This is a genomic window from Gemmobacter sp. 24YEA27 (assembly GCF_030052995.1).
Lineage (GTDB): Bacteria > Pseudomonadota > Alphaproteobacteria > Rhodobacterales > Rhodobacteraceae > Pseudogemmobacter.
The window spans coordinates 57,062-113,066 of the sequence record NZ_JASJPW010000005.1; the positions used below are offsets into that span (position 1 = coordinate 57,062).

General features: G+C 62.1%; 53 protein-coding genes and 8 pseudogenes (2 of these 61 cut by a window edge). 34 read left to right on the forward strand and 27 right to left on the reverse strand.

Features of this window, described 5'->3' with window-relative positions; genetic code table 11:
- Together QNO18_RS22515 and QNO18_RS22520 are read left to right on the forward strand one after the other, a co-directional pair.
- Positions 1–1,264: the end of a response regulator gene (locus tag QNO18_RS22515; RefSeq protein WP_283179726.1), read on the forward strand. 1,616 nt of this gene lie to the left of the window's left edge; the window shows 1,264 of its 2,880 coding nt (coding positions 1,617–2,880); its start codon lies off the left edge, out of view; the stop codon is at positions 1,262–1,264.
- A 16-nt stretch (positions 1,265–1,280) separates the two neighbouring features.
- Positions 1,281–2,231: a diguanylate cyclase gene (locus QNO18_RS22520; protein WP_283179727.1), complete on the forward strand. Its 951-nt coding sequence runs from the start codon at positions 1,281–1,283 to the stop codon at positions 2,229–2,231.
- 696 nt (positions 2,232–2,927) lie between these two features.
- On the opposite strand, the gene QNO18_RS22525 is transcribed toward QNO18_RS22520, so the two are convergent.
- The 6 genes from QNO18_RS22525 to QNO18_RS22550 form a co-directional block, all read right to left on the reverse strand.
- Positions 2,928–3,614: a lyase family protein gene (locus tag QNO18_RS22525; protein WP_283179806.1), complete on the reverse strand. Its 687-nt coding sequence runs from the start codon at positions 3,612–3,614 to the stop codon at positions 2,928–2,930.
- A 67-nt stretch (positions 3,615–3,681) separates the two neighbouring features.
- Positions 3,682–3,993 (reverse strand): hypothetical protein, encoded by a 312-nt coding sequence (locus tag QNO18_RS22530; RefSeq protein WP_283179728.1) that lies wholly within the window; start codon positions 3,991–3,993, stop codon positions 3,682–3,684.
- A gap of 19 nt (positions 3,994–4,012) precedes the next feature.
- Positions 4,013–4,768 (reverse strand): amino acid ABC transporter ATP-binding protein, encoded by a 756-nt coding sequence (locus QNO18_RS22535; protein WP_283179807.1) that lies wholly within the window; start codon positions 4,766–4,768, stop codon positions 4,013–4,015.
- 14 nt (positions 4,769–4,782) lie between these two features.
- Positions 4,783–5,664 carry an amino acid ABC transporter permease gene (locus tag QNO18_RS22540; RefSeq protein ID WP_283179729.1) on the reverse strand — a complete coding sequence of 294 codons (882 nt, stop codon included), beginning with the start codon at positions 5,662–5,664 and terminating at the stop codon, positions 4,783–4,785.
- Position 5,665: 1 nt separating this feature from the next.
- Positions 5,666–6,409 (reverse strand): amino acid ABC transporter permease, encoded by a 744-nt coding sequence (locus QNO18_RS22545; protein ID WP_283179730.1) that lies wholly within the window; start codon positions 6,407–6,409, stop codon positions 5,666–5,668.
- 59 nt (positions 6,410–6,468) lie between these two features.
- The gene (locus QNO18_RS22550; RefSeq protein WP_283179731.1) at positions 6,469–7,272 is read right to left on the reverse strand and encodes a transporter substrate-binding domain-containing protein; all 804 of its coding nucleotides are present in this window, start codon (positions 7,270–7,272) and stop codon (positions 6,469–6,471) included.
- A 288-nt stretch (positions 7,273–7,560) separates the two neighbouring features.
- Between QNO18_RS22550 and QNO18_RS22555 the strand changes: the two genes are divergently transcribed.
- Positions 7,561–8,421 (forward strand): GlxA family transcriptional regulator, encoded by an 861-nt coding sequence (locus QNO18_RS22555; protein ID WP_283179732.1) that lies wholly within the window; start codon positions 7,561–7,563, stop codon positions 8,419–8,421.
- A gap of 96 nt (positions 8,422–8,517) precedes the next feature.
- Here the strand turns inward: QNO18_RS22555 and QNO18_RS22560 are convergent.
- A pseudogene (locus tag QNO18_RS22560) lies at positions 8,518–8,658 on the reverse strand (TrbC/VirB2 family protein); the annotation flags it as partial.
- A 189-nt stretch (positions 8,659–8,847) separates the two neighbouring features.
- Here QNO18_RS22560 and QNO18_RS22565 point away from each other — a divergent pair.
- The 3 genes and pseudogenes from QNO18_RS22565 to QNO18_RS22575 all read left to right on the forward strand — a co-directional run.
- Positions 8,848–9,237, forward strand: coding sequence for a transposase (locus tag QNO18_RS22565; RefSeq protein ID WP_283179733.1), 390 nt, complete (start codon positions 8,848–8,850; stop codon positions 9,235–9,237).
- Positions 9,238–9,263: 26 nt separating this feature from the next.
- Positions 9,264–9,587 (forward strand): IS66 family insertion sequence element accessory protein TnpB, encoded by a 324-nt coding sequence (gene tnpB, locus QNO18_RS22570; protein WP_283179734.1) that lies wholly within the window; start codon positions 9,264–9,266, stop codon positions 9,585–9,587.
- Between the two features lie 68 nt (positions 9,588–9,655).
- Positions 9,656–10,017 (forward strand): annotated as a pseudogene (locus QNO18_RS22575) (transposase); the annotation flags it as partial.
- Here QNO18_RS22575 and QNO18_RS22580 read toward each other — a convergent pair.
- Together QNO18_RS22580 and QNO18_RS22585 are read right to left on the reverse strand one after the other, a co-directional pair.
- Positions 10,016–10,703, reverse strand: a pseudogene (locus tag QNO18_RS22580) (IS5 family transposase); the annotation flags it as partial. The pseudogenes QNO18_RS22575 and QNO18_RS22580 sit on opposite strands and share 2 nt — an antisense overlap.
- 350 nt (positions 10,704–11,053) lie before the next feature.
- Complete coding sequence (locus QNO18_RS22585) at positions 11,054–11,830, reverse strand: DeoR/GlpR family DNA-binding transcription regulator (protein ID WP_283179735.1); 777 nt, start codon at positions 11,828–11,830, stop codon at positions 11,054–11,056.
- A 160-nt stretch (positions 11,831–11,990) separates the two neighbouring features.
- Between QNO18_RS22585 and QNO18_RS22590 the strand changes: the two genes are divergently transcribed.
- From QNO18_RS22590 to QNO18_RS22650, 13 genes are all read left to right on the forward strand, one after another.
- The gene (locus QNO18_RS22590; RefSeq protein ID WP_283179736.1) at positions 11,991–13,271 is read left to right on the forward strand and encodes an aminotransferase class III-fold pyridoxal phosphate-dependent enzyme; all 1,281 of its coding nucleotides are present in this window, start codon (positions 11,991–11,993) and stop codon (positions 13,269–13,271) included.
- A gap of 18 nt (positions 13,272–13,289) precedes the next feature.
- Positions 13,290–14,852: an aldehyde dehydrogenase family protein gene (locus QNO18_RS22595; RefSeq protein WP_283179737.1), complete on the forward strand. Its 1,563-nt coding sequence runs from the start codon at positions 13,290–13,292 to the stop codon at positions 14,850–14,852.
- Positions 14,849–15,463: a BMC domain-containing protein gene (locus QNO18_RS22600; RefSeq protein WP_283179738.1), complete on the forward strand. Its 615-nt coding sequence runs from the start codon at positions 14,849–14,851 to the stop codon at positions 15,461–15,463. The genes QNO18_RS22595 and QNO18_RS22600 overlap by 4 nt, the downstream gene beginning before the upstream one ends.
- Positions 15,460–15,927, forward strand: a complete 468-nt coding sequence (locus QNO18_RS22605) for a hypothetical protein (RefSeq protein WP_283179739.1) — start codon at positions 15,460–15,462, stop codon at positions 15,925–15,927. Before QNO18_RS22600 ends, QNO18_RS22605 begins: the two co-directional genes overlap by 4 nt.
- Positions 15,924–16,193 (forward strand): EutN/CcmL family microcompartment protein, encoded by a 270-nt coding sequence (locus QNO18_RS22610; RefSeq protein ID WP_092903986.1) that lies wholly within the window; start codon positions 15,924–15,926, stop codon positions 16,191–16,193. The genes QNO18_RS22605 and QNO18_RS22610 overlap by 4 nt, the downstream gene beginning before the upstream one ends.
- A gap of 12 nt (positions 16,194–16,205) precedes the next feature.
- Entirely contained in the window at positions 16,206–16,487 is a 282-nt protein-coding gene (locus QNO18_RS22615; protein ID WP_283179740.1) for a BMC domain-containing protein, read from the forward strand.
- Between the two features lie 42 nt (positions 16,488–16,529).
- Positions 16,530–17,153, forward strand: a complete 624-nt coding sequence (locus QNO18_RS22620; protein WP_283179741.1) for a hypothetical protein — start codon at positions 16,530–16,532, stop codon at positions 17,151–17,153.
- A gap of 81 nt (positions 17,154–17,234) precedes the next feature.
- Complete coding sequence (locus tag QNO18_RS22625) at positions 17,235–18,365, forward strand: PotD/PotF family extracellular solute-binding protein (protein WP_283179742.1); 1,131 nt, start codon at positions 17,235–17,237, stop codon at positions 18,363–18,365.
- 76 nt (positions 18,366–18,441) lie between these two features.
- The gene (locus QNO18_RS22630) at positions 18,442–19,530 is read left to right on the forward strand and encodes an ABC transporter ATP-binding protein (protein WP_283179743.1); all 1,089 of its coding nucleotides are present in this window, start codon (positions 18,442–18,444) and stop codon (positions 19,528–19,530) included.
- Positions 19,517–20,371 (forward strand): ABC transporter permease, encoded by an 855-nt coding sequence (locus QNO18_RS22635; protein WP_283179744.1) that lies wholly within the window; start codon positions 19,517–19,519, stop codon positions 20,369–20,371. The genes QNO18_RS22630 and QNO18_RS22635 overlap by 14 nt, the downstream gene beginning before the upstream one ends.
- Complete coding sequence (locus tag QNO18_RS22640; protein WP_283179745.1) at positions 20,368–21,114, forward strand: ABC transporter permease; 747 nt, start codon at positions 20,368–20,370, stop codon at positions 21,112–21,114. The genes QNO18_RS22635 and QNO18_RS22640 overlap by 4 nt, the downstream gene beginning before the upstream one ends.
- A gap of 85 nt (positions 21,115–21,199) precedes the next feature.
- Positions 21,200–21,979: a 3-oxoacyl-ACP reductase FabG gene (gene fabG / locus QNO18_RS22645; protein WP_283179746.1), complete on the forward strand. Its 780-nt coding sequence runs from the start codon at positions 21,200–21,202 to the stop codon at positions 21,977–21,979.
- Between the two features lie 11 nt (positions 21,980–21,990).
- Positions 21,991–22,998 (forward strand): phosphotransferase, encoded by a 1,008-nt coding sequence (locus QNO18_RS22650; RefSeq protein WP_283179747.1) that lies wholly within the window; start codon positions 21,991–21,993, stop codon positions 22,996–22,998.
- 79 nt (positions 22,999–23,077) lie between these two features.
- Here the strand turns inward: QNO18_RS22650 and QNO18_RS22655 are convergent, their stop codons facing one another.
- Genes QNO18_RS22655 through QNO18_RS22670 form a run of 3 tightly spaced genes read right to left on the reverse strand, consistent with a single transcriptional unit; the run spans position 23,078 to position 24,649 of the window.
- Complete coding sequence (locus QNO18_RS22655) at positions 23,078–23,476, reverse strand: ATP-binding cassette domain-containing protein (protein ID WP_349293940.1); 399 nt, start codon at positions 23,474–23,476, stop codon at positions 23,078–23,080.
- Positions 23,401–23,835 carry an ATP-binding cassette domain-containing protein gene (locus tag QNO18_RS22665; RefSeq protein WP_349293936.1) on the reverse strand — a complete coding sequence of 145 codons (435 nt, stop codon included), beginning with the start codon at positions 23,833–23,835 and terminating at the stop codon, positions 23,401–23,403. Before QNO18_RS22665 ends, QNO18_RS22655 begins: the two co-directional genes overlap by 76 nt.
- Positions 23,822–24,649 carry an ABC transporter permease subunit gene (locus QNO18_RS22670; protein WP_283179748.1) on the reverse strand — a complete coding sequence of 276 codons (828 nt, stop codon included), beginning with the start codon at positions 24,647–24,649 and terminating at the stop codon, positions 23,822–23,824. The genes QNO18_RS22665 and QNO18_RS22670 overlap by 14 nt, the downstream gene beginning before the upstream one ends.
- A gap of 449 nt (positions 24,650–25,098) precedes the next feature.
- Here QNO18_RS22670 and QNO18_RS22675 point away from each other — a divergent pair, with 449 nt between their 5' ends.
- Both QNO18_RS22675 and QNO18_RS22680 read left to right on the forward strand, forming a co-directional pair.
- On the forward strand, positions 25,099–26,037 hold the full coding sequence (locus tag QNO18_RS22675) for a sulfonate ABC transporter substrate-binding protein (protein WP_283179749.1): 939 nt from the start codon (positions 25,099–25,101) through the stop codon (positions 26,035–26,037).
- A gap of 446 nt (positions 26,038–26,483) precedes the next feature.
- A pseudogene (locus QNO18_RS22680) lies at positions 26,484–27,601 on the forward strand (transposase).
- Positions 27,602–27,796: 195 nt separating this feature from the next.
- On the opposite strand, the pseudogene QNO18_RS22685 reads toward QNO18_RS22680, so the two are convergent.
- From QNO18_RS22685 to QNO18_RS22720, 7 genes and pseudogenes are all read right to left on the reverse strand, one after another.
- A pseudogene (locus QNO18_RS22685) lies at positions 27,797–28,208 on the reverse strand (DDE-type integrase/transposase/recombinase); the annotation flags it as partial.
- A gap of 418 nt (positions 28,209–28,626) precedes the next feature.
- Entirely contained in the window at positions 28,627–29,637 is a 1,011-nt protein-coding gene (locus QNO18_RS22690; protein ID WP_349293941.1) for an NtaA/DmoA family FMN-dependent monooxygenase, read from the reverse strand.
- A 350-nt stretch (positions 29,638–29,987) separates the two neighbouring features.
- Positions 29,988–30,818: an ABC transporter ATP-binding protein gene (locus QNO18_RS22700; protein ID WP_283179750.1), complete on the reverse strand. Its 831-nt coding sequence runs from the start codon at positions 30,816–30,818 to the stop codon at positions 29,988–29,990.
- Between the two features lie 29 nt (positions 30,819–30,847).
- Positions 30,848–31,627 carry an ABC transporter permease gene (locus QNO18_RS22705; protein ID WP_283179751.1) on the reverse strand — a complete coding sequence of 260 codons (780 nt, stop codon included), beginning with the start codon at positions 31,625–31,627 and terminating at the stop codon, positions 30,848–30,850.
- Complete coding sequence (locus QNO18_RS22710) at positions 31,624–32,463, reverse strand: ABC transporter permease (protein ID WP_283179752.1); 840 nt, start codon at positions 32,461–32,463, stop codon at positions 31,624–31,626. The genes QNO18_RS22705 and QNO18_RS22710 overlap by 4 nt, the downstream gene beginning before the upstream one ends.
- A 3-nt stretch (positions 32,464–32,466) precedes the next feature.
- Entirely contained in the window at positions 32,467–33,555 is a 1,089-nt protein-coding gene (locus QNO18_RS22715) for an ABC transporter substrate-binding protein (RefSeq protein ID WP_283179753.1), read from the reverse strand.
- Between the two features lie 401 nt (positions 33,556–33,956).
- Positions 33,957–34,859, reverse strand: a pseudogene (locus tag QNO18_RS22720) (transposase); the annotation flags it as partial.
- Between the two features lie 95 nt (positions 34,860–34,954).
- Between QNO18_RS22720 and QNO18_RS22725 the strand changes: the two are divergent.
- Positions 34,955–35,101, forward strand: a complete 147-nt coding sequence (locus tag QNO18_RS22725) for a hypothetical protein (protein WP_283179811.1) — start codon at positions 34,955–34,957, stop codon at positions 35,099–35,101.
- Positions 35,102–35,371: 270 nt separating this feature from the next.
- Here QNO18_RS22725 and QNO18_RS22730 read toward each other — a convergent pair whose 3' ends face one another.
- The 8 genes from QNO18_RS22730 to QNO18_RS22765 all read right to left on the reverse strand — a co-directional run bounded on the left by QNO18_RS22730 (position 35,372) and on the right by QNO18_RS22765 (position 43,996).
- Complete coding sequence (locus QNO18_RS22730) at positions 35,372–36,262, reverse strand: NAD(P)-dependent oxidoreductase (RefSeq protein ID WP_283179754.1); 891 nt, start codon at positions 36,260–36,262, stop codon at positions 35,372–35,374.
- Between the two features lie 11 nt (positions 36,263–36,273).
- Positions 36,274–37,359: an isocitrate/isopropylmalate dehydrogenase family protein gene (locus tag QNO18_RS22735; protein WP_283179755.1), complete on the reverse strand. Its 1,086-nt coding sequence runs from the start codon at positions 37,357–37,359 to the stop codon at positions 36,274–36,276.
- 18 nt (positions 37,360–37,377) lie between these two features.
- Entirely contained in the window at positions 37,378–38,823 is a 1,446-nt protein-coding gene (locus tag QNO18_RS22740; RefSeq protein WP_283179756.1) for an NAD-dependent succinate-semialdehyde dehydrogenase, read from the reverse strand.
- 18 nt (positions 38,824–38,841) lie between these two features.
- On the reverse strand, positions 38,842–40,053 hold the full coding sequence (locus tag QNO18_RS22745) for an iron-containing alcohol dehydrogenase (RefSeq protein ID WP_283179757.1): 1,212 nt from the start codon (positions 40,051–40,053) through the stop codon (positions 38,842–38,844).
- 45 nt (positions 40,054–40,098) lie between these two features.
- Positions 40,099–41,088, reverse strand: a complete 990-nt coding sequence (locus QNO18_RS22750; RefSeq protein WP_283179758.1) for an Ldh family oxidoreductase — start codon at positions 41,086–41,088, stop codon at positions 40,099–40,101.
- Between the two features lie 64 nt (positions 41,089–41,152).
- The gene (locus tag QNO18_RS22755) at positions 41,153–42,433 is read right to left on the reverse strand and encodes a TRAP transporter large permease (RefSeq protein WP_283179759.1); all 1,281 of its coding nucleotides are present in this window, start codon (positions 42,431–42,433) and stop codon (positions 41,153–41,155) included.
- Positions 42,430–42,915: a TRAP transporter small permease gene (locus QNO18_RS22760; RefSeq protein ID WP_283179760.1), complete on the reverse strand. Its 486-nt coding sequence runs from the start codon at positions 42,913–42,915 to the stop codon at positions 42,430–42,432. The genes QNO18_RS22755 and QNO18_RS22760 overlap by 4 nt, the downstream gene beginning before the upstream one ends.
- A gap of 97 nt (positions 42,916–43,012) precedes the next feature.
- On the reverse strand, positions 43,013–43,996 hold the full coding sequence (locus tag QNO18_RS22765) for a TRAP transporter substrate-binding protein (protein ID WP_283179761.1): 984 nt from the start codon (positions 43,994–43,996) through the stop codon (positions 43,013–43,015).
- Positions 43,997–44,109: 113 nt separating this feature from the next.
- Between QNO18_RS22765 and QNO18_RS22770 the strand changes: the two genes are divergently transcribed.
- The 12 genes and pseudogenes from QNO18_RS22770 to QNO18_RS22825 all read left to right on the forward strand — a co-directional run.
- Positions 44,110–44,862, forward strand: a complete 753-nt coding sequence (locus tag QNO18_RS22770) for a GntR family transcriptional regulator (protein ID WP_283179762.1) — start codon at positions 44,110–44,112, stop codon at positions 44,860–44,862.
- 65 nt (positions 44,863–44,927) lie between these two features.
- Positions 44,928–46,388, forward strand: a complete 1,461-nt coding sequence (locus tag QNO18_RS22775) for an aldehyde dehydrogenase family protein (protein ID WP_283179763.1) — start codon at positions 44,928–44,930, stop codon at positions 46,386–46,388.
- Between the two features lie 116 nt (positions 46,389–46,504).
- Positions 46,505–47,332 (forward strand): phosphogluconate dehydrogenase C-terminal domain-containing protein, encoded by an 828-nt coding sequence (locus QNO18_RS22780; protein ID WP_283179764.1) that lies wholly within the window; start codon positions 46,505–46,507, stop codon positions 47,330–47,332.
- 268 nt (positions 47,333–47,600) lie between these two features.
- Positions 47,601–47,783, forward strand: coding sequence for a hypothetical protein (locus QNO18_RS22785; protein ID WP_283179765.1), 183 nt, complete (start codon positions 47,601–47,603; stop codon positions 47,781–47,783).
- A 1,051-nt stretch (positions 47,784–48,834) separates the two neighbouring features.
- The gene (locus QNO18_RS22790) at positions 48,835–49,080 is read left to right on the forward strand and encodes a hypothetical protein (RefSeq protein WP_283179766.1); all 246 of its coding nucleotides are present in this window, start codon (positions 48,835–48,837) and stop codon (positions 49,078–49,080) included.
- Positions 49,080–49,863, forward strand: a pseudogene (locus QNO18_RS22795) (IS5 family transposase). Before QNO18_RS22790 ends, QNO18_RS22795 begins: the two are co-directional and overlap by 1 nt.
- A gap of 203 nt (positions 49,864–50,066) precedes the next feature.
- A pseudogene (locus QNO18_RS22800) lies at positions 50,067–51,184 on the forward strand (transposase).
- A 269-nt stretch (positions 51,185–51,453) separates the two neighbouring features.
- Positions 51,454–51,594: a hypothetical protein gene (locus QNO18_RS22805; RefSeq protein WP_283179767.1), complete on the forward strand. Its 141-nt coding sequence runs from the start codon at positions 51,454–51,456 to the stop codon at positions 51,592–51,594.
- A 312-nt stretch (positions 51,595–51,906) separates the two neighbouring features.
- On the forward strand, positions 51,907–54,324 hold the full coding sequence (locus tag QNO18_RS22810; RefSeq protein WP_283179768.1) for a membrane-bound PQQ-dependent dehydrogenase, glucose/quinate/shikimate family: 2,418 nt from the start codon (positions 51,907–51,909) through the stop codon (positions 54,322–54,324).
- 110 nt (positions 54,325–54,434) lie between these two features.
- On the forward strand, positions 54,435–55,472 hold the full coding sequence (locus tag QNO18_RS22815; RefSeq protein ID WP_283179769.1) for an FUSC family protein: 1,038 nt from the start codon (positions 54,435–54,437) through the stop codon (positions 55,470–55,472).
- A 20-nt stretch (positions 55,473–55,492) separates the two neighbouring features.
- Positions 55,493–55,921 (forward strand): MarR family transcriptional regulator, encoded by a 429-nt coding sequence (locus tag QNO18_RS22820; protein ID WP_092903293.1) that lies wholly within the window; start codon positions 55,493–55,495, stop codon positions 55,919–55,921.
- Positions 55,918–56,005, forward strand: partial view of an MFS transporter gene (locus tag QNO18_RS22825; RefSeq protein WP_349293937.1) — the 5' portion only. 1,568 nt of this gene lie beyond the right edge of the window; only the first 88 of its 1,656 coding nucleotides appear in the window; it begins with the start codon at positions 55,918–55,920; its stop codon lies beyond the right edge, outside the window. Before QNO18_RS22820 ends, QNO18_RS22825 begins: the two co-directional genes overlap by 4 nt.

A 56,005-nucleotide genomic window follows, 5' to 3' on the forward strand; every position in this document is an offset into this window, starting at 1 on the left:
CTCGGACCAGTTCACCAGCGAAATCGATGGCTATGGCCATGCCGGCTATCTGACAAAGCCCCTGCAACCCCGCGCCGTGATCACGACGCTCGAGGATCTGTTCCGCAACCGGCTGGCGGGATCCGCGCAAGACCATGCCGAAAAGGCAAAGCCCCGTATCGATGGCGTACCCCAGGTCGAACCCGCCTTGCGCGGCCAGCGCGTGCTCCTGGTCGAGGATAATGAGATCAACCGCGAAATCGCGATTGAACTCCTGACCGATGCCGGGTTGCGGGTCGATGCCGTTGAGAACGGTTTGCAGGCGGTGGAACAGGTCGCGCGCCAGGGCGACAGCTATGCGATGGTCCTGATGGATCTGCAAATGCCGATCATGGACGGAATTGAGGCGACAATCCGCATCCGCAAGGATCGCAGCGCCGCAGAATTGCCGATCGTCGCGATGACGGCCCATGCCTATGCCGATGAGAAAGACCGCTGCATGGCGGCCGGGATGAATGACCATGTCGCCAAACCGGTCGAGCCGCCGGTGCTGCTGGCGGCGCTGAACCGCTGGCTGAAACCGGTAACCCTGGTCCCTGCCCCGGTCAATATCGCGAAAGTCGCCCCGGCGGGGGATGACCTGCCCGACCATCTGCCGCCTTTCGGCATTGCCCGCGCGCTGGAACGGGTGAATGGCAAACGCCCGCTCCTGCGCCGGCTGATCCTGAGCTTTGCCGACAGCCAGGCCAGGGTGCCCGATGAGCTGGGCCGTCTGCTGGCCGAGGGTAAATATGATGATGCCCGCCGCACCGCCCATACGCTGAAAGGGCTTGCCGGTTCGCTGGAATTGCCGGATCTGCAGCAGGCCGCCGCCGAGATGGAGCGCGCGCTGAAAGAGGGCACCCCGGGGGAGCATGAGGCTGCCCCCTATATTGCCCGTATCGCGGCATGGCTGGAACCGGCAGTCGCCGCCGCGCGCGGGCTGAGCGGCACTACCGTCGCAGCGGGAGACAGGTCAGCACCGGTGGCTCCGGCCAGTGCAACGGAGATTGAGGAGCGCCGCGCCGCTCTCCACGAGCAGCTGATCAAACGCAGCCTGAGCGCACGCGCCGGTTTTGCGGCCTGGGCCGAGGCGCTTGGCCTTCCCGCCGAAGCCATCGCGGCGCATCCGCTGCGCCTCGCGCTGGACAGGCTGGATTACGCCACTGCGCTGCGAGAACTGGAAATTTCCGGAAAAGATGCCGGACCCGGATCGGAAAAAGCCTCCGCCGGAGAACAAAGCTGAGAATGGGAAGAAAGCCGTGACCACGCCACAGGAGCGCGAGCCCCGTAAAGCCGTTGTTCTGATCGTCGACGACGATATCTCAAATATCGAGATCATGAATGCGGCGCTCGGGGATGATTATGAGATCTGCTTTGCCACATCGGGCGAGCAGGCGCTGGAGGTGATGCAACTGACTCTGCCCGACCTCGTGCTGCTGGATGTGGTGATGCCGGGGATGCAGGGGTTCGAAGTCTGCTCCATCCTTAAACGCGACCCGCTGCTCTCGGATATTCCGGTGATCTTCACCACCGGGCTGGGTGATACAGAGGATGAGGTGCGAGGCCTTTCGCTGGGGGCCATCGATTATGTCACAAAGCCCATCCATCCGGTGGTGCTGCGCAACCGGGTGAAAAACCATATCGAGCTGAAGACCCTGCGCGACCATCTGGCCGAGATCGCGGTGACCGATGCGCTGACCGGGTTGCACAACCGGCGCAAGCTGGATCAGCTGATGCAGGACGCGCTGCAACGCCGGGCGACCTCGGAAAGCTGGCTGTCGGTGATCATGATCGACATTGATTTCTTCAAGCTGTTCAACGATGCCTATGGCCATCAGAGCGGCGATCAGTGCATTCACATGATCGCCTCGGCGCTGAACCGGGCGGTCAAGGCCGCGGCAGGCTTTTCGGCGCGCTATGGCGGCGAGGAATTTGCCTGCGTGCTTCCCGATACCGCGCCCGAAGAGGCGCTTGTTATTGCCGGCAATATCCGCGCCCAGGTGCATCAGCTGCAGATCCCCCACGAGAAGTCCATGGTCAGCCCCTGGGTGACGCTGAGCATCGGCATCGCCTCGGCGCGCACCGATACCGGACTTTCGATGAAGGAATGGATCGAGGCCGCCGACCGTCAGCTCTATATCGCGAAATCGCAGGCCGGGACCGGGTGGCCGCGATCACGATTTCCGGCAAGACCTGAGCGACTGGCTTAACCGGGGAAACACCCGCAGATCAATCATTGTAGCGGTTTGGCAACATGTCGAACCGTATGGGCATTGTTGTCGAGATCACCTTCTGATCCAGCACCCCCATTTGAGGGGCCTGGATCACTGCCGCAAAGAAGCGCTGCGGGGGCCCAATCGCAAGGCCTTTAAAATACAGGTCACTATCGCCGTCCAGAATGGCCGGACCGCCCGCAGCATATCCCGCAAAAGGCGGTGCGAAATGTCCGGTCCGGGACAGCCGAAGCTCGGCTGTCAGCTGATTTCTGCAACACAGCCAGTGCCCCGACCCGATCAACGCCTCCTGACCCAAGTCACCCGTGTGACGGGCGCGATCGCCCTCAGGCACCGCATTTGCTTGTCACGGTGATCAACGAACCGGAACGACTGCGGCACGGAGTCTGTCCATAACCCCTTCCCGGCTCATCAGGCCTTTGGCGATCATGACATCAACGAAGGGGATACCTTCCTTATCCGACTGTTTCACAATTGCCGAACCTGGGTATAGCCCAGTTCCCCGACCATTACCGTGGCCAGTGCGGGTGAGTTCAGCAGCAGTTCCAGCGCGCGTTCGGGACGCGCCTCGATGCGCTGATGCATTTATCAGCGAAAAGCCGGCTGCCATTGGTCAGAAGGCGGCAACTTTCAAAGAGACGTGCGGCGATTACGGGCTCGAAATGGTTGATCTCAAGCTGCCTGCCATGGAGGCCAGTGCCACGCTCTGATCGTTTCCGGCCAGCGCGAAGGCAAGCTGCTGCACCAGCATTGCAGGACCGGGTTGATCTTGCCGGGCATGATCGAGGAGCCGGGCTGCACGGCAGGAAGGCGGATCTCACCAATGGCGGTTTGCGGGTCAGAGGAGATCAGGATCAGGTCATGCGCGATCTTGGCGATGGTCTCGCCGGCGATGCGGATCTCGGAAGAGACGCGGGCAAAGGTGTCTGAATTCTGCATCGCGTCAAACGGATTGTCAGCGCGGACCAGAGGCAGGCCCAGATTGGCGCTGAGATGCGCATAAAGCGCCGCCGGATAGCCCGGATCAGAGCCGAGCCCGGTGCCGATGGCGCTGCCGCGCCAAGCGGCAGGGTCAGAAGATCGGCGGAGGCTGCTGCGATCTTTTGCCGCCTGGCGGCGCACGGCGCTGGCATAACCGCCGAATTCCTGACCCAGCGTCATGGGCTGCGCGGCCTGCATACAGGTGCGCCCGATTTTCAGCACATCGGCAAAAGCACTGGCGCGCTCCGAAAAGGCATCGGCGAGATGGTTCAGCGCCTGAACCAGAGGCAGAGTGGCGTCATAGACCGCCAGCTTCAGCGCTGATGGCACGACGTCATTCGTCGATTGCCCGTGGTTCACATGGTCATTGGGGTGCAGGCTGGCATAATCCCCGCCTCGCGCCCGAGGATCTGCAAGGCGCGATTGGCGACAACCTCATTCGCGTTCATATTGATCGAGGTGCCGCCCGAGCCTTCCATGATGTCGATGATGAACTGCTCATGATGGCGGCCCGCCAGCACCTCATCACAGGCCGCGATGATCGCCGCCGCGAGATCGGTTGCAGTGCACCAATCTCGCGATTGGCCTGGGCCGCCGCTTTCTTGATCGCCGCAAGGCCGTTCACAAAACGCGGGTGATCGCCGATCCGCTCGCCGCCAAGCGCGGAATTCTCGGAGCCGCGCAGCGTGTTCACGCCATAAAGCGCCGTATCGGGAAGTTCACGCGGGCCAAGGCCATCGGTTTCAATACGAGCCATGCTCGGTCATCCTGTCTGATCAGTGGATATTCGGACGTTCAGAGCACCTGCGCGGGTCGGTCGGATTGGCGAAGAACCCGGCGGGGGGCCCATGTTCGACGATGACGCCCTTGTCGGTAAAATAGATATGGTCCGCGACCTCACGGGCAAAGCCCATCTCATGGGTCACAAGGATGCAGGTCATGCCCTCGGCCGCGAGATCCTTGATTGTCACCAGCACTTCTTTCACCGTTTCCGGGTCCAGCGCTGCGGTCACCTCGTCAAACAGCATGATGTCGGGGCGCATTGCAAGGCTGCGGGCGATGGCGACGCGCTGCTGCTGGCCGCCGGACAACTCGCCCGGATAGCTGTTCTCCTTGCCTTCGAGCCGGACTTTGCGGATCAGCTCGCGGGCGCGTTTCTCGACCTCGGCAGGGTTTTCCTTCAGCACTTTCACAGGCGCCATCATAACATTTTGCAGCGCGGTCTTATGCGGAAAGAGGTTATATTGCTGGAACACCATCCCGACCTTCTTGCGAAGCGCGAGCTTGTCGAGCTTCGGGTCATGCACTTCGAGGCCTTCGACCAGGATCGAGCCGCCCTGAATGTCGTTCAGCGCATTGATGCAGCGGATCAGCGTGGATTTTCCCGAGCCGGAGGGGCCGATGATGCAGATCACCTCGCCCTTCATGATATCGAGGCTGATCCCGTTCAGCACCGGCACCGAGCCATAGGATTTCCGTACGTCTTTCAGTGAGACGATGGGCTGGTCTTCTGTCCATTTCACGTCAGTCATGGCCATCAGCCCCCTCAGAGTTTCACGGAATAGCGGCGTTCAAGCCGCGAGGTCAGCAGGCTGATCGGGTAGCAATAGATAAAGAACCAGCACAGCACATAGAGATACATCGGGATCAGCACATCGGGCCGCCCTTCGGCCGAAAGCGCCGAACGGGTATAGCCCATGATGTCATCAACCCCGATGATCGAGACCAGCGGCGTCGCCATGGTCAGCACCGCGTAAAGGTTCATCCAGTTCGGCAGGATGCGCTTCACCGTCTGCGGCAGGATCACCATCCGCATCGTCTGACCGCGGGAGAAGCCAAGCGATTCCGCGCTTTCCCACTGACCGGACGGTACCGACTGGATCGCACCGCGCACATATTCCGACATATAGGCCATGACGGGCAGCGACAGCCCGATCACCGCCTTCAGCCAGCCGGGAAACGGCATCGTCACGCCAAACAGCGTCACTTGGAACGGGATCAGCAGGATGGCGTAGAACAAAAGCACCAGCCAGGGCGAGTTGCGGAAGAACTGTGTCACCAGCCAGGCGGCCTTGCGGATTACCAGCACCGGCGAGACCTGCAGGATGCCCAAAAGCACGCCAAGAACGGTGCCGATCGCCATTGAAAGCACAGAGATCAGGATATTATAGCCAAAGCCCTGGGCCAGAAGCGGCGTCCATTTCAGCAGGACCGAGGGGATCGAGGCCTGGCCCGGCTGTGTGCCCTGCGCCCAGGCGGTGCCGATCACGCTGGCGATCAGGCAGGCAAAGACCAGGCTCAGGGTCAGCGGGTTAAAGAGCGTCTCCCGCCAGTTCAGCGCGGGCGCGGCATGGATGCGGCGCGGCAGCAGCACATCCATATGACCGGGTACGCGGCGGTCGGGTTCGGGGATGGGGCGCAGCCACATGTCAGACTCCATATCCGGGGATGCGCAGCGCCTTTTCCCAGCGACCAAGGATCCAGACAAGGACCGCGACGAGCAGGATATAGGTCAGCAGCAGAACGGTCATCATTTCGCGCACATTCAACTGTTCCGACCAGATCTGGGCGGCGGCGTATAAGAGCTCTGGCACAGCAATCGCATAGGCAAGCGAGGTGGTTTTAACGAGGTTCACCAGATTGGTGCCCAGCGATGGCAGTGAGATCCTGAGCGCCAGCGGCAGTACCACATAAAGATAGGTCTGAAACCGCGTGAAGCCGAGCGCCTCTGACGCCTCGATGGTGGAGCGCGGCACGGCGTCGATGCCAGAGCGAAAGATCTCGGTATTCAGCGCACCCGCAAAGAGCGAGAGCGAAATCACCGCCCAGGCAAAGGCAGAGATCATCGGAGTGCTGAGCCCGGTTTCACCCGTCACCCTCAGGACCGAGCCAAGCGCGAAGAAGAAGAAGTAAAGCTGCACCAGCGGCGGCGTATTGCGGAAAAAGGTCACAAACAGCCCGACCGGCGCGCGCAGGATCAGGTATTTCGACCCCTGGGCAAAAGCGCCGATCATGCCGACGAACAGCGAGAAGATGATCGACAGCACAGAGAGTTTGACGGTCATCCACAACCCGCCAAGGAACTGAGCACGGTCCCAGGCGTCGTAGCCAATGCTGATCTTGAGCCCATAGCTCTGGCGGAGCCACTGGAAAAACGTTTCGACAGTTTCCACCGCCAACTCCCCGGGAAAAGGGCCGGCCCCGCGTTACAGGACCGGCGGGATCAGCGCGATTACTTGAACTTTTCGTATTGCTCTTCGAAGAACGGAGCGGGGGCGATGCCGTAGCGCTCATTGCTTTCGATCAGGAAGCGGGTCTTGTGCCAGTCGGTGACGATCTCGCTGATCTTCTGACCATATGGGGCGTTCAGCTCTTCCAGCGGCACGGCGATAGCCCAGGGCTGCATCTGTTCGGTGACGAAGGGCATCTCGTAATCAGCCCAGACCGCCTCCGAGGCCAGCTGGCTCTCGATCCAGGTGTTGTCATAGGCCAGCCCGACACAGCTGCCATTGGTCAGCGCAGCGCTTGCCTCGGGCACGCCCGCGAAGGCCACGATATTGGCTTTGTATTTCTGGGTGATCTCGCGCAGGTAATAGCTGCCCTGAATGCCGCAAATATCCTTGCCCTCAAGATCCGTCCATTCTTTCAGGCCATTGGCCTTGGGTGCCAGAATATTTGCCCCGCCCGCGTAATAGTTCGGCTCGATCATGCCGACCACCTCACGGCGCTGCGGGTTGTCGCCCAGCGTCGCGATGATCAGGTCGATCCGGCCCTGTTGCAGGAATTCCATCCGGTTCGAGGCGACGACCGGCACCAGCTCCAGGTCGACGCCAAGGCGGGTCGCAATGTCCTGGGCGAGGTCGATCTCGAGCCCGACGATATTGCCAGAAGCATCCAGATAGCCCCAGGGGCGGTAGTCATTCTTGACGCCGACGACGATCTTGCCGGCGCCGGCGATCTTTTCCAGCGTGTCAGCCGAGGCGAGCCCGGTGCTGGCAAGCAAAGCCGCCAGCGCGATTTTCAGCGATTTTTTCATTCGTCACTCCCGTGGATCAATGTCCGGTTTGGCCGCTTCAGGTCTGTCGCCCGGTGTCTGTCTTTTGTCCTCTCGCCTGGCCCGGGATCGGGGGCTTGAAGAATCACCCTATTCTGATCGGGCCAAAGCTGCGAAAATACTCCCCAACAGACATTTTGTTGTCATTTCCGGACAGGTTAACCAAGAGTGAAACGAGGCACAACCGAGAGATATGGTTTCGTCCTGATCAATGATTTCGCATTGATGTCGATGGCTTCTTCAGTGGACCCTCTCCGCTCTGCCAATCAGATGTCAGGACGACAACTTTACGACTACGTCTTTCTCTCGGCGCAGGGCGGGCCGGTCCGGGCCTCATGCGGGGCATGGTTCGAAACCATTGCCCTTGCCGCGTCACCCCCCGATCTCGATTATCTGTTTATCGTCGCAGGCGGTAATCCATTCGCGCTCGACATCCCGGACTGCACAGGGTTTCTGCGCCAGGCGGCCAGGCGCGGCGTACCGCTTGGCGGAATTTCCGGCGGTGTCGTGCTGCTGGCACGGGCCGGATTGCTGGACAGAAGACGCATCGCTGTCCACTGGGAATATGCCGATTCCCTGCGCGAACTGGCCCCCGATCTGCTGATCGAACAGCGGCTTTTCGTGCTCGATCGCGACCGCGCCACCTGCGCGGGAGGCGTCGCTGGCCTTGACATGATGCATGCGCTGATCCGCTCTCAGCACGGCCATGCCCTGGCGGCCTCGGTCAGTCGGCGCTTCATCTACACCACCATCCGCACGCCGGACGCGGCGCAGCGTGGCAGCCTGGTGACAGAGGCCCGGGTGCTGCCGGCGGTCTTTGCCGCGACCCGCCTGATGGAGGACCACATCGCCGATCCCTTGCCGCTGGAACAGCTTGCCCGCCTGTCCGGGTTGAGCAGCCGGCAGATTCAGCGGCAGTTTCAGCGGGATCTGGGCGTTTCGGTTATGGATCATTACAGCGCGATCCGGCTCGACAAGGCGGATGAGCTTTTACGGCAAACCCGGCTGCCGATCGGCCAGGTCGCCTATGCGACCGGCTATTCCAGTCAGTCTAATTTCAGCCGCGCCTTCCTGCGTCGCTTCGGGATGAATCCCAGCGAAAGGCGCAATGCGGCCACTGCGCCCCGGTGACGCGTGATCACATTTAGCTGCGAATATCATTCGGCAAGACAGCAGCTTTAAGGATAGAATGGAACCTCCCAACCGCCGCCCAGGAAAGGCGAGACCGCTATCACCAAAGGCGAGTGTCAAGCCGGTGGCGATTATGATGATCACTGCGACGCTCCTGGCGACCGGCCTTTCTACCCAATGCAGGATCGACTGAATCGCCGCTTCCCAGGGCATGGAGGAGCCAGCCGTATAAGCGGCGGTGTCTCAGCAGGCGGATGACACAACCCGAGTTCGCGCCGCTGGCAATGTGGCGGCATGCGAGATGTCCCTGTTCCGAACCGGAGGTTGCGGATGCTTCGGTCGTAAGCGGTGTCCGGCTCCCGCCTTCCATCGCAGTTTTTAATAGGATCATTGGGCTCCATTTTTGTTGGATGATGGAGCTTCTGCATGGAGACTACATTGGAGGTTCTCACGGTTGGCGGCTCCGGTCGCCAGAACCGGAGTTGGCCTGCAGATGTGAAGGCACGGATTGTGGCTGAAACGCTGGTGCCGGGAGGCACGGTCAATGACGTTGCGCGGCGGCATGGTCTGCCTGCGAACCGTATCTTGTCGTGGCGGACGCTGGCGCGGAAGGGGCGTCTGGTTCTGCCAGCGCCGGAGGATCCGGTTGAGTTCGCGGCCCTGTTGCTCTGGCCTGCAGATGATGTTCCGCACCCGGTCGACCCTGCCGCGACCGGCCCGGAGATTGCGTTCGGTGCCGTTGTGATCCGTCTGGAAGTCGGCGCTTCGGCGGAGCGGATCGCGTCCGTAGCGCGTGCCTTGGCGACGGGCACGTGATCTTCCCATCGAACCGGGTGCGGATCATGGTGGCCACGAAGGCCATCGATTTTCGCAAAGGTCATGATAGCCTGGCCGCGATGGTGAAGAACGAGTTGCACAAGGATCCGTTCACCGGCACCGTCTTTGTGTTCCGGGCCAAGAAGGCGGACCGGCTGAAGCTGCTCTACTGGGACGGCACCGGGTTGGTGATGGCTTACAAACGGCTCGAAGAGCATATGTTTACCTGGCCTGCGGTGAAGGACGGGCTGCTGATGATGAATCATGCCCAGTTCGAAGCTCTGTTCGCCGGGCTGGATTGGCGCCGGGTTCGGGCCATCGCGGCAAAGGCACCGGAGGCGGTGGAATAGTCCTGTTTTTGTTGGGTCCGGCATTACTTTTTGCGGGTGTTGGCCGTGGTGGGCGATAGACTGCGGCCATGCCGGAGACCGCTGATCTTCTTAAGGAAATTGCCACGCTGAAGGCGATGTTGATCGCCTCGGAGGCGCATAACCTGCGCAAGGACGAGCGTATCGAACGGCTGGAGAAGCTGCTCGCGGCGTTCAGACACGCAGCGTTCGGACGCAGGTCGGAGAAGAACGATCCGGACCAGTTCGAACTGGCGCTCGAGGATCTGGAGACGGCCATCGCCGCGATCCATGCCGAAGAGGATGCTGACGACCGCGCTGCCAAACGCCCCGCCAAGCCGCGTGCCGCCAATCGCGGATCATTGCCAAACATCTGCCGCGCATCGAAGAAGTCATCGAGCCGGACAGCCTGATCTGCGCCTGTGGCGGCTGCGGCTGTTTTTCAGTTTGTTGAAGCAGCGCTCGACCATGTTGCGCAGGGTGTAAATGGTCATGTCGACAGTCTTGCGCACCCTTCGGTTCTTTCGCATCGGTATCATGGGCAGGGCGTTGCGGCTCTCGATGTCTTCCCGAATTTTATCAGAGTCATAGCCCCTGTCGGCGACCAGAACTGCCGGTTGGGGCAGATTGTCAGCCATCACCAGATCGTAGCCGGTGTAGTCGGAATCCTGCCCGGGCGTGATCTCGGTCCTCATCGGGAGGCCCGCACCGTTGACCCGGAGATGGATTTTGGTCGAGAACCCACCTCTCGAACGGCCAGGAGCCTCTTGTCAGCAGTCCCCCTTTTGCGCCTGCCGCATGATCATGGGCGCGGATCACAGTGCTATCAACCATCTGGAGCTTGTCTGGCGCGATCCCAGCGTGGTTCAGCGCGTCCAGGATGTCCTCCCACAGCCCTGCGAGCGTCCAGCGGCGGAACTGCCGGTAGACTGAGGACCACTTGCCTAACCCTTCGGGCAGGTCGCGCCAAGGCGCGCCAGTTCTTGCGACCTAGAAAATACCATTCAGAACAATACGATGATCCGCAGGATTCCGCCCATTCGGGTGTCGGACGCCACGAATGAAGCCCTCAAAGAAGGCCCACTCATCGTCGGATATCAGGTTGCGCGCCAAGCCCATCTCCCAAGTAGAGATGAGCTTGAATCATAGGACGCCTGCAAGCGGAATCCCTTTTGTCAACACGACCTAAGAAGACCGTGAAAGAATCGCTGCTGAAGCCCTGAGCCGATCAGCGATCTCACCGTTCCCTCGGGGGGCGGCTTTGATGTTGCCGAGGCGCAGGCGGCAGATGAGGCTTTCATCACCTCCGCTTCTTCCTTCGTGCTGCCGGTGATCGAGTTCGACGGTCAGCGTTTGCCCGCCTGTCAGCCCCGGCCCCGCAACACGGCGCCTTCGCGAAATCCATATCGAGGAAGCAGGCAGGGCGGCCATATGCTGCTCTGGCCCGGCGGTGCTGTCGCGCGGGGTGATCAGTCTGGCAAAAGCAATCCTGATCCGTTGCGGCGCAGGGCCGCTGACAGTTCCGCCGCCGGTTCGCGATCTGTGATGAGCGAGAGCCCGTCATGCCACCGGTCAAGCAGCACAAGCGCCCGCTTTTCAAACTTGCTGTGATCGGCCAGCACATAAGAGCGGCCCGCACTGGCCAGCATGGCGGAGTAGACTTCGCCAACCCCCAGCATCGCCTCGCTGATCCCGTCGATGCTGACCCCCGAGGCGCCGATCAGGACCACAGGTGCCCGGTAACGTTCCACCGCGCGGATGGTTTCGGGGCCGCAGACCATCCGCTCCTGCGGCTCGAACCCGCCGGGCAGAAGAACGATTTCGATGAGCGGGTTTGACGACAGTTCCAGCGCGATGGGGTAGGCCGGGGTAATCACGGTGATGCGGCGCATGATGTTGCGCAGCACCCGCGCGAATTGCAGCATCGTGGCACCGCCGCCAAGCAGCAATGCCTCTTCGCCCGCCACCTCCTGCAGCGCCCGGCTGGCAATGGCCTGGCGTTCGGCTACATTAAGATTGATGCGGTCGTTGAGCAGGGGCTCGAAGCGGTTCTGCGCCACGATCGCACCCCCATAGGTGCGGCTGAGCCGGCCGGCCTGATCCAGTTCGGCAAGGTCGCGTCTGATCGTCTCGGTCGAAACATCCAGCTCTTCGGCAAGCTGGTTCACCCGCTGCGCCGGATTGGCCTCAAGCGCGCTGAGGATGTTGTCCTGGCGCTGCTCCTTGCGCGATCTGCTCGGTTTCACTGCTGGCACCTTCTTACATTACGCCCCCGGATTCTGCGGAGTTCTGCATCATCGCAACCGGAATGACAAAACTCAAACAGAGGAAATGACCAACTAGCAACAATTAAATGTTGCCAGATGCAGAATCAAATGCCAGTCTTCGGTCAAACGGAGGTGCCTCGTGTTCAATTACGGATACTTCAGCTTCGATTCGAAAGCAGAACTGCTTGCGAAATCGATCGAATACTGGAACCCCGGCAAGACAAAGTTCTGGCAGGATGCCGGGATCGATATGGTGATCGACCGGCGTGAGGGATATTACCTTTACGACATGTCGGGCCGCAGGCTGATCGACCTGCATCTCAATGGCGGGACGTATAATTTTGGCCATCGCAACCCCGAATTGGTGGCGACGCTGAAATCCGCGCTCGACTATTTCGACATGGGCAATCACTGGTTCCCGTCAGTGGCCCGCGCGGCCTTTGCCGAAAAGCTGGTGAAGACCACAAACCACATGCAATACGCAATCTTCGGCGCAGGTGGCGCGGAAGCTGTGGAGATTGCGCTGAAAACTGCCCGATATGCCACAAAACGCCGCAAGATCGTTTCGATCATCAAAGGCTATCACGGCCATTCCGGTCTGTCGGTTGCCACCGGAGACGAGCGGTTCTCAAAGATCTTCCTCGCGGACAAGCCCGATGAATTCATCCAGGTGCCGTTCAACGACATCGACGCGCTGGATCGCGCCCTGAAGGGTCGGGATGTCGCTGGTTTCATTATCGAAACCATCCCGGCGACCTATGGGTTCCCGATGCCGGACGATGGCTATCTGAAGGCCTGCCAGGACCTCTGCCGCCGGTATGGCACCCTTTATATCGCCGATGAGGTTCAGACCGGGCTGATGCGCTGCGGCACGATGTGGGGCTGGCAAAGCTATGGGCTGGAGCCGGATATGTTTGTCACCGGCAAGGGACTTGGCGGCGGCATTTACCCGATTTCGGCCTGTGTGGTGACCGAAAAATGTGGCGGCTGGCTGCATGAGGATGGCGCCGCGCATATCTCGACCTCGGGCGGGTCAGAGCTTGGCTGTATCGTCGGTCATCAGGTGATCGACATCCTGCAACGCCCCGAGGTGATTGCGAATGTGCAGTCGGTGGCAGAGTTCTTCCGCCGCGCGCTGACACAGATGATGGCGGCCCACAGCGATATTTTCGTGGGCGTCCGTCAGCGCGGTGTCATTCTCGGGCTGGAATATGACCATCCCGAAGGCGCGGTCGCGGTGTCGCGAGCGCTTTATGAACATGGGGTCTGGGCGATTTTTTCCTCGCTCGACAAACGGGTGTTGCAGTTCAAGCCGGGTGTGTTGCTGGATGTGGCAACCTGCCAGGAAATCATTGACCGGATGGAGGCCGCGATGCCGCGCGCCCGTGCTTTGCTGCGCGATATGCGCCGCGCGGCCTGAGGGGGATAGCAGATGCCGATGCAGCTTCATGACGATGCGCCGCGCCTGCAGGTCCCTGACCGGGCAGAGCAGGCGGCGAAGATGAAAATCGAACGCGCCACCTGGGCGGGGCAGGCCTTCGCGAAATTCGACCGGGCCGCTGTGATGCGGATCGCCCGCGCCGTGGCCGAGGCGGCGCATCAGTCTGCCGCGCATTTTGCCGAAACGGCGGTGGCGGAAACCGGCATGGGCGTGGTGGCCGACAAAAAGCTCAAGAACGAGCTGTCGGCGCATCCCCTGCTGGATTTCTACGAAAATCTCGATCTGGTGAACCCGAAAGTGGACGCGGATCGCCGGATGATCGAATTGCCGCGCCCGGCGGGCGTGGTGCTGGCGCTGACGCCTGCGACCAATCCGGTTTCGACGCTGTATTACAAGACGATCCTTGCCATTCTGTCGCGCAATGCGATCCTGTTCAGCCCGCATCCGCTGGCAAAGCGCTGCTGCAATGAGGCAGCCGCGCGGCTGGAGGCGGCAGCACAGGCGGCGGGCGCGCCTTCGGGTCTGATCCAATGTGTTGAAGAGCCTTCGGTGCCGCTGGTGCAATCGCTGATGACCTCGCCAAAGGTGCAGGTGATCCTTGCGACAGGCGGCGGGCCGATGGTGCGGGCAGCCTATTCCTCGGGCAACCCGGCGATTGGCGTCGGGCCGGGCAATGCCCCGGTCTATGTCGATCCCGGCTGCGATCAGATGGTTGCGGCAAGGCGGATCATCGACAGCAAGGCTTTTGATAATTCAGTGCTTTGCACCAATGAAAGCGTGCTGATCTCGCAGGAGCAGGATCGCAGCCGGCTGGAACGCGCGCTGCGGGCAGGCGGGGCACATATCTGCAACGCGGCCGAGGTGGCGAAACTGCGCGACTGGCTGTTCCCGGGCGGGCATCTGAACACTTCCGCCGTGGGCAAATCGGCGGTCTGGATCGCAGGGCAGGCGGGCTTGCGTGTGGTGGCCTCGACCCGGGTGCTGGTGGCACCGGTGGAGCTGGTCGGCATCGACGAGCAGCTGACGAAGGAAAAGCTTTGCCCGGTTCTGGGCTGGGCCCTGGTCACCAATGCTGCCCATGGTGCAAGCATGGCGCAGATGATCCTGCGGATGAGCGGGGCCGGCCATTCCGCCGCGATCCATACCGACGATCCACAGCTGGCGCTCGATTTCGCAAGCGCGCTCTCGGTTTACCGCGTGGTGGTCAATGCGCCCTGTTCCCAGGGTGCCGCCGGTTTCGCGACGCATCTGGCGCCGTCCTTCATGATCGGCACCGGCTATTTCGGCCGGTCTTCCGTGGGCGAGAATATAGGGCCGCAGCATCTGGTTCACTGGACGCGGCTGGCCTGGAATTCCGACCCCGCGATGAAGCCGGGCGATCTGAGCGGCCTGCGCCCCTCTTTCGAAGGGCCGGGCGCCACGCGCCCGCAACCGGTCGCCAGTGCCATTGCGCCGCCCGCTGCGACCAGCCGGCCCGCCGGCGAGGGCGGTGTCGACCGCGACCTGCTGCGCGAGCTTATTTTGCAGGAACTCCGTGATCTGACGAGGGGCCAGTCGTGACCGATCTTCGTGCCTTCATCTTTATCGACCAGCTTCAGCCGCAGACGCTTGCCTATACCTCCACCTGGATGCGGGGCACCCTGCCCCGCGCCCGGATGGCGGCGCAGATCATCGAGATCGCGCCGGGTCTCGATGTCGAGGCGCTGACCGACACGGTGCTGAAAAGCGCCGAGGTGCGGGCGGGCTTTCTGGTGGTCGAGCGCCAGTTCGGCACGCTGCAATTCCATGCCCGCTCGACCGCCGAAGTTCAGGCCGGGGCGGCGGCAGCGCTGTCAGCCATGGGCAAGACGCGCGAGGATGCGGAAAAGCCGAAGATCATGGCGTCGAAGATCGTGACGCGGATCGATGACCAGCACGCGTTTTTGATGAACCGCAACAAGACCGGCTCCATGGTTCTGGCCGGAGAGAGCGTCTACCTGCTGGAATGCCAGCCGGCGGCTTACGCGATCCTCGCCTGTAACGAGGCCGAGAAAGAGGCGGATATCAAGGTCATCGACATGCGGATGATCGGCGCCAACGGGCGACTTTATCTTGCCGGAAGCGAAGCCGATGTCCGCAATGCCCGCGATGCGGCGGAACGCGCACTGCGTGAGGCAGGGGCGGGCCGATGAGCGAGCTGCGTGCCCTGATCCGCGAGTTACTGTCCGAAGAGATCGCGGCGCTGCGCGCAGAGATCCTCGGCGGCGGCCCGGCGACCGAGCGCGTCGAGGTCGCGACCGGGGCCCAGCTGACCGATTTTGCGCTGACCATCGCGCGCCGCGCGCAGGAGCCGGGATTTCTGGCAGGGCTTGAAGCCGGGCAGATCCGGTTTGCACCTGTGGCGAGCGCCCCGACGCCGGTTGCGATGCGTGACTTTGCTGATCCCGCGGCCTCCGCGCCGCCGGTGGCCAGGCTGGTCACCACCGTTCCGGCGGGGATACCCGAATTGCGCAAAACCCTTGTCACCGAGCGCGACATCGCAGCCATCGGCGAGGGCGAGACGCGGCTGCGCATCACCAGGCAGGCGCGGCTGACACCTCTGGCGGGTGACGAGGCCCGCCGCCGCGGCATCAGGATCGAAAGGACACTGGCATGATAAGGGCGCGCGTCAGCGGCAGGCTCTGGTCCACCCGCCATATCGGCACGCTTCCCACCGGGGCGCTGCTGGAGGTTGAGACCGAAACCGGCGCAAAACTGATTGCCTTCGACCCTCTGGGCTGTGCCGAGGGCGAGGCTGTGCTGATCACCCAGGGCTCGGTTGCAGCCGCCTGGTTTACCGAACGCGCGGCGCCGGTTGACGCATTGATCATCGGTTCCATCGACGAAGAATCTGCCGGGAAACCGGCTGCGAAACGCAAGTAAGGGAGTTCTCAAATGGCTAATCTTGCAATCGGAATGATCGAAACCAGGGGTTATGTGCCGGCGCTTGCAGCGGCGGATGCCATGGTCAAGGCCGCCAATGTCGAAATCGTCGCCCGTAACGAGGTCGGCGGAGGCCTGGTTTCGGTCGTGGTGCGCGGCGATGTCGGCGCGGTGAAGGCCGCGACCGAGGCCGGGGCCGAGGCCGCGGCCCAGATCGGCGAAGTGACCGCCGTCCATGTTATCCCGCGCCCGCATGGCGATCTCGCAAAGCATTTCGACGCGCTTAAGGCCTGAGCCGCGGCGGCCTCTTACAGAGACCCAGATAAGGATTGAGGTATGACAGAGCTTCGCGTCTATCTTCCCATCGAGGATCTGCAGCCCCAGTTCGCGGCGTATCTGTCCTCGCCCACCCGGGCGAGGGGATATCCGCCCTTCCGGGGGCAGAACTCGCTGATCATCGAGGTCGCGCCGGCTCTGGCGATCCACCGTGTCACCGATCTGGCGCTGAAGGCCGCCCCCGAAATGGAGCCGGGTATTCTTTATACCGAACGTCAGTTTGGTTTGCTGGAATTGCACGCTGACCGGATGGAGGATCTGACGGCTGCGGGCGAGGCGATCCTTGCCGGAATCGGCGCAAAACCCGATGATCAGATGCGCCCGCAGATCCTGTATCACGATATCATCGAGGATCTGTCGGACCAGCATGCGATCATCCTCAACCGCTCGCGCGACGCCTCGATCCTGGTGCCGGGGGTTGCGCTGCTGATCTACGAAATGGCTCCGGCGCTTTTTGCCTGCGTGGCGGCGAACGAGGCGGAAAAGGCGGCCCCCAATGCGATTATCAATGATGTACAGATGATGGGCGCAACCGGACGGCTTTTCATGTCCGGCACCGCCGAAGACATGCGGATCGCGCGTGACACCATCACCGCAAAACTGGAGGCGATCACCGGACGATAGGCAAAAGGGCCGAAGGCCCTCACTCAGGCCCGGGAGATGGATCAACCATCCGGGAGGCACCACCAACAAGGGAGACAGAAGATGATTACGAGACGTCAGTTCTCGCTGGGGGCGGCCGGTTTGGCTGGTCTTTCGGCGTTTTCGATGCCGGGCCGTGCGCTCGCAGACCGCAACAATCAGCTCAATATCCTGTGCTGGGAAGGCTATAACTCGGATACGGTGCTGAACCCGTTCCGCACGGCGCATCCCGGTGCCACGGTGCGCGCCGAAAGCGGCACCTCGGACCCCGAGATGGTCAACCGGCTGCGCGCGGGCGAAATCGGAACCTGGGATCTTATCAATGTCAATCAGCCCTGGGCACGGGGCGAGCTGAGTCGTGACAACCTGATCAGACCGCTGAACAAAGAGCGTTTCCTGCCCTGGTTCGACAAGATGACGCCGGAATTTGCCAGACCCTATGCGCTGGCTTTTGGCGAGAACGGTGATCTTCTGGGCCTGCCGCAGCGCTACGGGCCGTTCTCTTTCGTGGTCAATACAGACAAGATCAGCCAGGAAAGTGCCGAGGAACAGGGCTGGAACCTGTTCTTTGATCCGGCGATGAAGGGCCGCTATGGCCTTCTGACCTATGACAACTGGAATGTGATCCATCTCTGCCTTGCCGCCGGACTTGATCCGTTCCGGCCGGTCGAGGGCGCCGATGCCGAAAAATTCGCCGAGACCTGCAGGCAGATCGTCGCCGGGGCACGGATGATGACCGATGATCTGGTGGCGATGAACACCGCGCTGATCAATGGCGAGATCGACGCTTATTTCACCGGCGGTACCTATACCGCTTCGCCCGCCCGGTATGACGGGGCGACCTTCGTGCGCGCGATCACGCCGCGCAGCGGACCGGTCGAGGGCAAGGGTGGCGTTGTCTGGGTCGAGCTGACCTCGGCGGTGAACAACCCCGATCCCTCGTCGCTGGCCGAGGATTTCCTTGAATTCGTGCAACAGCCCGAAATCTGCAAGGCCGTGGCGTTTTCTGAGGGCACCTACAACCCGATTGCCCAGATGGGCAATCCCGAGGTCATGGCGCTGTTCGACGACGAGATGCTGGAAGCGATCCAGTTCGACACCCTGGAAGACGAGCTGTCGCGCTGTCTCGAATTCGATGTCGTACCCTCTTACGACGCCCTGCTTGCGACCTATGTCGCGGCAAGACGCGGCTGAGGCCCCGGCTTCAGCCATTCTGCCGGGCGCTCTCTGCCCGGCAGTCTTTGCTTTCCCTTAAAATCTGGAATGGACGATGGTTGCTCAGCCCTTCGTGCGGATCGAGAATGTCACCAAACGCTTCGGTCGCTTTACTGCGCTTGACCGGATCAGCCTCGATATTGCCGAGGGAGAATTTCTGACCATCGTCGGCCCTTCGGGCAGCGGCAAATCCACCCTGATCCGGCTGCTGGTCGGCATTGACGACGTGTCTGACGGCACGATCAGTCTGAACGGCACCCGCATAGACACCATGCCCGCGAACAAGCGCCCGACCTGTATGGTGTTCCAGTCGCTTGCTCTGTTCCCGCATATGAGCGTCGGCAGGAATATCGAATTTCCGCAAAAGCTGAAAAAGGTGACGCCAGAAGCGCGCAAGGCCCGCACGCTGGATCTGCTGCGGCTGCTGCGATTGCCGGAAGAGTATTATGGCAAGATGATCAGCCAGCTTTCGGGCGGCGAACGTCAGCGGGTCGCCCTGGCGCGGGCACTGGCCTTCGATCCGCAGATCATTGTCTTTGACGAGCCCCTGTCGGCGCTGGACTACCGGCTGCGGAAAACCCTGGAAAAAGAGCTGAAAGACCTGCACGCCCGCACCGGCAAGACCTTTGTCTATATCACCCATTCGCTGGAAGAGGCGATGGTGATGTCTGACCGCATCGCCATCATGAAGCAGGGCCGTTTCGAGCAGATCGCCGTGGCCGAGGAGATCTATTCCCGCCCGGTCAGCCGTTTCGTCGCCAGCTTCATGGGCGAGGTCAATCTGTTTGAAGCGCGCGAGGATAACGGGTTGGTCCGCTGGAAGGACCCGGGCGTCACCGCCGCCCCTGGCGCGCTGACCCTGCCGCAGGGCTGGCGCGGTGCGCTGATGGTACGACCCGAGCTGCTGCGGTTCATCGGCGATGGTATGTCTGCGGATTTCACCCTTTCCGGCAATGTGGTGGCCGAATACGCGCTCGGCTCCCGCATCCAGTATTCGGTCGAGACCGGTGCCGGGACACTGATCACGGTTGAGCGGCCCTTTGAGGCGCGGCTTGCCTCGGGCACCGGCACGCCCGTCACCCTCGGCTGGGACCGGGACGCGGTCCATCCGATCCCTGAGGAGGTGGATCATGCACAGGCTTGAGGGACGGCTTGGCTTTCTGAGCGGCCTGCCGATCATCGTTCTGCTGCTGCTGGCCTTCATCATGCCGCTTTTCGTGGTGGCGGGCTTCGCCATCATGCCGCAAAAAGTATTCGAGCTGACCCATCTCCCCGATTTTTCCTCTTTCGCGGTGATCTGGGAACAGGGCTATTACCGTTCGCTGCTGCGCTCGCTGGGGCTTGCCCTGATGACCACGGTGATCCTGTTCATCGTCTGCTGGCCGCTGGCTTACGGCATGGCGAAGGTCTTCGGACGCTTTACCATCGTAATCACCCTGGCGGTCGTGCTGATCCTTTTCGTGTCCGAGAATATCCGTCTGTTCGGCTGGAGCCTCTCTTTGATGAAGGGCGGATTGTTGGAGGGCTATCTGCGTTCGCTGACCGGGCTGAGCTTCGAGACACCGCTTTATGACTGGCCGGTGATCGTCTTTGGCATGGCCTATGTCTATTTCCCCTTCATGCTGTTTCCGCTGGCCCAGGGCATCAGCCTTGTCCCGGACGATGCCCGCCTTGCCGCCTCGGATCTTGGCGCGAGCCCGGCGCGCATCCTGTTCGAGATTGAAATGCCGCTGGCCGCACCCGGCATCATGGTGGGAAGCCTGCTGACCTTCGTCCTCTCTGCCGGTGCGGTAGCCGAGGCAAAGCTTTTGGGCGGGCGCTCGGTTGTGGTGCTGACCGATGATGTCGAAAGCGCCTTCACCTTCGCGCAGAACTGGCCGCTCGGATCGGCTCTGTCGCTGATGCTGATCGTCATTGTCGCCCTTCTGGTGCTGGTGCCGGTCAGCCGCGTAAACCTTGATGCGATCATGGGGAGGAAACCATGAGAACGGTCTCCAACACCACCCGCATCGCGCTATATCTTTATGGGTTGCTGATCCTGCTGGTGCTTTACCTGCCGCTGGTTTCGGTCGGCTTCGCATCGGTCTCGAAGGCGCGGTATCTGAGCTTTCCGGTCAACCGCTATACCAGTGAATGGATGGTCCAGGCGGTGACCAGCCCGAACGTCCACGCCCTGGTGCTGACCTCGCTGAAGATCGCGGTGCTGGTGACCCTGCTGTCGATGATCCTCGGCTTCTTCGGTGCCCTTGCTTTCGCGCGTTTCCAGTGGCGGTATCGCCCGCTGTTCCAGAAGCTGATCCTGCTGCCGATTTTCTTCCCGCAAACGGTGCTGGGGCTTGCGCTGCTGATCTGGTTTTCGGCGCTTGGGGTTCAGCCCAGCTGGAAGACCGCCGTGATCGCGCATCTGGTCTGGATTGCGCCCATCACCACGCTGATCATCGCGATCCGCGCCTATGCCTTTGATCCGGCGCTGGAAGAGGCGGCGCGGGATATGGGCGCCTCGACCTTTACAATCCTGCGCGAGGTGACGCTGCCCCTGCTGATGCCGGGGGTGATTTCTGCGGGGCTCTTCGCCTTTCTGCTGTCCTGGGGGAATTTCCCGCTCTCGCTCTTCACCACAGGGCTCGATTCAACTTTGCCCAAATGGCTCTATGCCCGGATGGTCTCCGGCTACACGCCGCAGATCCCGCGCTTGGGGTTCTGTCGGTCGCCGGCTCGGCCACGCTGATGCTGATCGGGCTTCTGGTGTTGCGCTGGACACGAAAACGCGCCTGACGCCGCGATAAAATCATAAAAATCAGGGAGAAAAACAGATGCTGACGTCATTGCAGGGCCGGAGTGTCATCGTTACCGGCGGATCAAAAGGGATCGGGCGCGGCATCGCGCGGGTCTTTGCCCGGGCCGGTGTGAAACTGACCATTGCCGGGCGCGACAAGGTGGCGCTGGCGGCGGCCGTGGCCGAGATGAACGAGGCAGGGGCGACAGCCCGCAGCGCCGTCTGCGATGTGAGCGATTACGACCAGGTGCAGCGCATGGTCGATGAGGCGGCCGAAGCCCAGGGCGGGCTGCATGTGATCTGCGCCAATGCCGGATCCTTCCCGCAGGTGAAGATGGTCGATATGTCGCCCGCCGAATGGGACCAGATGATGGCGAACAACCTGCGCTCGACCTTCCTCTGCGTCAAAGCCGCGATCCCGCATTTCGAACGGGCCGGCAAAGGCCGCGTGGTGGTCACCTCTTCGATCACCGGGCCGGTGACAGGCTATCCGGGCTGGTCGCATTACGGCGCGTCGAAGGCCGGGCAGCTTGGTTTCATCAAGACCGCCGCGATGGAGCTGGCGCGCTACAACACCACGATCAACGCGGTGATGCCGGGCAATATCGTGACAGAGGGGCTTGAGGGGCTGGGCGCGGATTACCTGAAAACCATGGCCGCATCGATCCCGCTGAAACGGCTGGGTGCCGTCGAGGATATCGGCAATGCGGCGCTGTTTTTCGCATCGGATGAGGCGGCCTATATCACGGGGCAGCAGATCATCGTCGATGGGGGGCAGATCCTGCCGGAATCCCTGGAAGCCATCGAGTCGATCTGAGGGAGGGGCACATGGCCGGAGAGCAAATGCCGCTTCAGGAGGTATTGAAGCATCTGGAGCGCCTTGCGAATGACTCGCTGTCCCTTTGGCCGGTGCCGGAGGGGGCGACGGCGCGGCTGATCAATGTCTCGGAAAACGCGACCTATCTGGTCGAGGCCGGGGCGTATCGATCGGTCCTGCGCATTCACCGCCCGGCCTATCACACAAAACGCGGTATCGGCCAGGAACTGGCCTGGGCGCAGGCACTGGCCTCAAGCGGACTGGTGCAGACGCCGCCGCCGATTGCCGGGCTGAACGGCGCTCTGGTCCAGGAGGGCCATAGCCCCGGCCTGCCCGATCCGCGTTTCATGGTGATGTTTCAGTTTGCCGAAGGCCGCCAGCCCGATGAGAACGAGGATCTGGTCGGCCCGTTTGAGCGCCTCGGCGCGATTGCGGCCCGCACTCATCTGCATTCCATGTCCTGGCCGCGCCCCGAGCCGCTGGAGCGGCTCCGCTGGGATTACGATGCCGTTTTCGGGCCAAAAGCGAACTGGGGCGACTGGCGCGCCGCGCCGAACGTCACGCCTGGGCTGCAGGCGGTGCTGGAGGAGGTGGAACTGACGATCCGCCGCCGGCTGTCGGAGTTTGGCCAGGGACCGGAGCGCTATGGCCTGATCCATGCCGATATGCGGCTGGCAAACCTGCTGATTGAAGGTGAGAACACCACGCTGATCGACTTCGACGATTGTGGCCAGGGCTGGTATCTTTACGATTTTGCAACCGGCGTCAGTTTCATGGAAGATCACCCCCAGGTGCCTGCCATGCGCGCCGCCTGGGTGCGCGGCTATCGCAGTGTCCGCCCGCTTTCCGATGCCGAAGAGCGCGAGATTGACACCTTCATCATGTTGCGCCGCATGGCGCTGCTGGCCTGGATCGGCAGCCATATCGAGGCCCCCGAACCCCAGGCCATGGCGCCGGATTTCGCCCGGGTCTCGGCCGAGCTTGGCCGCAGCTATCTGGCGCAGTTCGCCACGCAATAATGTCTGTTGCCGCGTATCTAATGCAATCGGGTGACACACCGCCGCGTCAGCGCTCGCCGGTTCTGTGATGCGGGAGCAGTCAGGCCACCCGGCCATCGGCGAAGATCGCAGCAAGGATTTCGGCCTCGAATGCGGCCAGCCGCGCGTCTCCGCGTGGGCGTGGATGCGGTATGTCAATCACCACGTCATGCGCAATCCGGCCTGCGTCCAGCACGATCACCCGGTCGGAAAGCGCCACCGCCTCGGCCACGTCATGCGTTACCAACACGGCGGTAAAGCCGTCGTCACGCTTCACCTGCAGGATCAGATCCTGCATCACCAGCCGCGTCAGGGCGTCCAAGGCCCCCAGCGGCTCATCCAGAGCCAAAAGGCGGGGGCGGCTGACCAAAGCGCGCGCAAGGGCTACTCGCTGGCGTTGTCCGCCCGACAGGCTTGACTGCCAGTCCCCTGCTTTGCCCGGCAGCTGCACCTCGTACAGCGCGGCCTCGGCGAGGTCCCGCCGTGCGCGCGCGGCCCCCCTCCGGGTAAGCCGAGACTGACATTGTCGATCACACTGGCCCAGGGCAGCAGTCGCGGTTCCTGAAACATCAGCCGGATCGACCCCAACTGATCCGCAACCGGCGCACCGTCCACCAGTACCTCGCCTCGCGACGGCGCATCCAGCCCGGTCAGCAGGCGCAACAGCGTGCTTTTTCCGCATCCCGACTTACCGACAATGGAGAGGAACTGACCCGCCCGGATCGTCAGATCCAGCCGTGACAGGACTGTGTTGGCGCCAAAGCTCTTCTCGACCCCGGCCAATACGACCTCAGCCCCCTGCCGGTTATTGTCGGGCATAAGCGGGATTCCAGGCCAGGGCACGGGTTTCCAGCGCGCGGGTAATCATGTCGGCGAGTTTGCCCAGCAGCGCATAGAGCAGAATGGACAGCACCACGACATCCAGCTGCATGAATTCGCGTGCCTGCATCGCCATATAGCCAAGGCCCGCACTGGCGGCCAGGGTTTCGGCGACGACAAGCACGAACCACATCAGGCCCAGAGCATAGCGCAGGCCGACGAATATCGTGGGCAGCGCGCCCGGAAATATCACCCGCAGAAAAAGACTGCGCTGTGACATTCCATAGGCGCGCCCCATCTCGATCAGCTGGGGATCAACGTTGCGGACCCCGTGGAACGTGTTGATGTAGATCGGAAAGAACACGGATATGGCAACAAGGAACAGCCGCGCGGTTTCGCCCACCCCGAACCAGATGATCACCAGCGGGATCAGCGCCAGAATAGGAATGTTGCGGATCATCTGAACGGTGGTGTCGGTCAGCAGGGCCGACCGTTGCGATAGTCCGTTCGACAGCCCCAGGGCAAATCCCAGCAGGCCACCGATGGCCAGCCCGGCAAAAGCACGCAGCGCCGAAACCCCCAGATGCAGGAAGAGTTCGCCCGAAAGTGTCATTGTCCATGCCTTCGCCAGCACGGTGCTGGGTCTGGGCAGGATGCGGGTGGAGACCAGTCCGATATGGCTGCCGACCTCCCAGATCACCAGCATCAGGACCGGAAGCAGGAAAGGCAGCCAGATCTCGGGTCGCAGGCGCCAGCCAGACCGTTTGGCCAGCTTGCTCTCTGCGAGGTCGTAGGATTGGTCCACTACGGTCATCTCGGCCCTTTGCAGATTCGGTGTCTCCCGGGTGCGGCCCGGACAGACGCCATTGCCCGATCAGCGTCGGGTTTATTGAACCGCAGGGTGGGGCATATTCCCCGGTCGGCCATTCTCTATTGCCCTTTCCGGAGAGCGCGGGCTTTGCGTTTTTTCGGGCCTGGACAGCAACATTCTTCTCAAATGCCCCGGCGGGTGCACAGGCACGGCAGGGGCGGGCCATTGTCGTTGCTGGTGATATGGAAAGGATGGTCAAAATAAATCTGTTATCTTTCCGATATTTAGGAGATCGCATCTCTTTCGCGGCAGATCGTGACCAGACTGACATCGCCTGCGCGCGCATCTGCCTGGCTCCGGCTGTGCTCCGGCTTTTAAAATACGACCGCGAAAGTAGTTTATTTTCAGAAGCGGCCGCTGGTGCCGCGAACGAGACAGGTGGGAGATGAGAAATGACGCTTAACAGACGGGACTTCGGACTGGTGGCAGCGGCCGCCCTTACCGCCTCGGTGCTGCCTGCGATGGCACAAACGAAAGAGATCCGTGTCGGCTTTCAGAAATACGGCACGCTTGTGCTGCTGAAAGGTCGGGGTCTTCTGGAGGAGAAGCTGGGCAAGCTGGGCTATTCGGTGACATGGCTGGAATTCGCCGCCGGTCCGCAGATGCTTGAGGCGCTGAATGCGGGCGCCCTGGATATCGCGCAGACGGGCGAAGCGCCGCCTATTTTTGCTCAGGCTGCCGGGCCGCTGCTTAACTACCTGGCGTTCGAACCACCTGCGCCAAAGGGTGAGGCAATTCTTGTGCCTGCAGACAGCCCTGTCGCTTCGGTCGCCGATCTGAAGGGCAAGAAGGTGGCGCTGAACAAAGGGTCGAATGTGCATTTTCTCCTGGTCCGGGCCCTGGAAGCCGCGGGGCTGGCCTATGAAGATATTGAGACCGTCTTCCTGCCCCCCGCCGATGGCCGTGCTGCCTTTGAAACAGGCGCAGTCGATGCCTGGGTGATCTGGGATCCTTTCCAGGCGGCGGCCGAAACTGCGCTTGGGGCCAGGGTTCTGGCCAATGCCGAGGGCCTTGCGCCAAACTACCAGTTCTATTTTGGCGAGCGCAGCTTCCTTGAGGGAAATACCGCAGTGGTGCCCGAGCTGATCGCGGCAATTGCCGAAACCGGGGCCTGGATCTCCTCGAACCCTGACGCAGCAGCGGCGGAGCTGTCGCCTTCAACCGGGATTCCCGAGGATGTGCTGAAGATCGCCATCGGACGGCAAAGCTTTGGTGTCGGGCCGATCACAGACCAGGTCGTAGCCGATCAGCAGGCCGTGGCCGATACGTTCCACAAACTGGGCTTGCTGCCAAAGCCGATCACGGTTGCCGACGCCGTGTTCAGGGTCTGAGCCAGGCGCCGGCCCGTCGGGCATTCCCGGATGGGTGCCGGCAGCAGCGTCTGGCGGCATCTTTTCCCCGCTCGGGATCGCCTTGATGGCGGAGATGGGTTTTGTACTTAGAACATCTGGCATTGCCTGGGGCACGGCGATGGTGTTCCGAAATTTGTCCCAAAGCATGGGTAAGAATCCTTTCTCATCGATGATACGAATGTGCATTATCAAAGCATGCTCAGCGGTCAGGGGATCATGCTCGGGCAGTTGCACTTCTGAAGTCACAGATCGAATCCGGAGAGCTGATCCAGCCCTTTGACATTGCTCTGAATGAATATCGCTACTTGCTCGTCCACCTGCGGCGGCGTGAAGGATCCGGCGGTTAACAGGCTGCTGATTTAGTCGCGTCCCGACGTCGCCTCTGGAATATGTTTCCCCTCTTTGCACTGCGAGAGGGGATCACGATGCGTGGCACGGACGAGGCGAGCGGTTCGCTGTTCAGCTATGTTGATCTGAAGAAATGGATCCCGCCGCATCACCCGCTGCGCAAGATCCGGCAGGTCGTGAATGATGCCCTGTCGAGCATGATCATGGATTTCGACGCCGTTTAGGTTGACTTCGACCGCCCCTCGATTGTGTCGGAGCGGCTGATCCGGGCGGGCCTGATCCAGATCCTGTTCGCGATCCGGTCTGGGCGGCAGTTGATGGAACAGATGCAGTATAATCTGCTGTTCCACTGGTTTTTGGGGCCTGGAATTGATGACCCGGTCTGGGTGCCGACTGTGTTCACGAAGAACCGTGACCGCCTGTTGAACACCGAGATGTCGCGCAAGGTCATGGCAGCCGTTCTTGCCCATCGCGAAGTGAAGCCGCTTCCGTCTGATGACCACTTCCCGGTCGATGGCACGCGGGTCAAGGGTGAGCTATCGAAGGCGCCACCGGTTCGGGCCCGGTGGCGAACGGCGTCGATGAAGAGCTTCGGGCCAAAGGTCGAAGGCCCGCAAGGCAATGATGATCCCGGCGATCCACCCGACTTTGACACTGCCGCCAATGACCCCCCGCCGCAACCGAGCCCGACCCGATGCCCCGCGCCAAATCCAGCCCCCGCAAGGCCGAAGTCGACTTCAGAGGTGAGACGCGTCCGAATGCAACTCACGCCTCCACGACGGATCCGGACGCGCGGCAGGCCGCGATCAACCCTTCGCCATGGGCCTCGAACCAGTGGCGGCACCATGGCACGACCACCGCCATTCGCCGGGCCGGACCCGGCGGCTGACGCCTGGCGCGGACAAGGGCTATGATGCGGCAGAGTTCGTTACCGACCGCGCCGGGCCTGTGTCACCCCGCATATCGCGCGGAAGTCGCGCTGTTCTGCCATTGATGGGCGCACAACCCGTCACAAGGGTTACACCATGTCTTTCCGGCACCGCAAAACGGATCGAAGAGGCTTTCGGCTGGGCCAAAATCGTCGGAGGCGCCGCCCAAACCGCCTTTCGAGGCATCGAACGCGCTCGTTGCCAGCTTCATCATGACGCCTGCCGCAGGAAATCTGGCCAGACAGTCGAAGCTAATCGCAGCTTGAACAGAAAATGGCGTTGCGAGAAGGCCAAACACGCCAGCCAAACCAGATGAACAAACCGGCCTCCTCGAACAGCAAAGAACAATCTCCTCAGCGCCGGACTAAATCAGCTCCCTGTTAAGCTACAGCCTGTCCCTTCCGGTCGGTTTCGATCCTGTTGAAGTCGACCATGGCGTGGGGCAACCAGCCAGGGGCAATGTGTGGCCGCCGATGGTTGTAGAAGGTGATCCGAGATCCGATGGCGGCTTTTACGTGCGACCCGGTCTCCCGGGCCTGCTGGTAGACGCATTCATATTTCATAGACCGCCACAGGCGCTCTATGAAGACATTGTCGGTGCACCGCCCCTTACCGTCCATCGAGATGCGGGTACCGACGCGCGTCAGCCGGTCGGTCCAGGAGAAGGACGTGAACCTGCTGCTCTGATCGGTATTCATGATTCCGGGCGGCCAAAGCGGTGGATGGCCTCCTTCAGTATCCCGGCGCAGAAGTCTGCCGCAAGGGTGCTGGATATGCGCCGGGCCAGAGCCTTGCGGATGAACCAGTCCATGATGGCGACCAGATACAGGCCCTCCGCTGCATCGGCAGATAAGGGATGTCGGCACACCAGACCTGGCATGCAACGACCGGCCCGTCTCCTCGTCCAACTCCACCGCATGCTTCTTGCCGCCGTGCTCGAAGATCTCCGCTGCCCCGTCGAGCAGCGATTTCTTCCCCTGATGGATCAACGTCGGATGCACGCCGTAATCGGAGGCCAAATCCGACATCCTACGCTCGCCCTTTACGGCTTCCAGTGCCACGCCAACCGTGAAACCAGCGTCATGGTTCCTGCGCTTCCGCATGCCCGATCTCCTCATCCCTGGAGAACAGCAACCGTCAGATCGTAGCTTCCGTCTTTGTCCGAATTTCGGGGAATAGCTCAATCAGATACGAGCCGCCAAATCGCAGTCTTGTTTCCAGCTCTTACTGCCATGGAACAGAGCGTCAGGTCCGACGCCCTGACGCCACTGTGCCGCGCGATCTGGCCATCTCAGGCCGATTGCACAAGGTGTCTTGCAGTGCCCAGATGGCCGGGTTTTGAAAGGCCGAGGTTCTGGCGCAGGGTTGCTCCCTCATATTCCGCGCGGAACAGACCCCTGCGACGCAGCTCGGGCACCACATGGGCGATGAAATCCGTCAACCCACCGGGGAGAGTTGGCGGCATGATATTGTAGCCATCCGCCCCACCGGCAAGGAAGCGTTCCTCCAGCTGGTCAACGATATCGGACGCCGTGCCGACCAGCTGCCAGTGACCGCGTGCGCCCGCGATGCGCCGCGCCAGCTGGTTGATCGTCAGGTCCTCACGCCGCGCGAGATCGAAAAGCAGCGCCTGGCGGCTCTTGCCGCCGTTGGTTTCCGGCAGCTCCGGCACCGGACCATCAGCCGGATAGGCGCTGAGGTCGAAGTCTCCGATCATGTAAGAGAGCTGCGCGATGCCCACCGAAGGGTGGATCAGTTCCTGCAATTCCGCGAACTTCTCCTGTGCTTCACTGCGGCTGCTGCCCACCACCGGGAAGACACCGGGCATCACTTTCAGATCGTCTGGCCTGCGGCCATATTTCGCAAGCCGCCCCTTCAGATCATTATAGAAGGCCACGGCATCGGCGGTCGTCTGCTGCGCGGTGAAGACCACTTCGGCGGTGCGGGCCGCAAGGTCCTTGCCCGGCTCAGACGATCCCGCCTGCACCACCACCGGATGGCCCTGGGGCGAGCGCGCCACGTTAAGCGGCCCTTTTACGTTGAAATGCGGGCCGCGATGGTTCAGCACATGTTGCTTGTCCGGGTCGTAATAAACGCCGTTTTCCTGATCGCGGCTGAAGGCGTCATCCTCATAGCTGCCCCAGAGGCCCAGCACGACATCGGTAAATTCCTCGGCACGCTCATAGCGCTGGTGATGCGGCAGATGGCGTTCGGGCCGTAATTCGCGGCCTCTTCGTCGGTGTTCGAAGTCACTAAGTTCCAGCCACCCCGCCCTTCGCTGATCAGATCCAGCGATGCGAATTTGCGCGCCAGCGTATAGGGATCATTATAGGTGGTCGAGACCGTGCCAACGAGGCCTATCCTTTCTGTCACCGCCGCGAGGCCCGACAAAAGCGAGATCGGCTCAAAAAAGGCGGCACGGCTGAGGCGGGGGCCCACATCGCGGCTGGTATCTTTCACCGCCACGATATCATCGAGGAACAGAAGGTCGAATTTCGCAGCCTCCGCCTCCTGCGCGATTTTGGCATAGGCTTTGAAGTTCGCGCCGAGATCGGGCTGGGCGGAACCATGCCGCCAGGCGGCGACATGGTGGCCGGGTGCCATAAGAAACGCGCCGAGTTTGATCTGTTTTTGGGTCATCTTTCTCTCCTGTCACTCAGCTGCGGTCAGGGTGTTTTGCAGGTAGGGCTGCGCCTGGTCTTCGGCGCGGCCCGGAATGTCATGGTCCAGCGCGGCAAGGATCTGGCGGCGCAGCGCCACGAAGGTATCGCTGGTGCGGTCTGCCCCCTCGCCCGGGGGGATCTGGACGATCTCGCGGATGCGGCCCGGATGGGGCTGCATCACCACCACACGGTCGGCGAGGGTCACGGCCTCTTCAACATCATGGGTCACGAGGATTGCGGTGATCTTCTCGGCATCGACGATCCGCCGCAGTTCCTCCTGCAAATGTCCGCGCGTCATCGCATCCAGCGCGCCGAAGGGTTCATCCAGCAACAGGACCGGCGGGCGCGGTGCGAGCGCGCGGGCAATCGCCACCCGCTGCGACATGCCGCCTGAAAGCTGGGCGGGCAGCGCGTCTTCGAATTCGGTCAGACCCACGAGGGCCAGATGCTCCCGCGCCCGATCCCGCCGAGTGGCTGCCGAAAGCCCGGATTTCTGCAGTCCTAATTCGACATTCTGCAAAGCGGTCAGCCAGGGGAAAAGCCGGTGCTCCTGGAACACAATGGCGCGCCCAAGTGTCGGCGGCCCCAGGCGCTTGCCATCCAACAGGATCTGGCCGCTATAGCGGTCCTCCAGCCCGACAATCGCGCGCAGCAGGGTGGATTTCCCGCAGCCCGAGGCCCCGACCAGCACCACAAACTCGCCCGGCTCGACGGTGAGGGTAATGTCTTCCAGTGCGGTGAAGTAGCGGCCCGAAACGTTGAACTGCTGGGTCACGCCCAGGATCTCCAACCGGCCTGAATGGTTTGTCTTATCTGTCATGGTCCTGTCCCTTTCGGTCAGCAGGCAGTTCAGTGATGGTTTTTCCAGCTCACGAGACGGCGCTCAGAAGCCTCTGCGATGCTGTTTATTGCAAAGCCGATGCCTCCCAACAGCAGCACGCCGACCATGACGAGATCCATCTCAAGCAGTTCCCGCCCGGCAGTCATCTGACTGCCGATCCCAGGGGCCACGGTCATGAAGTATTCCGCGCCCACGGTGGCCAGCCAGCCATAGATCAGCCCTAGGCGCAGGCCGGTGAAGATCTGTGGCAGCGCGGCGGGCAGGATCAGACGGCGCAACCGCGCAGCGGGGCCGAGGGCATAGATCCGCGCCACTTCGCGCAAATGCTCGGGCACTTCGGCAGTGCCCTCCCAGGTGTTGATCACCACAGGGGTAAAGACGGCCATGCTTACGAAAACCACCTTGGCCACCTCACCCGTGCCGAACCAGACAGAGATCAGCGGGATCCAGGCGAAAAGCGCGATCTGTTTCAGCACGTTGAAACTCGGGCCGAGCAGATGGCGCGCGAGACGGCTGCTGCCGATCAACAGGCCCAGCGGAATCGCGATCAGGCTGCCCGCCAACGCGCCGATCGCCAGGCGGGCAAGGCTTGCACCGATATCGACCCTGAGTTCCCCTGCCGCCAGCATGGTGAAAAGGCGGGTGAAGACGAGGCTCGGTGCGGGCGAGAGGATCGGGTTCAGCAGACCTGCGCGAGCGGTGACCTCCCATATGATCAGGAGTGCTGCTGGCAGGATCAGCCCGACCGGCAGTTGGCGCGGGCGGCGGATGAAGGGAAGAGCGGTCATCTGGCCGTCCCTTTCCAGCGCAAAAGCCGCGCCTCGATCAGGGCCACGCCCGCGTCCAGCAGGAAGCCGATCACGCCTACGAGGATCATCGCCAGCAGCACATATTCCATCGCGAAAAGCTGGCGGCCCCAGACCATCAGATAGCCAAGCCCCTCGGAGGAGGCGAGCAGTTCCACCGCCACCAGCGCCAGCCAGGCGTTTGCCAGGCCATAGCGGATGCCTGAGAAGATGGTTGGAAGCGCGGCAGGCAGCACCACAAAGCGCAGCTGTTCCAACGGTGTGAAGGTCATGACCTGCCCTACCTCGCGCAGTTGCTGCGGCACGTTGCGGATGCCGGCATAGGTATTGACCGCCATAGGGATCATCGCAGCCTTGGCGATGATGACGACCTTCAGCCCTTCGCCAATTCCCAGAAACAGGATCAGCAGCGGGATCCAGCCAATCGGCGGCACCTGGGCAATCGCCAGGAACAGCGGATCGACATAGCGCCGCACCGTCTCGGATATTCCCATCGCCGCGCCCAGAGGCAGGCCAATCACCGCACCGAGCAGAAAGCCCCAGAGCACGCGTTTCAGGCTGAAAAGGGTATGCATCTGCAGATCCCCCCTGTCCCACAACTCGCCTGCGGCGCTGATGATCGTGGTCGGCGCGGGCAGGATCTGCGGAGGCATCACGCCTGAGGCCGACGCCAGCGACCAGAAGGCCAGAAGGAGCAACGGGACGATCAGGCCGAGGAGCCAGCGCCCGAGCGCGGGCCCTGGGCGCGGCAGGGTGATCCGGCGCCAGAGTAATGGGCCAGCCCGATCCTCTGCCGGATCAAGGGGGATCTGCACCATGGATCAGGCCGTGAGCGGCTGGCCGTCAAGACCATAGGGCTGCCAGAAGCCGGCCAGACCCTGTTCTTTCAGCGCAGCCTCAAGGAAGCGCGGCTCGAACCAGTCGGCGGTGGGCCGCTCATTGCGGATCAGCTCCAGCTCACGCGCGCGCTTCTCCTGACCTGCGAAGCCCTCGACAAGGAAGGGGTCGAGCAGCGGGCTGAGGCGGAATCGCAGCTCTTGCCCGTCATGGTCATTGACAAAGCCCTCGCGCGGGCGGCCGGTCAGCGCATAGGTGTCGATGACGTCCTCGCGCCGTGCCTCATCAGACCCCCAATGCGCCGCTTTGACAAAGCCATTGACGATGCGCTGCGTGATCTCGGGGTCCTCTCCGATAAAGGCTTCCTGGGCATGGATTATGGCGTGGCGCGTAAAGCGGCTGTCTTCCTTCGATGAGAAGATCACATTCGCAATGCCCTTAGCCTCAAGATCGTAGAGGTCTGCCTGACCGAAAGTTGCATCGATATCGCCCGAAACGATGGCCGCATTGGCCGAGGCGAAATCGAGGTTGATGATCTTCACGTCGCGCTCGGTCAGGTCATAGGCGGCGAGGATCTTGGCCGCCGCCAGATGCAGGTTGGTGCCGCGGAACAACCCGACATTGCGCCCTTTCAGATCGGCGGGCGTGGTAATGCCGCTGTCGGGGCGAGCCGCGATATAGATGTTCGAGCGCACATCCGAGCCAAGCAGGATCTTGGTATTCAACCCGTTCGACCTGCCCACGAGAGATGGCAGGTCGCCATGGAAGGCGAAATCTGCCTGGTTATTGGCCAGCGCCTCATTCACAGAAGGCCCTGCCCCCTTATGGAAGCTCCATTCGATCTTTACCGACGGATCATCCTTGAACTCGGCATCCACAAAGCCGCGTGCATGGCCCAGAGGCGCAACCCCCGGTGCGGCAAACTGCTTATTGCCGACGCCAACCTCGGCAAAAGCCAGGCGCACGGTCACGGCGGTCTGCGCCCGGATAAGGCCCGGCGCGGCCAGTGCACCTGCAACAAGGGCAGAGGAAGCCGTCAGGAAGTGGCGGCGCGAAAAAGAAGAGGTCGACATGCAATATCCTTTATTGCCGCCGGATGGCGGGTGCAGCGAGGCATGCCTGCCGCGCTGGCAGACATCGGAATTCCGGTGATCCGGGTCGGGAGGCGAATGCAGCCTGAAGATGAATGGGGTGTTTAAACCCGACTGATGTGATAGAGATTGATCGACCCACACAATCGAGGCAAGAGAGCCGATTTCTAAACTTACCGCCGGGGACAGTGCGTCTCTACTAGGCCTCCGACTTCAGTAGAACTCGCACGCGCCACCTGTGAACATGAGGCAGAGGGTCTGGCCGCGCAGTTCATCAATCTCTTCGGAAGCGATTTCCGGATCGCGCACCGCCTCGTGGCCGCATTTCTTTTGATCCGAAAACGCATCGTAGTAGTCGGAATTATACGTAAGCGATGTCCCGGTCACACGGTGACGGTGTAGTTCCACGAGAGCAGGTCGTCGATCTGGCCTTGTTTGTGACCTTTGACGATGACGGTGAGTGCGGCTGACAACCGTGCGTGGGTGTCGACACCGTTCATTTTGCGGTTCAGGGCGATGGGGCGGATTCCAGCCTCGAAGGCATAGAGATCGGGCATGAGGGTCACCCCCTGCTGGGCGATTGGCGCGGGTCCGGTGCGGATGAGCTCGATCAGCTTGCGACGGGCCAATCGGCGAGCTGGATGCCGGACCGAACCGGCCCGCTGCAATCAGGCTTTTGCATCCCGAATATACATCCTCCTGCAGGATGCCGCCGAAGCCCTGCAAAATACGCTCGGCATGCTGCCCATCACCACCGGGGGCATAGGTGAAGGCAACGCCCGGTGGAGAGGTTCAACCCAGGGTCGGTCATCACGGGCCAAGGTCCAGAAGTATCCCGTCCTTGTCTTTCTTGCCCCGGGGCGAGGGTGGGGGCGCGGGTCTCCTCCATGCAGAGCGACCGTGGCCTCGGTTGCCATGCCTCCCGGGATCAGCCGCGCCGGTGCGGGGGGCTTGCATGACGCCATCGGTGCAGGAGCGGCAGGCGTACTTCGGACGACGGGGGCGATGGCGGGCAACTGGGCAGGCACGATGCCGAGCCGTTCCGACACAACCTCAGCGATTCAGTGCAAACAGCCACCGCAGGCACTGGTCAGACTGTTCGGCTCGATGACCTCTTCGATGCGCGGCAAGTGTTTGCGCAGCGATCCACGATGGGCTGCGCGCGGTTTGGCGGGGCGCCTGGCGGCGCGATCCTCGGCATCCGCTTCGGCGAGGATCACCGCCATAACCGTTTCCAGGTCCTCCAGCGCCAGTTCGAATTGGTCCAGATTGCTCTTCGCGGATTTCGGGGCTGTTTGAAGAGGTCGGGCTGAACCTGGCCTGTCGCGGGTTCTGCCGCCTGGTTCCGACGGATCCGGTTCCCGATCATTTGACCTTCTCGATGACTCGCCATGGTCGGATCCGCGATTGCGATCTGCTGCCTCGGGTCGTCGAGACCGTTCTGGCACGCTGCAATGCGGAAGGGCTTGTTGGCGGCCGTCTGTTTGGGGCGGATGCCTTGCTGATCAAGGCCGATGCGGGCCGCTAACCCGGGCCGAAGACTGCTCCGCAGGCGAGATCATCAGCCGGGCTGCGCAGGAATACCTCGATACCTTTGATGATGCGGCCTCCGGCGGCGCGACAACGGTGGCCCAAGCGCCGCGCGTCAATCTGGTTGATCGGATGCCCTGTAGCTGGATCGGGCCCGGGTGACCAATGCCGTGCGACAGGGGCCCGAAGACAGCCAGAGGTTTGGGCCCCCGACCTTCCGCCCGATAAGGAGCCTGAAGGCCGGAAGATCAGCGGAGTTTCGGGTGGCTCAGCCTTTTGATGCCACTTCGCCGAAATAGCGGGCGGTTTCGGACAGGAAACCCTGGCCAAAGCCGCCATCCGTCAGGCTTTGCAGCGCGCCATAAACACCGCTTGCCGTCTGGTGACCGGCAGAGACGTCTTCGGCCATCTGGACATAATAGCTCAGATCCTTATGGGCATTCGAGATGAAGAACTTCATCTTCGAATTGTCGCCCTCCAACAGGAAGGGGCTGACCCGGTCGAATGCTGCGCCATAACCGCCGCCTTTCGCCAGAACTTCGGTAAAGATCTCCGGCGAAATACCGCCGCGTTCGGCACAGGCCGCCGCTTCGCCGATCAGCGTCACCATGCCCAGCGAGCAGAAATTGTGCAGCAGTTTCAGCTTGTGGCCCGCCCCCGGCCCGCCCGCATGGAAGATGTTCTCGGCGAATGTCTCCAGCAGCGGGCGGATCCGTGCGAAAAGCTCCGGATCCGCGCCGACCAGCAGGTTAAGGCGCCCGGCTTCGGCCTCGAGCGGGGTGCGGGTCATTGGGGCATCCATGAAGAGCGCGCCGGCGGCCTCGGCCTGTTTCGCAATCGCCTCGGTCGAGCTCGGGATCGCGGTCGAGCAGTCGATGATGACCGTGCCCTTTTTCACCGTTTTCAGGATGCCGTTCTCGCCCAGAAGCACGTCTTCGACCTGAGGCGTCCCGGAAACGCAGAGGATGATCACCTCGGACGCCGCCGCCAGATCATGCTTGTCAGCGAATTTCGCCGCGCCAAAGCCGAGAAGATCGCTACAGTCCTGGTTGCCCGGATGGTCGAGGAACCCAAGCGCCCAGCCCTTGGAAACCACGTTTTTCGCGATGCCATGCCCCATCAGGCCAACACCGATAATTCCAGCTTTGAGATTGCCCATGAGACCCCTCCTCAGGCCAGAGCGCGGCAGATCGCATCTGCCATTTCAGTGCATTTCGCATGGCCGCCCAGATCGCTCGGGACAGTTTCGCCCGCCGCCAGCACGCGGCCAACGGCGCTTTCGATACGGTCACCCGCCTCGGTCAGACGCGCATCACCTTTGCGGTCGCCCAGCCAGCGCAGCATCATCACCGCCGACAGCACGCTCGCCACCGGGCTTGCGATATTCTGCCCGGCAATATCCGGGGCCGAGCCATGCGCGCCCTGGAAGAGCGCGTAATCATCGCCGATTTCACCCGAGGGCGAGATCCCCATGCCGCCCACGGTCGCGGCACCCAGATCCGAGATGATGTCGCCGAACATATTCTCGGCCACGATCACGTCATAGAAATCGGGGCGCTTCACCATATGAACGGTGATCGCATCGGCATAGGCATAGTCGATTCCGATATCGGGGTAGCCCTGATGCACCTCGTCGCAGATCTTGCGGAAGAAGGCATAGCTGCGCAGGATATTCGCCTTGTCGCAGACCGTGACCCGCGACTTGCCGTCACGCGGCGCGCCATTGCGCTTTTTCGCCAGATCAAAGGCGAATTTGGCCACCCGCTCTGTGCCCTTGCGGGTGATCACCAGGCTGTCCGAGGCAAATTCATCGCGCAAGACCACACCCGCGCCCCGGCTGGCATAAAGCCCTTCGGTATTCTCGCGGATGATGACGTAATCAATCCCGCCGCCGTCAAAGGCGCGCAGCGGTGACAGCACGCCCGGCAGCAGTTTCACGGGGCGCACATTGGCATAAAGGTCGAGCCGGAACCGCAGTCGCAGGTGCAGGTCATTGCCGACTTCCGTCCCGTCCGGATAGACGACGCCCGGCAGACCGGCAGCACCGTGCAGGATCGCATCAGCGGACCGGCAGGCGGCATAGGTGTCGTCGGGCAGCACATCGCCCGTCTTGACGTAGTGACCGGCACCGCCGTCAAACATCTGGAAGTCCAGCAGGTTTTCACCAACCGCCGCCTTCAGCACCCTGATCGTGGCGTCAGTGATCTCGGGGCCGATACCGTCACCGGCAATGGTCGCAATCGTGTAATTGGTCATGTTGCAGATCCCCGTCGCTTACCAGTTGGTCGCGATATATTTGGCTTCCATGAATTCGAGCATCCCGTGATGCGCGCCTTCGCGGCCCAGCCCGCTTTGCTTGACGCCGCCAAACGGGGCCGCCGGGTCGGAGACCAGACCGCGGTTCAGCGCCAGCATCCCGGCTTCCAGCTTTTCTGACACCCGCAGACCACGCGCCAGATCTTGCGTGTAGACATAGGCCACCAGGCCATATTCAGTGTCATTGGCGCGGCGGATGGCTTCTTCTTCGGTGTCGAAGGTGTAGATTGGCGCAACCGGGCCGAAGATTTCTTCGCGGGCGAGATCGGCGGAATCGGGCACGTCAGCCAGAACGGTGGCCGGGTAGAAATAGCCCTCGCCTTCAATCGCCTTGCCGCCGGTGGTTACGCGCGCACCTTTGGCCACCGCGTCATCGACCAGTTCGCCGACCTTTTTCACCGCAGCCGCATTTACCAGCGGGCCAAGATCGGTGGTTTCCTCGGCACCCGGGCCAACCCGCAAGGCCGCCATGCGTTCGGTCAGCCGGCGGGTAAACTCTTCGACCACACCGCGCTGTACATAGATGCGGTTCGCCGCCGTGCAGGCCTCGCCGCCATTGCGCATCTTGGCAATCATGGCGCCCTCAATGGCCGCATCCAGATCGGCATCATCGAAGACGACGAAAGGCGCATTGCCACCGAGCTCCATCGAGGAGTGGATCACCTGATCGGCGGCCTTGCGCAAAAGCACCCGGCCCACTTCGGTCGAGCCGGTGAAGGACAGTTTGCGCACGCGCGGATCATCCAGCATCGCGTTCACGACCTGGCCGGTGGTTGAGGTGGTCAGCACATTGACCACCCCATCCGGCACGCCAGCCTCGGCGAGGATCGCGGCGACGGCATAGGCGGTCAGCGGCGTTTCGGTCGCAGGTTTCAGCACGCAGGTACAGCCAGCGGCCAAGGCAGGCGCAATCTTGCGGGTCGCCATAGCGGCGGGGAAGTTCCAGGGCGTGATCAGAAGCGAGACACCAATCGGCTGATATTGCACAAGAATCCGGTTCGCACCGGAAGGCGCCACCCCCAGATCGCCATGACCGCGCACGGCCTCTTCCGCGAACCAGCGGAAGAATTCAGCGGCATAGGCCACTTCGCCACGCGCATCTTTCAGCGCTTTGCCGTTTTCCAGCGAGATGAGACGCGCGAGCGCTTCGCCGTCGCGCACCATAAGCTCCCAGCATTTCCTGAGGATCTCGCCGCGCTGGCGGGCGGGGGTGGCGGCCCAGCCGGCAGCAGCAGCTGCGGCCGCGTCAACGGCGGCGATGGCATCTTCGGGCGCGGCATTGGCGACCGAGCCAACTACCGAGCCGTCAGAGGGGTTCGTGACGTCGATCCGGGTCGGGCGGGCGCCTTCGCGCCATTTGCCGCCGATAAAAAGGTCGGTCGGCCAGGTATTTTCTTGGGTCATCTTACGGTCCTCAGGGTCTCAGGCGGACGCCATGGCAGTGTCGAGAATTTCACGGATCGCCTGCGGCGACAGCGGGCGGGGGTTGTTTTCCACAAGGCGGGCCGCGTTCATCGACAGCGTCGCGATGGAATCGAGGCTGGCCTCCGTCACACCGATCTTGTCTATGGTGGCGGGCATGCCGATACGGGCGAACAGCGCAGACAAAGCCGCGATCAGCGCGTCAGAGGCTTTGGCATCCTCATCCGCAGCCGTCGCCACGCCGATCTCGCGCGCGATTTCAGCATAGTCGCCCGCCGCCACCGACGCGTTGAAACGCATGGTGAAGGGCAGCAGCACGCCGACCCCAAGCCCATGCGCGGTATGGGTTTCCGCGCCGATCGGATATTGGATCGCATGGGCGGCAGCGGTGCCGGCCGAGCCGAATGCCAGCCCGGCAAGGGTCGAGCCGAGCATCACGGCCGAACGCGCTTCGATATTCTCCGGCTGGTTCACGGCGGTTTCCAGGTGATCAAAGATCAGCCTGATCGCGCGCAGCGCATAGACATCGGAAAGCGTGTTCTTGCCGACGAAAACGCGGGTGACAGCCAGATCCGGCGTCGCCGCGCGGCTGACGGCGGCAAAGCCCTCAATCGCATGCGCCAGCGCATCGGCGCCGGAGATCGCGGTCAGGCCCTTCGGGCAGGTCACGGTCAGTTCCGGGTCGCAGATCGAGGTATGGGGGATCAGTTCGGGGGACGAGATCCCCACCTTCATCACCCGCTCCGGATCGGCCAGAACGGCGACAGGGGTGGCCTCGGATCCGGTGCCGGCGGTTGTCGGGATCGCAATGATCGGGCGCACCGGGCCGGGGATCCTGAACTCACCGTAATAGGCAGACAGCGGGCCGGGAAAGGTCAGCAGCAGGCTCACAAGTTTCGCGAGATCAAGGCAGCTGCCACCGCCAAAGCCGATCACCATATCCGGGGCGAAATCCCTGTAGCGTTCGGCGCAGGTGGTGATGCCATCCAGCGGCAGTTCGGGCTGGGTTTCCGCGAAGACCTCGACCGTGACGCCATTGGCCTGCAAGTCGGCCACCAGCTCACCCAGGAGCGGCAGCCCGCCCAGGCGTTCATCGGTGCAGATCAGCGCGCGGGTGCCAAGGTCGCGGGCCAGCCGGCCCAGAGCCGCACGCTGGCCGGGGCCGAAAACAAGGCGCTGCGGGGCGCGGGTGACACCATAATCGAACCGCATGACTTTACTCCTTTTTGCCCTGTCGGCAGGGCCGGTATTGACTGCTTATGAAAGCGCCTGAATGCGCTGCCAGACTTCGGTGGCGACGGTCAGCCCGTCGTGGCCCGCGCGGTCACGGGTGACGGTGGCACGGTCGCCGGGGATGCGGACGGGCTGTGCCGGGTCGGCCGGCGCCGAATGGCGCAGCTCTTCCAGAAAGCCCGAGACCAGCGGCATGAAGCCCGAGGCAGGCTCCATCACCACGAAAAGATCGCCCTTGTTGCAGGGCTCGGTGGAATCAAGCGTGCCTTTCACGGCGGTGCCGATGGCCGATCCGGTCAGCGCCGATACCAGCACCTCAAACGCCAGCCCAAGGCCATAGCCTTTCGCGCCGCCAAAGGGGGCAATCGCGCCGAGTTTGGCCGCATTCGGGTCGGTGGTCGGGTTGCCTTCGCCGTCCAGCGCCCAGCCTTCGGGGATCGGGGCGCCGCGATGGGCGTGGTCATGGATCTTGCCCATCGAGACAAGGCTTGTGGCCATGTCGAAGACAAAAGGCAGCGGCTCTGCCGGCACGCCGATGGTGATGGGATTGGTGCCGATCATCGCATGCCGCCCGCCGTAGGGGTGAACCAGCGCCTCGGACACGGTCATGCCGAGCAGCACCTTGCCGTCACGTGCCAGCCTTTCGGCATAGAAGGCGAGCATGCCGAGATGGTCGCAATTGCGGATCGCCACCACACAGGAGCCGGTTTCAGCCGCCCTTGCGGTCGCGGTCTCTAGCGCGGCCAGGGCGACAACCGGGCCGAGCCCCTGTTCGCCATCAACATCCAGAAGCGCCTGGCCGCGCCAGGACTGCGCGCCGCGGGTCGCCGGATTGGTCACGCCATTCGCGACACGCTCGATCACGCGGGGCAGCCGCAAAAGACCATGCGAGGGCACGCCACGCATTTCGGCATCAAGCAACAGCTCCAGCTGGATTGCGGCGTGCTCGGGCGAAAGACCGCCTTTGGTCAGCGCGCGGATCGCGACAGATCGGATTTCCTCGACAGGGATCATGGGGTCAGCCTTCGTATCTGGGAGCGGCGGCAACCGGGGGAGCGCCGGTCGCCGCCTGGGTTACCTATTGCGCCAGAGAGAGATCGCGGAGGAACAGCGATATCTGTGGCACATAGGTGATGAGCATCAGCGACAGAATGATCGCCGACACCGGCCAGATCAGCGGTTTGAACATCCGCTGCACGGGGATCTTCGCAACCGATGCGGCAGCGAAGAGGTTCACCCCAAGCGGCGGCGTGATCATCCCCATGGCAAGGTTCACAATCATGATCATGCCGAAATGCACCGGGTCGACGCCATAAGCGATGGCAATCGGCGCAAGGATCGGCGCCAGCACCAGGATCGCCGCCGAGGTCTCGACAAACATGCCGATGACAAACAGCAGCAGGTTCACAAAGAGCAGGAAGGTGATCCAGCTCTCGAAACTATCCGAGGCCCAGGCGCCAACCATTTTCGGCAGACCCGACATCGAGACGAGGAACGAGAACAACCCCGCCGCCGCGATGATCAGCATGACCGCGCCGGTCGAGACCACTGACTGGCGGAAGATTTTCGGCAGGTCAGAGAAGCTCAGCTCGCGATAGATGAACAGCCCGATCACAAGCGCGAGGAAGACGGCGACGGCCGCGGCTTCGGTCGGCGTGAAGATCCCGCCATAGATGCCGCCCACAATCACCACCGGCATCATCAGCGACCAGAAGGCGCTTGCGGCGGATTTCAGGAAGGGCTGGCGGTCATTGCCGTCATTCTTGCCATAGCCTTTCACGCGGCACCAGATCTGCGTCATCACGATCAGCGCAACGGCGATCAGGATGCCAGGGCCAATGCCGGCGATGAAGATCTGGGTGACCGAGGTTTCGGTTGAAACCGCGTAAAGGATCATGGGGATCGAAGGTGGCAGGATCACCCCAAGCTCTGCCGAGGCCGCCTGGATCGTGCCGGCGACCGGGGTCGGATAGCCGTGTTTTACCATGGCCGGGATCAGGATCGCCCCCACGGCGAAAGTGGTTGCGACAGAAGAGCCCGAGATCGAGGAGAAGATCATGCAGGTCAGCACGCAAGACGCGGCAAGCCCGCCTTGCACACCGCCAACCATAGATTTCGCGAAATCAACCAGCCGGCGCGACACGCCGCCATGGCTCATCAGATTGCCGGCAAGGATGAAGAAGGGGATCGCCAGCAGCGGAAAGCTGTCCAGCGCGTTGAACATCTTCTGCGGCACCACCATCAGCGGCAGATTGCTGAACATGGTGATGCCGAAAATGGCGGAAAGCGCGATGGCAACCGCCACCGGCACCGAAAGCGCGAAAAGAACGATCAGCGCGGATACGAGAGCGATATTCATTCGGGCAACCTTTCATCCGCGACCGGGCGGAAATGGCCAAGGAGCACGCCCGGCAGCGCGCAGATGCAGCCAACAGGGATTGCCGAATAGAACCAGGCCATCGAGACGCCGAGCATGGCGATCTTCTGGTTCGCAACCCGCATCGCCATCTGGATCCCGTACCAGGACATCACGAACAGAAAGACGAGCGTCAGCACAAAGACCGTCCAGAGCACCAGCGATTTGATCGGCGCCGGGACCACGTCGCGAATGAATTCCAGCGGAATCATTGCATTGAGGCGGAACCCGGCACAGGCGGCCATGAAGACCATCCAGATCACCGTGCCGCGCGCCAGAATTTCGGTCCAGGCCAGCGAATGCCCGCCACCGAAACGCGACACCACCTGCAGGAAGACCAGAATTGCGGATACGGCAAGCAATGCAGCCGCGATATTATGTGTAAGAGAGACAAACCTCTCTCCGGCGTGCACAAGCCTGCGCATCGCTCCTCCTCCATATGTTGTTGTGGGAGAGTGGGGTCGCGCCCCGGCGCGAGCCCTTCAGCAGGGCCTGTTCAGGCGGGGGCGCGACGGGCTCAGATCACTGCTGTGCGGCGCGGATTTTCTCGAGCGTCTCGCTGCCATAGGTCGAGGTAAAGACGTCATAGACTGCGGAAACCGCCTCGGCGAAAGCTTCCTGGTCGACGGTTTCGATCACTTCCATGCCATTGGCACGCAGCATTTCAAGGCCGCGCTTTTCGTCGTTTTCGACATAGGCGCGATTGGCGGCAACACCGGCGGCGGCCGCTTCACGCACCCAGCCCTGCTCTTCTTCGGTCAGCTGGTCCCAATGGACTTTCGACATCATGATCAGCGAGGGCGAATAGAAATGGCCGGTCAGGGTCGCGTATTTCTGCACTTCCCAGATGCGGTTCGCGATGAAGATCGACATCGGCGTTTCCTGGCCGTCGATGGTGCCCTGTTGCAGCGCCGTGATGACCTCGTTCCAGGACATCGGCAGCGGTGCGGCCCCAAGCGCGGTGAAAGATCCCAGATGGATGTCATTTTCCATCGTACGGATCTTCATGTCCTTCATGTCTTCCGGGGTCTTGATCGGCTTTTTCGAATTGGTGACATAGCGGAAGCCATTTTCGGCCCAGCCAAGCGCCATGATCCCGATCGGTTCGAAATCATCGAGCAGGTCCTGGCCAATCGGGCCGTCAAGGATGGCGCGCGCATTGGCGTAATCTTTGAACAGGAACGGCAGGTCGAGAACATAGGTCGAGGGCACGAAACCACCGACCGGACCGGTCGAGGTGACACCCATTTCAATGGACCCGATCTGCATCCCCTCGAGGATCTCGCGCTCGCCGCCAAGCACGCCATTGGCTTTGATCTCGACAGTGAGATCACCGCCCGAAAGCTCTTCAATCTTTTCCTTGAATGCCTTGGCAGCCGCCCCGTAATGCGATTCTTCCGGCGGGGTCATCGCGATATTCAGGGTGCGGGCTTCAAGCGCGGTCCCAGCCAACATGGCGCAAGCCGAAACGGCAGAAAGCGCCAGAGCGCGGAAATTAAACGACATTTTATCCTCCCTGGGATGGCGGGACTCCCTCCAGAAACGCGCGCCACCCTTGTCATGATATCAACGTATGGACCGGAAAATCCGATACGATACGATTTTAAGCTAGACATCCGATGCGGAAGGGTCAAGAGATTACGGACGGGGAGGAGACGGAAAATGTCAGGGAAGACGCTTGGCCCACAATTATCTTCTGCGGCGCAGCACCCGCGCGAGAAGCATGTGTCGCAACCGCTCGGGATGAGATCTACGATGCCTTGCTGGGCGATCTGATCTCGCTTCGGATTCCGCCGGGGGAAAGGCTCTCGGTCGATGCGCTGGCGCGTCATTTCGGCGTGTCGCAAACGCCGATCCGGGCGGCGCTGATCCGGCTGGAATCCGAAGGGCTTGTGCAGCAGAAATTCAATTCCGGCTTTTCCGCCGCCCCCCTGCCCGAGGGCAGCCATTTTCGCGATGTCTATGCCTTTCGCCGCATGATCGAGCCCGAACTGGCGGCGCTGGCGGCAGAGAAGGCAACCGCCGAAGACATCGCCGCCCTCGAAGCGCTTTGCGCCGAGATGCGCCACATCGCTGCCGAAAGCCGGCCCGATAATTTCGGCAGTTTTGCCGAGCGCGACAATGCCTTCCACGCCCGGATCGCCCGGATCGCCGGCAACCAGGTCGCCGCCGAGGCGCTGGCGCGGCTCTATATCCATTCGAATCTGTTCCGCCTGCGCTATCACGCGACGATCACCACAAGCGCAGTCAGCGAACATATGGACTTGCTGGAGGCTCTCAGAAACAAGGACGCCGCAGCCGCAAGGGAAACCATGGCGCGCCACCTTGGCCATTCGAAAGACCGGGTCGAACCGTTCTTTATCGAAAGCTGAAACCCATCTGAAATCAGATACCTACGAGGCGCGTTGCCGCCTCTTGTCAGATATGGAGGAAAATCATGGCACTTGATCACCTGATGTGGATCGATTCCACGAAACTGTTCGTAAACGGCGCATGGGTCACGCCCGCGGGCGCTGAGACGATCCCGGTCGAGAACCCTTCGACCGGCGAAGTGATCGGGCAGATCGGACGCGGCACCCTGGCCGAGGTCGATGTCGCCGTCGCCGCCGCGCGCGGCGCGCTGAATGGCGAATGGGGCAAGCTGACCGCGACGCAGCGCGGCCGGATCCTGATGAAAATGTCCGCGCTGGTGCTGGAACGCGCCGAAGAGCTCGCAATGATCGAGACGCTGGATGTCGGCAAACCGCTGAACCAGTCGCGCAATGATTCCATCGCGCTCGCCCGCTATCTCGAATTCTACGCCGGTGCCGCCGACAAGCTGATGGGCACCACGATCCCCTATCAGGAAGGCTTCACCGTCTACACTTTGCGTGAACCGCATGGCGTTTGCGGCATCATCATCCCGTGGAATTACCCGATGCAGATCCTCGGGCGTGGTGTCGGTGCGGCGCTCGCGGCCGGGAATACGGTTGTGCTGAAGCCGGCAGAAGATGCCTCGCTTTCGTCCCTGGCGGTTGCCGCCATCGCGGCAGAGGCCGGCGTTCCGGCAGGCGTGATCAACGTGGTCACCGGCTATGGCCATGACGTAGGCGCGCATCTTTCGTCACATCCTGGCATCAACCATGTCTCCTTCACCGGCTCGGTCGGGACGGGCGTGCGCATCCAGGAAGCGGCGGCGAAGAATGTCGTGCCGGTGACGCTCGAGCTGGGTGGTAAATCGCCGCATATCGTGTTCGACGATGTCGATCTGGAAAAAGCGATGCCGGTTCTGGTCGGCGCCTGTATGCAAAATGCCGGCCAGACCTGTTCGGCGGCTTCGCGCGTGCTGGTGCAGAAGGGCATCTATGACGAGGTCAAGGCCCGCATGATCGCGATCTATGAGGGTCTGACGGTCGGTCCGGCGATTGAAAGCCACAATCTCGGCCCTGTCGTCTCGAAGAAACAGCATCAGATCGTCCAGGGCTTTATTGACCGGGGTCGCGCCGAACTGACCACCGCAGCCCAGGGTAAGCTGCATGCGGACGCACCGGCGGGCGGCAATTACATCCTGCCGACGCTCTTTTCGGAAGTCTCGCCCGACCACGCCCTGGCCCAGCAGGAGATTTTCGGGCCGGTGCAGGTTCTGATCCCCTTCGAGGATGAGGCCGAAGCCATCGCCATCGCCAATGGCACCGATTATGGCCTCGTAACCGGGATCTGGACCCAGGACGGCTCGCGTCAGCTGCGCATGGCGCAAAAGATCCATTCCGGCCAGGTCTTCATCAATAATTACGGTGCAGGCGGCGGGATCGAGCTTCCCTTTGGCGGTGTCGGAAAATCCGGCCATGGCCGCGAAAAGGGCTTCGAGGCGCTGAACGGCTTCACCCATATCAAGACCGTGACCATCAGCCACGGCTGAGACCGATCCTTGCGGGCGCGTGAGAGGGCGCGCCCGCCCCTTCTCATATCGCAACGGCAACCCCCTGCTTCCGCAGGCCGGTCCGCTGTTGCCGCGAACCCGCTGGGGACATCACCATGACCAGAATAGCCTTGTTCGGCGCGGGCGGAAAAATGGGCACCCGCCTGACCCGCAATTTGCAAAAGACCGATTTCGATGTGGCCCATGTCGAGCTGTCACCCGAGGGCCAGCAGCGCCTGAAGGAAGACTTCGCGGTCACCTGTGTCGCGCCGGATGAAGCGATCATCGGTGCTGATGTCGTGGTGCTGGCGGTGCCCGATGCCGTGATCGGCAAGGTCGCAAGCCTTATCGTGCCAAAGCTCGCCAGTGGCACGGTCGTCATCTGTCTCGATCCCGCAGCACCTCATGCCGGCCACCTGCCGCCGCGCGACGATATCGCCTATTTTGTCACCCATCCCTGCCATCCGGGCCTCTTCCGCAATGAGGACAGTGAGGCCGGCCGGCGCGATTTCTTTGGCGGCGTTGCGGCGCCCCAGGGCATCGTCAACGCGCTGATGCAGGGCAGCGAGGCGCAATATGCGCTAGGCGACGCGGTTGCCCGCGCGATCTTTGCCCCGGTTGCCCGCAGTCACCGCGTGACCGTGGAACATATGGCCTATCTGGAGCCCGGGCTGACCGAAACCGTCTGCGCCTCGCTCGTCACCGTGCTTCGCGAAGCGATGGAAGAGGTTATCCGGCGTGGCATCGACCGCGACTGCGCCCGCGAATTCCTGCTCGGCCATATGAGCGTGCTGACCGCTGTGATGTTCGACGAGATCCCCGGCAAGTTTTCGGAGGCCTGCGAGAAGGCCATTGAATTCGGGCGTCCGATGCTGATGCGCGACGACTGGAAAAAAGTGTTCGAACCCGAAGAAATCCGCGCCAGCATCGTGCGGATAACCTGATCAGCCAGATGAAGCGGAGACCGGCTTTCCCGGTCTCCGTATCCCGGCACCATACCTCAAGCCGCGTGCGCTCAGGATGAAGCCGGGCGCCATCACGTTTTGCAAGATCACCGGGACCACATAGAACAGGATCAGCGAATTGGCCCTCAGGCTGCGCGGCTTTGGTGTCGCAAACAGTCGTCTGAAAAACCCGGCATAAAGCGCTTGGCCCATAGCGGCGCACGGACTTGCGGCAGGGAACATCAAAACCGGCGGCGCCAGTCCGAGAGTGGAAAAAGGCGACAAGGGCCAGATAGGCGCCGATCATCGCGAGATCGCCATGGTCGATGTTCAAAAACCGCAACATGCCGTAAACGAAATTCTGCGCCGAAGCGACACGCGCATGGAGCGCACCCGAACAGAGCGCGGCAAAAAACAGGTGAGCTGCCATCGGCCCCCGATTCGGATCTGAGAAGAACGGGCAGCGGTCAGGGCCGCCCGTGAACTGCCGGTGAATGTCGGTGCACTGAGCCGGGGATCTGCCTTACCAGGCGGTTTTCGGGCAGGAGTCCGGTGTCCGGATCTCTTGCGGCCAGAGCAGCTCGAGGGAGGCGTCCTGAATGTGCAGGAAGGTTGCCGGCGTCAGACTGTTCTCGACCCTCTCGAACGTCACCGGCCCGTTGATCGTGTCGAAGGTGGCCGCAGCGGTTTCCTAGCGCAGCGCCACGCGGTCAAAACCTGCCACAGCCACCACCTGTTCGAGGAATTCCCAACGACCAACAAGCGCGCGCCCTGTCGAGCGCATCAGGCGCCTCGCCAAATCTCGCGCAACAGGCGTCGAAAAAAGATCTTCGCCTTCCGCGAGGCGTCCTGTTTGGGCAAACAATGGCCAGCGGCGACGACAGTATCCGCAGCTGTCCCCATCGCCTTTTGAGAGGCGTCGATGATCGACACGACCAGAGCCAGGGCGAAATGTGCTGTCACCCCAGCTCTTTCGCCTGGCCTGTGAAGAGAAAAGCATCCGCCAGGCAACTCAGCGCGATCTCCGTATCCGGCGATGCGGCCTTCGACTGCGACAGGGGCGAGACATTTGCCATGATCGCGGCGGGGTGATCGCTTCGGATGCCATCAGCTTTGCCAGTTCCACCCCGGCTTGTCGGGGATGACGGCTGTGGGGAACCAGATCTGGCCGGGCGCGTCCTAGCGCAGCCGCACCGAGGCCGCAGTATTGCCGACCAGCGGAAACTGACAGCGGCTGAGAACCGGCGCAAGCGCAAGATGATCGGCGTCGACCACGGCGCGGCCAAAAGATCGACCTTGTTCTTGGGATCAGGCGGTCAGGGATGCACGCCGCATTGGCAGGATTCAACGGATCGTCTGAAGCGATGAACTCGAGCGAGCGCTTTTTGCCGGCCACATCCAGGCCGACGGCTGCGTTCGCCTCTTCGGCCCCGCGGTTACAGGCGTTCATCGGCGGCATTACACCCGCCCTGAAACTGAACATGGCTGCATGAAGTCTACTTATGCGCCCGGTTAAAACGGGGAGGATAGCCCGGTCATCAGCTGATTTTCGCAACAGCGCCCGCCGGCTCATCCGGGAAGATGCGTTGCGCGTCGTCTTTGAGCCGGCCGGCCCATACCATCGATTCATGGAAAAGACGCTGGCAGAAGCGAAGATTGACATGGTCAATGTGAACCCGCGCTATGGTCAGGACCCATTGATTATGGCTTTGTTCGGTGATTCAGGAGGTGCCGGTAGGCCTTTCTGATGAGCAATCTATTCTGGCTGACAGACGCGCAGATGGCGCGGCCTGAACCCTTCTTTCCCAAGAGCCATGGCAAGCCGCGCGTCGATGATCGTCGTGTGCTGAGCGGCATAATCTCCATCAATTGCAATGGCTTGCGCTGGTGTGACGCGCCCCGTGAATACGGCCGGCCATAGGCCCTCTGCAACCGATGGAAGCGCTGGAGCCGGATAGGTGTGTTCACCCGTATCATGACCGGCCTGGCTGCCGAGGCTGCTGACGAGAAGACGATCATGATCGAGGTGAGCAGGCGAACGCCATGCGTTCGAGTGAGCCTGCGCAAGTATCTGAAAGCCCATCGCACGGCCTCCAGCCTGCTGGTGAAAAAGGGGGGCGTGGCAGGCTGATCGGGCGCACGAAAGGCGGCATGAATACAAAACTTCATGCCGTCGCCGATGCTCCGGGCCGCCCGATCCGCATGTTCGTCACCGCAGGGCCCGTCAGCGATTACATCGGTGCTGCCGCCATGCTGCGCAGCCAGCCGCAGGCAGAGTGGATGCTGGCCGACCAGGGCTATGATGCCGATTGGTTCAGAGATGCGTTAAAAGACAAGGGGATAAAGGCATGCATCCCCGGCCGGAAGGGCAGGAAGAAAGCCATCTGGCGCGACAAACGCCGCTATAAGCGCCGAAAGCGCATTGAGATCATGTTCGGCAGGCTCAAGGATTGGCGGCGGGTTGCGACAGGTGCCCCATCGTCTTTCTCTTGGCCATCGCACTCGCCGCAACCGTCCTCTTCTGGCTCTAATGTTAATGAGTCTGCAGCCGAGCTCTGTCATGTTGGCAAATGGCGGAGTGAGAGCCTGATGCTGGTGACCCACTACGACAAATGAGCCACTCCCCGTTCCTTCGACAGTTTTCGGGGATATTGAGCAGGCTTCTGATTTAGTCGCGTCCCGACGCCGCCTCTGGAGCATGTTTCCCCTCTTTGCACTGCGAGAGGGGATCACGATGCGTGGCACGGACGAGGCGAGCGGTTCACTGTTCAGCTATGTTGATCTGAAGAAACGGATCCCGCCGCATCACCCGCTGCGCAAGATCCGGCAGGTCGTGAATGATGCCCTGTCGAGCATGATCATGGATTTCGACGCCGTTTAGGTTGACTTCGACCGCCCCTCGATTGTGTCGGAGCGGCTGATCCGGGCGGGCCTGATCCAGATCCTGTTCGCGATCCGGTCTGGGCGGCAGTTGATGGAACAGATGCAGTATAATCTGCTGTTCCACTGGTTTTTGGGGCCTGGAATTGATGACCCGGTCTGGGTGCCGACTGTGTTCACGAAGAACCGTGACCGCCTGTTGAACACCGAGATGTCGCGCAAGGTCATGGCAGCCGTTCTTGCCCATCGCGAAGTGAAGCCGCTTCCGTCTGATGACCACTTCCCGGTCGATGGCACGCGGGTCAAGGGTGAGCTATCGAAGGCGCCACCGGTTCGGGCCCGGTGGCGAACGGCGTCGATGAAGAGCTTCGGGCCAAAGGTCGAAGGCCCGCAAGGCAATGATGATCCCGGCGATCCACCCGACTTTGACACTGCCGCCAATGACCCCCCGCCGCAACCGAGCCCGACCCGATGCCCCGCGCCAAATCCAGCCCCCGCAAGGCCGAAGTCGACTTCAGAGGTGAGACGCGTCCGAATGCAACTCACGCCTCCACGACGGATCCGGACGCGCGGCAGGCCGCGATCAACCCTTCGCCATGGGCCTCGAACCAGTGGCGGCACCATGGCACGACCACCGCCATTCGCCGGGCCGGACCCGGCGGCTGACGCCTGGCGCGGACAAGGGCTATGATGCGGCAGAGTTCGTTACCGACCGCGCCGGGCCTGTGTCACCCCGCATATCGCGCGGAAGTCGCGCTGTTCTGCCATTGATGGGCGCACAACCCGTCACAAGGGTTACACCATGTCTTTCCGGCACCGCAAAACGGATCGAAGAGGCTTTCGGCTGGGCCAAAATCGTCGGAGGCGCCGCCCAAACCGCCTTTCGAGGCATCGAACGCGCTCGTTGCCAGCTTCATCATGACGCCTGCCGCAGGAAATCTGGCCAGACAGTCGAAGCTAATCGCAGCTTGAACAGAAAATGGCGTTGCGAGCAGGCCAAAAACGCCAGCCAAACCAGATGAACAAACCGGCCTCCTCGAACAGCAAAGAACAATCTCCTCAGCGCCGGACTAAATCAGCTCCCTGTAAGATCGCTCGGGGCTAAGCGCCGCCCTGGCGGTCGAGCTGCAACCGCGCGGCCCAGCGATGATTACCGCACCGATTTGCTGACCTGGAGCGACGAGCAGATCGGGCACCTGGCGCGCGGCATCTTGTGACATGAGCGCTTTGACGGCCGGAGAATGACTGCAGTCGTCCGCCTGCTGATGGACCTGTTCGACGGCATTGCGCTGCGTTCGCATGTGACCGAACCTCCCCAGATCGGGCTTTTGACTATGGCGATTGTTCCGGTTCTGACACCCGACGGCGCGCGCGGGTCCTGAAGCAAAATCCGACCCGCCGTGCAACAGGATGGCGGCAGAGCCCGCATGGGTCATGGACGATTTCGACGCGGCGCGATCATGGTGCGCCTGTTGCATGCGACGGTATCTGCCGGCCCGGCAAGGATGTCTGAGCGAGGAATCCTTCCGGGCCCAGGGAACCGCCAAAGCCGCGCCCGCGTTACAGATTTACGAGGTCCGGGAGCCCGACGGTTGCTCTGGCACGGCAACAGAGCTGTCCACTGAAACCGACATTCTCCGCCACTCCGGCCCCAAACGTCTGTCTTCGATTGGGATCATTCAGGGGGTTATGTCGTGTTTTCCATCATTATGGGTGCCATCTGCGGACTTTTCGGCCTTTGGGTTCTGTGGCTCGGATACGGGCTGGCGGCTGCCGGAGGCAGCTGGTTCTATATCTTCATGGCGCTTGGCCTGATCCTGGCGGGGATTGGGCTGATCCGGCGCCATCAGAGCGGTCTGGCTGTCTATGCCGTAACGCTGATCGTCACCTTCCTCTGGACACTATACGAGGTCGGTTTCGACAAATGGCAGTGGATCCCGCGCGGGGCGCTGCTCGTGGTCTTCGGCCTGATCCTTTGCATCCCGGTCTTCGCACGTGAGATCCGCGCGCAGTCGGGCCTGTCGGCCCCCGGCTATCCGCTGCTTGGCGGCACGGTGGCGGCGATCGTCGTGCTGGCGCTGGTCTCCTGGTTCATCGACCCGGCGCAGATCAAGGGCGCGCTGACAAAACAGGCCAATACCGGCGACGGGCTCGTCGACCCATCGGGCGTGGCCTATCCCGCAGAGGACTGGACGGCCTATGGCGGCACCAATCTTGGCCAGCGTTATTCTGCGCTGAGGGATATCGACACGGGGAATGTGAAAGGGCTGACACTCGCCTGGGAACATCACACCGGGGATCTGCGCAAGGCGGACGAGGATTCCAAGGAATACACATTCGAGGCCACCCCGATCAAAGTGAACGGGCTTTTGTACTTTTGCACGCCACATAACATCATCCAGGCCCTGGTGCCAGAGACCGGCGCGGTGAAATGGTCTTTTGACCCGATGATGAAGCGCGACCCCTTCTATCAGCACCAGACCTGTCGCGGCGTCTCATGGAACGATTCCACTGGCTATACCGCGCCCGCGACAGACACGCCCGAGGCTCAGGCGGCGATCACTGCGGCTGTTGCGGAATGCCCGAAGCGCATCGTGGCCTCTTCGGTCGACGCGCGGCTTTACACCGTCAACGCCGATACCGGCGCGCTTTGCAGCACTTTCGGCGAGAATGGTTATGTGAACCTGCTGGACAGCATGACCGATACCGAACGGGCAAGCTATCAGCAGACCTCGGCGCCGTTGGTGACGAAGGATCTGATCATTCTCGGCTCGGCGATTGCCGATAACTACTATGAAAACAACCCCTCGGGCGTGATCCGCGCCTATGATGTGCGCACCGGCAAGGTCGTGTGGAAATTCGATGCGGGCAAGCCCGGTGATACCGCACCTCTTGCCCCTGGTGAGACCTATGTGCCGAATTCCAACGTCGCCTGGACGCAATTCGCGGCCGATGAGACGCTCGGGATGGTCTATATCCCCTTCGGCAATGCCTCGCCCGACCAGGTCGGCATTGCGCGCACGCCCGAACAGGAGGCCTTTGTCGATGCGCTTGCCGCGCTTGATCTGAAGACCGGCCAGCTGAAATGGAAGTTCCAGACCAGTTATCATGACCTCTGGGACCGCGATAACCCCTCGCAGCCGGTACTTCTGAACCTGCCGAAGGATGGGGTGGATACGCCTGCGATCATCATCCCGACGAAAATCGGCAATCTCTGGGTGCTCGACCGCCGTGACGGCACGCCGATCCTGCCGGTATCCGAAGTGCAGGTCTCAACTGACACCGATATTCCCGGCGAAAAACTCTCTGCCGTACAGCCGATGTCTTCGCTGACCTTCGCGCCTGCGCCTTTGCGTGAGGCGGATATGTGGGGGGCCTCGCCCATCGATCAGATCCAGTGTCGCACGACCTTTGTGTCGAACCGCTATGACGGCAATTCCTGGACACCGCCGACCACCACCGGCTCGATCGTCTGGCCCGGCAATATCGGGGTCTTTAACTGGGGTTCGGTCGCGGTGGATCCGGTCAATAAATGGCTGATCGGCACACCGCAATATCTGCCCTATATCTATAAGCTCTATCCGCGTCCCGAAGGCGATCTGACGAAACCGATGTTCCAGGATGATATGTCCGGGGGCGAGGCGAAACCGGGGAATGAGAACCTCGGCGGGCCCTATGCGGTTTCGATCCAGCATTTTCGCTCGGGCCTGGGCGTGCCCTGCAACACGCCGCCCTGGGGTGTGCGGGTCGGCGTTGACCTGACGAATGGCAAAACCGCCTGGAAATATCGCAACGGTACTGTGGCCGGGCAGAAATTCATGGGTGTGAGCTTTCCGATCCCCTTCGAGATGGGGATGCTGGCGCATGGCGGCACGCTGACCACTGCGGGCGGTGTCGCCTTCACTGCGGCGGCGCTGGATGACATCATGCGCGCCTATGACATGCAGACCGGCGAAACGCTGTGGAAGGTCAGACTTCCCGCAGGGGGCCAGGCCACGCCGATGACCTATCGCGGTGCTGACGGGAAGCAATATATCGTCGTCGCAGCCGGAGGTCATGGCTCGCTTGGCACCACGCCGGGGGATTCGGTTCTGGCCTACCGGCTGGAGTGATCTCGGTGCTTTGCTGCATATGATGTGGTCCATGTGATCTGAAGACCGGCGCGCGGGGCGACCTGCGCGCCGTTTCGCCTTGCCATAGCTGTCAGAAGAAAGCCCTCCCCATGGATCGATTGCCACTGCAGTTTCAGCGCATGATGGCAGCGGGGCGTGATGCCCTGGCCGCCGCAACCGCCGGTGCGATTGCCTGGCTGCTGGCAAGCTGGCTGTTCGGCCATACCCATCCGGTTTTTGCCATGGTGACCGCAATTGTCTGCCTCGCGCCGGGCCTGCCCAATCACGGGCGGCAGGCGACCGGCATCATTCTGGGGGTGACCATCGGCATTCTCGTGGGCGAGGCGGCGCTGCAATTGCCTGTCTCGGGGATCGAGGGGCCGACCACGTCACTGTTGCGCATGATCGTGGCGATTCTGCTTTCGATGATGGTCGGCGCGTCCTTTGGGCTGCCGGCGGTGGTGCCGATCCAGGCCGGGGTTTCGGCGGTGCTGGTGCTGGCAATGGGGGCGGACAGCGCAGGCTGGCACCGGATGCAGGATGTGATCATCGGTGTGGGGGTCGGGCTTTTCTTCAGCCAGGTCCTGCTGACGCCAGACCCTTTGCGCCAGATCGACCGCGCCATGAGCGAATTGCTGACCCGGATCGCGGGCGGGCTCGACCTCGCGGCTCAGGCCTTGCAGGACACAACCCCGCGCCGTGCCGAGATCGCGCAAAGCCATCTGTCGCGCGTTCAGGAAACCATCGGCGCGCTGCAAAACGGCATCGACAGCGCCAGGTACGAGGCGCGCTGGTCGCTGCGGGGGCGCATCGCGGCCAATCGGGTGCGGCGCGAGGCGGAACGTGTTGAGCATGACGCGATCCGGCTGGGCGCCTCGGCACTGCTGCTGGGCGATGCGCTGCTGGTGGCGATGCGCAACGGAAACACACCCCCTGCCGGGCTGGAGGCGAACCTGCGCCACCTTGCTGCCAGCTGCCGCGCCCGGATGAGCGGCACCGCCCCGCCCGACGCAGGCGTCGCCAGGACAGAGAGCTCCGACAGCGCCTGGTCCGCCGTCCTTGTGCAAATGCGCGCATTGGGCGCCATCCTTGGTGCGGGGCCCCGGCTTGACCAGGAGCGGGGCGAGGCATATCAGTTACCTGACTAACAAGTTAGCATGGTAAGCAAATGGAACCCCGGCCGCCGACCCTCGACCTCTTGCTCTATGTGATGCGCGAGCTGCGCCGCAATTACGACGCGCGCGCCGAAGAGCTGGGGCTGACGCTGGCCAGGACCCGGGTTCTGACCTCGCTTTCCAACATGGAAGGCGCCACCCAGGCCGAACTGGCCCAGGATCTGGGCATTGAGGCCCCCACGCTGAAACGTCAGATCGACGGGCTGGAAAAGCTTGGTTTCATCGAGCGGCGCGGCATGGATGGCGATGCCCGCAAGCGGGCGCTTTTCCTGACCGACAAAGCCCGCTCTGCCGGGATCTCGCGTTTCGTGCGCGCGGTGCGGGCCGAACTGTTCGAGGGCATCACGCCCGAAGATCTGGCGGCCACAGACCGCGCCTTGCAACGTATGGCGGTCAATACTGCCAGGATCGGTGAGAAGTGACCTCCGCCCCTCAGCCCGGATCGGCTCAGGCCGGACCGCCGACCGCATTCGCCGGAATGAGCCTCGCCCGGGCTTTGCCGTTCT

What these genes read in the sequence shown, in the direction of transcription:
- QNO18_RS22625 (WP_283179742.1), top strand. Translation starts at nt 17,235, where the DNA reads ATGATTACGAGACGTCAGTTCTCGCTGGGGGCGGCCGGTTTGGCTGGT.
- QNO18_RS22675 (WP_283179749.1), top strand. Translation starts at nt 25,099, where the DNA reads ATGACGCTTAACAGACGGGACTTCGGACTGGTGGCAGCGGCCGCCCTT.
- QNO18_RS22610 (WP_092903986.1), top strand. Translation starts at nt 15,924, where the DNA reads ATGATAAGGGCGCGCGTCAGCGGCAGGCTCTGGTCCACCCGCCATATC.
- QNO18_RS22710 (WP_283179752.1), bottom strand. Translation starts at nt 32,463, where the DNA reads ATGGTGCAGATCCCCCTTGATCCGGCAGAGGATCGGGCTGGCCCATTA.
- QNO18_RS22670 (WP_283179748.1), bottom strand. Translation starts at nt 24,649, where the DNA reads ATGACCGTAGTGGACCAATCCTACGACCTCGCAGAGAGCAAGCTGGCC.
- QNO18_RS22540 (WP_283179729.1), bottom strand. Translation starts at nt 5,664, where the DNA reads ATGTGGCTGCGCCCCATCCCCGAACCCGACCGCCGCGTACCCGGTCAT.
- QNO18_RS22665 (WP_349293936.1), bottom strand. Translation starts at nt 23,835, where the DNA reads ATGCCCGACAATAACCGGCAGGGGGCTGAGGTCGTATTGGCCGGGGTC.
- QNO18_RS22820 (WP_092903293.1), top strand. Translation starts at nt 55,493, where the DNA reads ATGGAACCCCGGCCGCCGACCCTCGACCTCTTGCTCTATGTGATGCGC.
- fabG (WP_283179746.1), top strand. Translation starts at nt 21,200, where the DNA reads ATGCTGACGTCATTGCAGGGCCGGAGTGTCATCGTTACCGGCGGATCA.
- QNO18_RS22770 (WP_283179762.1), top strand. Translation starts at nt 44,110, where the DNA reads ATGCGGAAGGGTCAAGAGATTACGGACGGGGAGGAGACGGAAAATGTC.
- QNO18_RS22715 (WP_283179753.1), bottom strand. Translation starts at nt 33,555, where the DNA reads ATGTCGACCTCTTCTTTTTCGCGCCGCCACTTCCTGACGGCTTCCTCT.
- QNO18_RS22620 (WP_283179741.1), top strand. Translation starts at nt 16,530, where the DNA reads ATGACAGAGCTTCGCGTCTATCTTCCCATCGAGGATCTGCAGCCCCAG.
- QNO18_RS22805 (WP_283179767.1), top strand. Translation starts at nt 51,454, where the DNA reads ATGACTGCAGTCGTCCGCCTGCTGATGGACCTGTTCGACGGCATTGCG.
- tnpB (WP_283179734.1), top strand. Translation starts at nt 9,264, where the DNA reads ATGGTGGCCACGAAGGCCATCGATTTTCGCAAAGGTCATGATAGCCTG.
- QNO18_RS22550 (WP_283179731.1), bottom strand. Translation starts at nt 7,272, where the DNA reads ATGAAAAAATCGCTGAAAATCGCGCTGGCGGCTTTGCTTGCCAGCACC.
- QNO18_RS22750 (WP_283179758.1), bottom strand. Translation starts at nt 41,088, where the DNA reads ATGATCCCTGTCGAGGAAATCCGATCTGTCGCGATCCGCGCGCTGACC.
- QNO18_RS22605 (WP_283179739.1), top strand. Translation starts at nt 15,460, where the DNA reads ATGAGCGAGCTGCGTGCCCTGATCCGCGAGTTACTGTCCGAAGAGATC.
- QNO18_RS22555 (WP_283179732.1), top strand. Translation starts at nt 7,561, where the DNA reads ATGTCAGGACGACAACTTTACGACTACGTCTTTCTCTCGGCGCAGGGC.
- QNO18_RS22705 (WP_283179751.1), bottom strand. Translation starts at nt 31,627, where the DNA reads ATGACCGCTCTTCCCTTCATCCGCCGCCCGCGCCAACTGCCGGTCGGG.
- QNO18_RS22735 (WP_283179755.1), bottom strand. Translation starts at nt 37,359, where the DNA reads ATGACCAATTACACGATTGCGACCATTGCCGGTGACGGTATCGGCCCC.
- QNO18_RS22815 (WP_283179769.1), top strand. Translation starts at nt 54,435, where the DNA reads ATGGATCGATTGCCACTGCAGTTTCAGCGCATGATGGCAGCGGGGCGT.
- QNO18_RS22780 (WP_283179764.1), top strand. Translation starts at nt 46,505, where the DNA reads ATGACCAGAATAGCCTTGTTCGGCGCGGGCGGAAAAATGGGCACCCGC.
- QNO18_RS22595 (WP_283179737.1), top strand. Translation starts at nt 13,290, where the DNA reads ATGCAGCTTCATGACGATGCGCCGCGCCTGCAGGTCCCTGACCGGGCA.
- QNO18_RS22615 (WP_283179740.1), top strand. Translation starts at nt 16,206, where the DNA reads ATGGCTAATCTTGCAATCGGAATGATCGAAACCAGGGGTTATGTGCCG.
- QNO18_RS22535 (WP_283179807.1), bottom strand. Translation starts at nt 4,768, where the DNA reads ATGACTGACGTGAAATGGACAGAAGACCAGCCCATCGTCTCACTGAAA.
- QNO18_RS22745 (WP_283179757.1), bottom strand. Translation starts at nt 40,053, where the DNA reads ATGCGGTTCGATTATGGTGTCACCCGCGCCCCGCAGCGCCTTGTTTTC.
- QNO18_RS22650 (WP_283179747.1), top strand. Translation starts at nt 21,991, where the DNA reads ATGGCCGGAGAGCAAATGCCGCTTCAGGAGGTATTGAAGCATCTGGAG.
- QNO18_RS22725 (WP_283179811.1), top strand. Translation starts at nt 34,955, where the DNA reads ATGACTCGCCATGGTCGGATCCGCGATTGCGATCTGCTGCCTCGGGTC.
- QNO18_RS22765 (WP_283179761.1), bottom strand. Translation starts at nt 43,996, where the DNA reads ATGTCGTTTAATTTCCGCGCTCTGGCGCTTTCTGCCGTTTCGGCTTGC.
- QNO18_RS22630 (WP_283179743.1), top strand. Translation starts at nt 18,442, where the DNA reads ATGGTTGCTCAGCCCTTCGTGCGGATCGAGAATGTCACCAAACGCTTC.
- QNO18_RS22635 (WP_283179744.1), top strand. Translation starts at nt 19,517, where the DNA reads ATGCACAGGCTTGAGGGACGGCTTGGCTTTCTGAGCGGCCTGCCGATC.
- QNO18_RS22530 (WP_283179728.1), bottom strand. Translation starts at nt 3,993, where the DNA reads ATGGCTCGTATTGAAACCGATGGCCTTGGCCCGCGTGAACTTCCCGAT.
- QNO18_RS22640 (WP_283179745.1), top strand. Translation starts at nt 20,368, where the DNA reads ATGAGAACGGTCTCCAACACCACCCGCATCGCGCTATATCTTTATGGG.
- QNO18_RS22760 (WP_283179760.1), bottom strand. Translation starts at nt 42,915, where the DNA reads ATGCGCAGGCTTGTGCACGCCGGAGAGAGGTTTGTCTCTCTTACACAT.
- QNO18_RS22700 (WP_283179750.1), bottom strand. Translation starts at nt 30,818, where the DNA reads ATGACAGATAAGACAAACCATTCAGGCCGGTTGGAGATCCTGGGCGTG.
- QNO18_RS22790 (WP_283179766.1), top strand. Translation starts at nt 48,835, where the DNA reads ATGCGCCCGGTTAAAACGGGGAGGATAGCCCGGTCATCAGCTGATTTT.
- QNO18_RS22755 (WP_283179759.1), bottom strand. Translation starts at nt 42,433, where the DNA reads ATGAATATCGCTCTCGTATCCGCGCTGATCGTTCTTTTCGCGCTTTCG.
- QNO18_RS22565 (WP_283179733.1), top strand. Translation starts at nt 8,848, where the DNA reads ATGGAGACTACATTGGAGGTTCTCACGGTTGGCGGCTCCGGTCGCCAG.
- QNO18_RS22740 (WP_283179756.1), bottom strand. Translation starts at nt 38,823, where the DNA reads ATGACCCAAGAAAATACCTGGCCGACCGACCTTTTTATCGGCGGCAAA.
- QNO18_RS22730 (WP_283179754.1), bottom strand. Translation starts at nt 36,262, where the DNA reads ATGGGCAATCTCAAAGCTGGAATTATCGGTGTTGGCCTGATGGGGCAT.
- QNO18_RS22775 (WP_283179763.1), top strand. Translation starts at nt 44,928, where the DNA reads ATGGCACTTGATCACCTGATGTGGATCGATTCCACGAAACTGTTCGTA.